This window comes from Cobetia sp. 29-18-1 (genome assembly GCF_029846405.1).
Classification (GTDB): domain Bacteria; phylum Pseudomonadota; class Gammaproteobacteria; order Pseudomonadales; family Halomonadaceae; genus Cobetia; species Cobetia amphilecti.
In genome coordinates, this window is sequence record NZ_JARWKS010000021.1 from 1 (window position 1) to 56,894 (window position 56,894).

55 protein-coding genes (1 of these 55 running past the window's edge) are annotated in these 56,894 nt (G+C 62.6%); 20 read left to right on the forward strand and 35 right to left on the reverse strand.

What is annotated here, in order from left to right; all coding sequences use genetic code 11:
• Positions 1-184 precede the first annotated feature (184 nt).
• The 6 genes from QD208_RS14595 to QD208_RS14620 form a co-directional block, all read right to left on the reverse strand.
• The gene (locus QD208_RS14595; protein ID WP_024952532.1) at positions 185-1,468 is read right to left on the reverse strand and encodes a TRAP transporter large permease; all 1,284 of its coding nucleotides are present in this window, start codon (positions 1,466-1,468) and stop codon (positions 185-187) included.
• On the reverse strand, positions 1,465-2,094 hold the full coding sequence (locus QD208_RS14600; protein ID WP_279837268.1) for a TRAP transporter small permease subunit: 630 nt from the start codon (positions 2,092-2,094) through the stop codon (positions 1,465-1,467). Before QD208_RS14600 ends, QD208_RS14595 begins: the two co-directional genes overlap by 4 nt.
• A 3-nt stretch (positions 2,095-2,097) precedes the next feature.
• On the reverse strand, positions 2,098-3,072 hold the full coding sequence (locus tag QD208_RS14605; RefSeq protein ID WP_248377459.1) for a TRAP transporter substrate-binding protein: 975 nt from the start codon (positions 3,070-3,072) through the stop codon (positions 2,098-2,100).
• Between the two features lie 444 nt (positions 3,073-3,516).
• The gene (folE2, locus tag QD208_RS14610; RefSeq protein WP_279837269.1) at positions 3,517-4,416 is read right to left on the reverse strand and encodes a GTP cyclohydrolase FolE2; all 900 of its coding nucleotides are present in this window, start codon (positions 4,414-4,416) and stop codon (positions 3,517-3,519) included.
• A gap of 169 nt (positions 4,417-4,585) precedes the next feature.
• Positions 4,586-5,014, reverse strand: a complete 429-nt coding sequence (locus QD208_RS14615) for a DUF4440 domain-containing protein (protein WP_192837770.1) — start codon at positions 5,012-5,014, stop codon at positions 4,586-4,588.
• An 81-nt stretch (positions 5,015-5,095) separates the two neighbouring features.
• Positions 5,096-6,130, reverse strand: a complete 1,035-nt coding sequence (locus QD208_RS14620) for a zinc ABC transporter substrate-binding protein (RefSeq protein ID WP_279837271.1) — start codon at positions 6,128-6,130, stop codon at positions 5,096-5,098.
• Between the two features lie 126 nt (positions 6,131-6,256).
• Between QD208_RS14620 and QD208_RS14625 the strand changes: the two genes are divergently transcribed.
• On the forward strand, positions 6,257-7,153 hold the full coding sequence (locus QD208_RS14625) for a metal ABC transporter ATP-binding protein (protein WP_347882007.1): 897 nt from the start codon (positions 6,257-6,259) through the stop codon (positions 7,151-7,153).
• A gap of 29 nt (positions 7,154-7,182) precedes the next feature.
• Complete coding sequence (locus QD208_RS14630; RefSeq protein ID WP_279837272.1) at positions 7,183-8,007, forward strand: iron chelate uptake ABC transporter family permease subunit; 825 nt, start codon at positions 7,183-7,185, stop codon at positions 8,005-8,007.
• 45 nt (positions 8,008-8,052) lie between these two features.
• Here QD208_RS14630 and QD208_RS14635 read toward each other — a convergent pair whose 3' ends face one another.
• Positions 8,053-8,538, reverse strand: a complete 486-nt coding sequence (locus tag QD208_RS14635) for a MarR family transcriptional regulator (RefSeq protein ID WP_279837273.1) — start codon at positions 8,536-8,538, stop codon at positions 8,053-8,055.
• Between the two features lie 133 nt (positions 8,539-8,671).
• On the opposite strand from QD208_RS14635, the gene QD208_RS14640 reads away from it, so the two are divergent.
• Positions 8,672-9,541, forward strand: a complete 870-nt coding sequence (locus QD208_RS14640; protein WP_279837324.1) for an EamA family transporter — start codon at positions 8,672-8,674, stop codon at positions 9,539-9,541.
• A 178-nt stretch (positions 9,542-9,719) separates the two neighbouring features.
• Here the strand turns inward: QD208_RS14640 and zigA are convergent, their stop codons facing one another.
• The 14 genes from zigA to urtA form a co-directional block, all read right to left on the reverse strand.
• Positions 9,720-10,952 carry a zinc metallochaperone GTPase ZigA gene (gene zigA, locus QD208_RS14645; protein WP_279837274.1) on the reverse strand — a complete coding sequence of 411 codons (1,233 nt, stop codon included), beginning with the start codon at positions 10,950-10,952 and terminating at the stop codon, positions 9,720-9,722.
• A 349-nt stretch (positions 10,953-11,301) separates the two neighbouring features.
• Positions 11,302-11,886, reverse strand: coding sequence for a HupE/UreJ family protein (locus tag QD208_RS14650; protein ID WP_279837275.1), 585 nt, complete (start codon positions 11,884-11,886; stop codon positions 11,302-11,304).
• Positions 11,887-11,989: 103 nt separating this feature from the next.
• A complete protein-coding gene (gene ureG / locus QD208_RS14655) occupies positions 11,990-12,628 on the reverse strand; it encodes an urease accessory protein UreG (RefSeq protein ID WP_175089557.1) in 639 nt (212 codons plus the stop codon).
• An 81-nt stretch (positions 12,629-12,709) separates the two neighbouring features.
• Positions 12,710-13,411: an urease accessory UreF family protein gene (locus QD208_RS14660; protein WP_279837276.1), complete on the reverse strand. Its 702-nt coding sequence runs from the start codon at positions 13,409-13,411 to the stop codon at positions 12,710-12,712.
• A complete protein-coding gene (locus QD208_RS14665) occupies positions 13,401-14,096 on the reverse strand; it encodes an urease accessory protein UreE (protein WP_279837277.1) in 696 nt (231 codons plus the stop codon). The genes QD208_RS14660 and QD208_RS14665 overlap by 11 nt, the downstream gene beginning before the upstream one ends.
• 61 nt (positions 14,097-14,157) lie before the next feature.
• The gene (ureC, locus tag QD208_RS14670) at positions 14,158-15,861 is read right to left on the reverse strand and encodes an urease subunit alpha (protein WP_279837279.1); all 1,704 of its coding nucleotides are present in this window, start codon (positions 15,859-15,861) and stop codon (positions 14,158-14,160) included.
• 144 nt (positions 15,862-16,005) lie between these two features.
• Positions 16,006-16,335 carry an urease subunit beta gene (locus QD208_RS14675; protein WP_107336426.1) on the reverse strand — a complete coding sequence of 110 codons (330 nt, stop codon included), beginning with the start codon at positions 16,333-16,335 and terminating at the stop codon, positions 16,006-16,008.
• An 11-nt stretch (positions 16,336-16,346) separates the two neighbouring features.
• Entirely contained in the window at positions 16,347-16,649 is a 303-nt protein-coding gene (ureA, locus tag QD208_RS14680) for an urease subunit gamma (protein WP_024952521.1), read from the reverse strand.
• Positions 16,650-16,690: 41 nt separating this feature from the next.
• The gene (locus tag QD208_RS14685; protein ID WP_279837281.1) at positions 16,691-17,614 is read right to left on the reverse strand and encodes an urease accessory protein UreD; all 924 of its coding nucleotides are present in this window, start codon (positions 17,612-17,614) and stop codon (positions 16,691-16,693) included.
• Between the two features lie 11 nt (positions 17,615-17,625).
• Positions 17,626-18,375, reverse strand: coding sequence for an urea ABC transporter ATP-binding subunit UrtE (urtE, locus tag QD208_RS14690; RefSeq protein ID WP_216060482.1), 750 nt, complete (start codon positions 18,373-18,375; stop codon positions 17,626-17,628).
• A 47-nt stretch (positions 18,376-18,422) separates the two neighbouring features.
• Entirely contained in the window at positions 18,423-19,250 is an 828-nt protein-coding gene (gene urtD / locus QD208_RS14695) for an urea ABC transporter ATP-binding protein UrtD (protein ID WP_175089551.1), read from the reverse strand.
• Positions 19,247-20,428: an urea ABC transporter permease subunit UrtC gene (gene urtC / locus QD208_RS14700; RefSeq protein WP_279837282.1), complete on the reverse strand. Its 1,182-nt coding sequence runs from the start codon at positions 20,426-20,428 to the stop codon at positions 19,247-19,249. The genes urtD and urtC overlap by 4 nt, the downstream gene beginning before the upstream one ends.
• Positions 20,429-20,431: 3 nt before the next feature.
• Entirely contained in the window at positions 20,432-22,084 is a 1,653-nt protein-coding gene (gene urtB / locus QD208_RS14705) for an urea ABC transporter permease subunit UrtB (protein WP_279837283.1), read from the reverse strand.
• Positions 22,085-22,219: 135 nt separating this feature from the next.
• On the reverse strand, positions 22,220-23,494 hold the full coding sequence (gene urtA, locus QD208_RS14710) for an urea ABC transporter substrate-binding protein (RefSeq protein ID WP_035160076.1): 1,275 nt from the start codon (positions 23,492-23,494) through the stop codon (positions 22,220-22,222).
• 555 nt (positions 23,495-24,049) lie between these two features.
• On the opposite strand from urtA, the gene QD208_RS14715 reads away from it, so the two are divergent.
• The 4 genes from QD208_RS14715 (at position 24,050) to QD208_RS14730 (ending at position 28,712) form a co-directional block, all read left to right on the forward strand.
• Complete coding sequence (locus QD208_RS14715) at positions 24,050-25,471, forward strand: PLP-dependent aminotransferase family protein (protein WP_279837284.1); 1,422 nt, start codon at positions 24,050-24,052, stop codon at positions 25,469-25,471.
• 576 nt (positions 25,472-26,047) lie between these two features.
• Complete coding sequence (locus QD208_RS14720) at positions 26,048-27,463, forward strand: cytochrome ubiquinol oxidase subunit I (RefSeq protein ID WP_279837286.1); 1,416 nt, start codon at positions 26,048-26,050, stop codon at positions 27,461-27,463.
• A 17-nt stretch (positions 27,464-27,480) separates the two neighbouring features.
• The gene (gene cydB / locus QD208_RS14725; protein ID WP_279837287.1) at positions 27,481-28,488 is read left to right on the forward strand and encodes a cytochrome d ubiquinol oxidase subunit II; all 1,008 of its coding nucleotides are present in this window, start codon (positions 27,481-27,483) and stop codon (positions 28,486-28,488) included.
• 11 nt (positions 28,489-28,499) lie between these two features.
• Positions 28,500-28,712 carry a DUF2474 domain-containing protein gene (locus QD208_RS14730; RefSeq protein WP_279837288.1) on the forward strand — a complete coding sequence of 71 codons (213 nt, stop codon included), beginning with the start codon at positions 28,500-28,502 and terminating at the stop codon, positions 28,710-28,712.
• Between the two features lie 167 nt (positions 28,713-28,879).
• Here QD208_RS14730 and QD208_RS14735 read toward each other — a convergent pair whose 3' ends face one another.
• The 6 genes from QD208_RS14735 to QD208_RS14760 all read right to left on the reverse strand — a co-directional run bounded on the left by QD208_RS14735 (position 28,880) and on the right by QD208_RS14760 (position 36,161).
• Positions 28,880-29,263: a RidA family protein gene (locus QD208_RS14735; RefSeq protein ID WP_279837289.1), complete on the reverse strand. Its 384-nt coding sequence runs from the start codon at positions 29,261-29,263 to the stop codon at positions 28,880-28,882.
• Positions 29,264-29,361: 98 nt separating this feature from the next.
• A complete protein-coding gene (locus tag QD208_RS14740; RefSeq protein WP_107336417.1) occupies positions 29,362-30,150 on the reverse strand; it encodes a DUF3726 domain-containing protein in 789 nt (262 codons plus the stop codon).
• Entirely contained in the window at positions 30,147-31,946 is a 1,800-nt protein-coding gene (locus QD208_RS14745; RefSeq protein WP_279837290.1) for a hypothetical protein, read from the reverse strand. The genes QD208_RS14740 and QD208_RS14745 overlap by 4 nt, the downstream gene beginning before the upstream one ends.
• A gap of 1 nt (position 31,947) precedes the next feature.
• On the reverse strand, positions 31,948-33,564 hold the full coding sequence (locus QD208_RS14750) for a BCCT family transporter (RefSeq protein ID WP_279837292.1): 1,617 nt from the start codon (positions 33,562-33,564) through the stop codon (positions 31,948-31,950).
• A 119-nt stretch (positions 33,565-33,683) separates the two neighbouring features.
• Positions 33,684-34,685 (reverse strand): dipeptidase, encoded by a 1,002-nt coding sequence (locus QD208_RS14755; protein WP_279837293.1) that lies wholly within the window; start codon positions 34,683-34,685, stop codon positions 33,684-33,686.
• 9 nt (positions 34,686-34,694) lie between these two features.
• Entirely contained in the window at positions 34,695-36,161 is a 1,467-nt protein-coding gene (locus QD208_RS14760; RefSeq protein ID WP_279837294.1) for an aldehyde dehydrogenase family protein, read from the reverse strand.
• Positions 36,162-36,275: 114 nt separating this feature from the next.
• Between QD208_RS14760 and QD208_RS14765 the strand changes: the two genes are divergently transcribed.
• The 3 genes from QD208_RS14765 to QD208_RS14775 all read left to right on the forward strand — a co-directional run bounded on the left by QD208_RS14765 (position 36,276) and on the right by QD208_RS14775 (position 38,784).
• On the forward strand, positions 36,276-37,157 hold the full coding sequence (locus tag QD208_RS14765; protein WP_213115084.1) for a LysR family transcriptional regulator: 882 nt from the start codon (positions 36,276-36,278) through the stop codon (positions 37,155-37,157).
• 152 nt (positions 37,158-37,309) lie between these two features.
• The gene (locus tag QD208_RS14770; RefSeq protein WP_279837296.1) at positions 37,310-37,774 is read left to right on the forward strand and encodes a methylenetetrahydrofolate reductase C-terminal domain-containing protein; all 465 of its coding nucleotides are present in this window, start codon (positions 37,310-37,312) and stop codon (positions 37,772-37,774) included.
• A complete protein-coding gene (locus QD208_RS14775) occupies positions 37,771-38,784 on the forward strand; it encodes a methylenetetrahydrofolate reductase (protein ID WP_279837298.1) in 1,014 nt (337 codons plus the stop codon). The genes QD208_RS14770 and QD208_RS14775 overlap by 4 nt, the downstream gene beginning before the upstream one ends.
• 80 nt (positions 38,785-38,864) lie before the next feature.
• Here the strand turns inward: QD208_RS14775 and QD208_RS14780 are convergent, their stop codons facing one another.
• Complete coding sequence (locus QD208_RS14780) at positions 38,865-39,827, reverse strand: LysR family transcriptional regulator (protein ID WP_279837300.1); 963 nt, start codon at positions 39,825-39,827, stop codon at positions 38,865-38,867.
• A gap of 112 nt (positions 39,828-39,939) precedes the next feature.
• Between QD208_RS14780 and QD208_RS14785 the strand changes: the two genes are divergently transcribed.
• The 3 genes from QD208_RS14785 to QD208_RS14795 all read left to right on the forward strand — a co-directional run bounded on the left by QD208_RS14785 (position 39,940) and on the right by QD208_RS14795 (position 43,816).
• On the forward strand, positions 39,940-40,821 hold the full coding sequence (locus tag QD208_RS14785; protein ID WP_216060384.1) for a phytanoyl-CoA dioxygenase family protein: 882 nt from the start codon (positions 39,940-39,942) through the stop codon (positions 40,819-40,821).
• A gap of 127 nt (positions 40,822-40,948) precedes the next feature.
• On the forward strand, positions 40,949-42,232 hold the full coding sequence (locus QD208_RS14790) for a Xaa-Pro peptidase family protein (protein ID WP_279837301.1): 1,284 nt from the start codon (positions 40,949-40,951) through the stop codon (positions 42,230-42,232).
• A 96-nt stretch (positions 42,233-42,328) separates the two neighbouring features.
• The gene (locus QD208_RS14795; protein WP_279837302.1) at positions 42,329-43,816 is read left to right on the forward strand and encodes a CoA-acylating methylmalonate-semialdehyde dehydrogenase; all 1,488 of its coding nucleotides are present in this window, start codon (positions 42,329-42,331) and stop codon (positions 43,814-43,816) included.
• A 135-nt stretch (positions 43,817-43,951) separates the two neighbouring features.
• Here QD208_RS14795 and QD208_RS14800 read toward each other — a convergent pair whose 3' ends face one another.
• The 6 genes from QD208_RS14800 to QD208_RS14825 form a co-directional block, all read right to left on the reverse strand.
• Positions 43,952-44,794, reverse strand: coding sequence for a nitrilase-related carbon-nitrogen hydrolase (locus QD208_RS14800; RefSeq protein ID WP_131432377.1), 843 nt, complete (start codon positions 44,792-44,794; stop codon positions 43,952-43,954).
• Between the two features lie 184 nt (positions 44,795-44,978).
• Positions 44,979-46,346, reverse strand: coding sequence for an MmgE/PrpD family protein (locus QD208_RS14805; protein WP_279837303.1), 1,368 nt, complete (start codon positions 46,344-46,346; stop codon positions 44,979-44,981).
• 164 nt (positions 46,347-46,510) lie between these two features.
• Complete coding sequence (locus tag QD208_RS14810) at positions 46,511-47,392, reverse strand: glycine betaine ABC transporter substrate-binding protein (RefSeq protein WP_279837305.1); 882 nt, start codon at positions 47,390-47,392, stop codon at positions 46,511-46,513.
• Between the two features lie 102 nt (positions 47,393-47,494).
• Entirely contained in the window at positions 47,495-48,226 is a 732-nt protein-coding gene (locus QD208_RS14815) for an ABC transporter permease (protein WP_216060389.1), read from the reverse strand.
• Positions 48,227-48,230: 4 nt separating this feature from the next.
• Complete coding sequence (locus tag QD208_RS14820; protein WP_279837307.1) at positions 48,231-49,412, reverse strand: ABC transporter ATP-binding protein; 1,182 nt, start codon at positions 49,410-49,412, stop codon at positions 48,231-48,233.
• 45 nt (positions 49,413-49,457) lie between these two features.
• A complete protein-coding gene (locus tag QD208_RS14825; protein ID WP_176677398.1) occupies positions 49,458-50,126 on the reverse strand; it encodes an ABC transporter permease in 669 nt (222 codons plus the stop codon).
• Between the two features lie 538 nt (positions 50,127-50,664).
• Between QD208_RS14825 and QD208_RS14830 the strand changes: the two genes are divergently transcribed.
• The 6 genes from QD208_RS14830 to QD208_RS14855 all read left to right on the forward strand — a co-directional run bounded on the left by QD208_RS14830 (position 50,665) and on the right by QD208_RS14855 (position 55,378).
• On the forward strand, positions 50,665-51,834 hold the full coding sequence (locus tag QD208_RS14830; RefSeq protein WP_225346915.1) for a TauD/TfdA family dioxygenase: 1,170 nt from the start codon (positions 50,665-50,667) through the stop codon (positions 51,832-51,834).
• Positions 51,834-52,433, forward strand: a complete 600-nt coding sequence (locus tag QD208_RS14835; protein WP_054556215.1) for an HD domain-containing protein — start codon at positions 51,834-51,836, stop codon at positions 52,431-52,433. The genes QD208_RS14830 and QD208_RS14835 overlap by 1 nt, the downstream gene beginning before the upstream one ends.
• A gap of 255 nt (positions 52,434-52,688) precedes the next feature.
• Complete coding sequence (locus tag QD208_RS14840; RefSeq protein WP_054556216.1) at positions 52,689-53,015, forward strand: gamma-glutamylcyclotransferase family protein; 327 nt, start codon at positions 52,689-52,691, stop codon at positions 53,013-53,015.
• 198 nt (positions 53,016-53,213) lie between these two features.
• Positions 53,214-53,690 carry a GFA family protein gene (locus QD208_RS14845; RefSeq protein WP_279837308.1) on the forward strand — a complete coding sequence of 159 codons (477 nt, stop codon included), beginning with the start codon at positions 53,214-53,216 and terminating at the stop codon, positions 53,688-53,690.
• 298 nt (positions 53,691-53,988) lie between these two features.
• Positions 53,989-54,972, forward strand: coding sequence for a LysR substrate-binding domain-containing protein (locus QD208_RS14850; protein WP_279837309.1), 984 nt, complete (start codon positions 53,989-53,991; stop codon positions 54,970-54,972).
• Positions 54,973-55,048: 76 nt separating this feature from the next.
• On the forward strand, positions 55,049-55,378 hold the full coding sequence (locus QD208_RS14855; protein WP_153636169.1) for a gamma-glutamylcyclotransferase family protein: 330 nt from the start codon (positions 55,049-55,051) through the stop codon (positions 55,376-55,378).
• Positions 55,379-55,526: 148 nt separating this feature from the next.
• On the opposite strand, the gene QD208_RS14860 is transcribed toward QD208_RS14855, so the two are convergent.
• Positions 55,527-56,402 carry a LysR family transcriptional regulator gene (locus QD208_RS14860; protein ID WP_279837310.1) on the reverse strand — a complete coding sequence of 292 codons (876 nt, stop codon included), beginning with the start codon at positions 56,400-56,402 and terminating at the stop codon, positions 55,527-55,529.
• Positions 56,403-56,643: 241 nt separating this feature from the next.
• On the opposite strand from QD208_RS14860, the gene QD208_RS14865 reads away from it, so the two are divergent.
• On the forward strand, positions 56,644-56,894 hold the start of the coding sequence (locus QD208_RS14865) for a lactoylglutathione lyase family protein (protein ID WP_279837312.1). 265 nt of this gene lie beyond the right edge of the window; 251 of the gene's 516 nt are visible here — the first part of the coding sequence; it begins with the start codon at positions 56,644-56,646; its stop codon lies beyond the right edge, outside the window.

Consider the following 56,894-nt stretch of genomic DNA (forward strand, 5'->3'; position numbering starts at 1 on the left):
CTCGCCTATTTCACTCGCCTATTTCACTCGCCTATTTCACTCGCCTATTTCACTCGCCTATTTCACTCATCTAATTCAGACATGCCAAGGCCGCCTCAAAGGGCGGCCTTGGCGTGTCTGGTGAGCAGTCTCCATCACTGCCCTCTCAACCTTATCTCTCAGCCATAGCGCTCAACCATAGCTATCAACCATAGAAGTGCTCGACAAGACTCATGGGAATCGCTGGCACGTAGGTGACCAGCATCAGCACCAGGAAGAGCACGAAGATCATCGGCAGATTGACCTTGGTGGTTTCCCACATGTCCGTCTTGGCGATGGAGCATGAGGTGGCCAGTACCGAGGCCACTGGCGGCGTCTGCTGACCGATGGCCAGATTGAGAGTCAGGATCAGGCCGAAGTGGATGGGGTCGATGCCGATCTGCTGGATCAACGGCATCACGATCGGTACCACCAGAATGATGGCAGCGGCACCATGCAGGAACATGCCAAGCAGGAGCAGCAGGATGTTGAGCAACGCCAGCACTGCCACCGGGTCCGTGGTGATCGCGGTGATCTCCTGGGCCAGCTGTTGCGGCAGCTGCATCTCGGTGAGGAAGAGCCCCAGCACCGCGGATGTGGCGACCAGCAGCATCACGACGGAAGTCTGGATCACGCCATCGATCACCGCGCGATACAGCACCTGCAGGTTCAGCTCACGATAGACCAGCCCCCCGATGACCAGTGCCGCCAGCACGGCGATGCCCGCGCCTTCGGTGGCGGTCACGAAGCCGCCGAAGATGCCGCCCAGAATGATGACCGGCAGCGTCAGGGCCCAGAAGGCCTCGCGGAACGCCTTGCCGAGTGTCGACAGCGAGAAGGCAGCCTCGCGCGGCATGTCGTACTTGCGGGCGTAGTAGTAGCAGAGCATCGCCAGCCCCAGACCACCCAGAATCCCCGGGATGATGCCGGCGACGAACAGCTTGACGATGGACGTGTCCGCGATGGCTCCGTAGAGAATCATCGACAGCGACGGCGGAATGATGATGGCAAGCGATGCCGAAGACGACGTGATCGCCGCCGAGAACTGCGGCGTGTACTTGCGCTTCTTCATCTCGGGAATCAGCACCGAACCCGTCGCGGCCACATCGGCCACCGCAGAGCCGGAAATTTCGGCGAAGAACAGCGATACCCCGACATTGACCATGGCCAGGCCACCGCGCACGAATCCGACCATGGCCGTGACGAGGTTGATCAGTCGCATGGAGATGCCCGAGGTATTCATCAGCGCGCCGGCCAGAATGAACAGCGGAATCGCGATCAGCGGGAACTTGGTGGCGCCATTGAAGAGAGTCAGCGGCACGTTCACCAGCGCATCCACGCCCATGAAGATCACCACTCCGACGACCCCGACGGTGCCGATGGCGACCGCAATGGGCACGTTGATCAACACCAGTGCGAACAGCGCCGCGATAATGATCAGTAGCGTCATGAACGGTGCTCCTTGAGGTCTTGCTCGGCCAGACGGATGGCTTCCGCGATCTCTTCCTCTTCACTGTTGACGCCTGCACACATCTTGCGCCAGGCATGAGGCAGACTCAGCAGTTCACACAGGATGAAGAGCGCCGCACTGATCGGAATCACCGACTGGGTGACGTCCAGACCGATGGCCGGCAAGGCGATGAGGGAGTCCCAGGCCAGCACGTCCAGCACCTGGTAACCGAACCAGCCCACCACAGCAAAGAATCCGATCACGATTAGCTCAGAGGTAATGAACAGCGTACTGCGCAGTGCGATGGGCGCCTTGGTGATCAGGCCCGGGAAGCCCATGTGGGAACGCTTCAGAGCCGCCAGACCAGCGCCATAGAAGCTGAGCCAGGCCAGATTGATCGAGGCGACTTCGTCATACCAGGGCAAGGAGCCACCGAAGGTACGCAAGGCCACCGCCGCCAGCACGATTACCGTCAGCGAGAGCAGCAACCCGACGGTGAACACTTCCAGGCAGCGCTCCACCACCTGGTTGACTCTGTCCAGCAGGGTCACATCAGTCGTAGCCGTCAGTCCTTCCCCACTCTCGGTGGGGAAGGTTGCCTTGGCCGCATGGGAATGCGAGCTCATGACTTACTCCTTGGCCAGTGCCATGGCCCGGTCGACCATCGCCTGGCCACCGTCGACCTTGTCGGAGAACGCCTGATAGACCGGCGCACTCGCGGTGACGAAGGCATCCCGATCCACCTCATTGACGGCCATGCCGCCCGCCTTGAGGCTTGCCAGCAGCTTGTCATCCAGTTCTGCGCCCTTGGCGAAGGCCCAGCTCTGGGTCTCGGCGGACACCTCGGCAATCGCGGCCTTCACGTCCTCGGGCATCTTGCCCCAGCCGGCCTGACTGCTGGTCAGCCAGATGGGCGAATAGACATGATTGGAGAGTGACAGGTACTTCTGGACCTCCTGGAACTTGGCGCCATCGATGTTGGACAGCGGGTTCTCCTGGCCATCGACCACCCCGGTCTGGAGTGCCACGAAGACTTCCGAGAAGGCCATCGGTGTCGGATTGGCGCCCCACGCCGTGAACATGCCGGTACGCCATTCACTCTGCGGGGTGCGCAGCTTCAGGCCGTCCAGGTCTTCCGGCTCCACCACGGGATGTTCATTGTTGGTGATCTGGCGGAAGCCGTTCTCCCAGGTGGAGACCAGCTTGAGGCCCTTGGCCTTGGCATCCTCGGCCAGGTCGGTCATCACGATCTCGTCATCGATGCGCTTGAGATGCTCGCGATCCTTGACCATGAACGGCATGTCAAACAGTGCAAAGCTTGGCGAGACGGATGACATCACCGAGGAAATCGCGGCCAGATCGACCGTGCCGAGGCGCAGCTTCTGGATCAGCTGGCGCTCATCGCCCAGCTGACCGCTGTGGTAGTACTCGACCTGATGCTCATCCCCGAGTCGAGCCTGCAGACTATCGGCGAAATGTTGCGCAGTCTGGCCCTGCAGACTGTTGGGGCTTCCGCCGATGGCAAACACGATCTTCTCGGCATGCGCAGTGGTGGTACCCAAGGCGGCGGCTAACAGCGTGGCGGCAAGCATGGCTCGCTTCATTGTCGAATCCCTTTGATTGTTCTGTTGTGGGGTATGGACGTATCGGGTCTGGCTTGCCGCTTGATCGCTCCGGACCTGAGTCTGTGTTGGCGAGACTGACTCACGTGCGTCACGTTCAAATTCCACTCCCTCAAGTGGACTGCAAACCATACCAGATGAAGCAAAACTTAGTCGTCCACTGCCGCATCGGTCAATCACACCACCGCAGAAATAGACCTTTGTCTAGCGAAATACGCAACAATCCTCCTCTCACCATCCCATCTGGACTGGATGGCAAACCACATACCGACATCATCCGTCTGCTATCGTCAGCCGCGGTGTCTGGAGTTTTTCAGCCCTGCAAAACCAAAAACCCCGCCGATTTCCTCGACGGGGCGTGCATGCAGATCAAAGACACCAACGTCTCGAAAAAGGGCATAACGGGCGAATGAGGCTGGGCATCACTCAGTCACGGCGACCCCAGGCCACGGCGTCGTGGGGATGAAGGCTTTCGATATGCCGCACGTGGACATGTGCCTCGCCGTCTGAGATCGCCAGGCCATTGATCAACCTGCGTGCGGCGTCTTCGACGAACATCAGGTTCTGGCCATTGAGCGCCGCGAAGGCTTGCTCATCGGCGCGTTTCACGGCCGTCTGGACCGGCGTGGCCACGGCCTGCTCGATGGCATTAATCAGCGCAATCAACCCCAGATCCTGCGCCGTGGGCTTCAGCTCGACCTGGACCTGCGCCTCGCTACGCTGGCTGTGGGGCGTGGCCAGGGTGGCGTTATGGGTGAGCCACTCGGCGACCTGCGCAGGCGTCAGCGTGGTGTCATTGCGATGAGCCGCCAGGAAGGCCTGCTCGATCAGCTGGCGCGACAGGGCCGCCGAGCACGGACAGGTGGAGGAATAGCCCACCGTGACACTGGCCTGCAGCGTGAACCTGCCCTCGTGCAGACTGGCCTCCAGCGTGACGGGGTAGGACTTCCAGCCTGAGAGCTTAGGCGTGACTAGCGCCGGACGCTTCACCAGCAGCGCGAATTCCAGCCTGACGCGCGCATTGCGAGAGGCGCAGTCGTGATGGCTTGCCACCATCGCGGCGAGCACCTCCTGCAGGTTGCCCGGAGTCAGTGGCTTACCCTCTGCCAGCCCATCCAGCAGGCGATAAAGGCGCGACATGTGAATGCCCTTGGTGTGCGGCATCGGCAGGTCGACCTGCGCATCCACTCGGGCATGCAATTCACGGCGATAATCGCCCTCCTCGATGAGTACAGGCAGATCGATCCCCTGCATGCCCACCCATTCCAGGGGGCTCAAGGAGCGCGAGCGCTCGGTCAGGGAAACGTCGGGGAGTATTGCGGTCATTCGTCAGATATCCAAAGCGGCCCTCGTCGGTGACCGCCTCCCTCACGATGCAAGAAGGCGGCACTGAACCAGCCGAAGTGTGGGGAGTGTAGCGAGAGGCAAAGAACAGAACGCTGCAAAAACAGAGTCCGAAGGAATAGAGCGCGGACGGCTCGTCGTCAGCGCAGGATCATCCCGCCAGTCGCGAGGAATGATGGCCGGTGATCTTCCACTCGCCGAGAATCTCCTCGAAGGTGAACAGAAAACGGGCCGCAATCGTGACCGTCTCGTCAGCGGCGCGATACTCGAAGGTGTAGTGCCCTCCGATCACGACGGTACCCAGCTTGCGACTGACTCGGGGTGAGTACTCCCCCAACTCGCAGGCCAGCGCTTCATTGGCGAGAAAGCCATCGAAGTAGGCCTGTCGTTGCTGGCGATTTTCACGCACATCATCGGCGACCGTCGGCACCAGAATCGCGTCCTCTGCATACAGCGAGAGAAGTGTCTCCTTCTCCCCGCGCGTGACGGCGATCGCCCAGCGCTCCAGCGTGCGCGTCGCGGCATTGATGCAGAACTCTGCATCACGCTCACTCAGCGGTGGCGATGTCGGATGGGGCATGCGGTGGCTCTCCCTTGAGGATGAGGCTCTTGAGAAAAGACGGGGGCCGACAGCGCCCCCCGTCGTCGTGTCACGGGGCGATCAGGCGTCGGCGCAACGCAGGATGCCCTGCCCCAGGCGCTCGATCAGCTGCGGATACAGCGTCTCGCCCAGCGGCAGCCCGACACCCAGCGGCTCGAAGACGATGGAGGTCTTGACGCCGGTGCCCTCGAAGACGCTCTCGATCAACGCCGGGTTGTACTGTGGCTCTCGGAAGACGCACTGGATGTCGTCCTGCTTCACGCGCGCCTGGATCTCCTTGACGCGGGCCGGGCTGGGGGTGGAGGCATCGCCCAGCGAGATGGCACCAGACGCCGGCACATCGAAGCGGTGCTCGAAGTACTGATAGGCATCATGGAAGACGATGTAGCGAGTGCCCTGCACCTGAGCCAGACGCGCTGACAGTGACTCGGTCAGCGCCTCAAGCTCCTGCTGCCCCGCTCGGGCATTGCTGCGATAGGTCGCCGCGTGCTCCGGGTCCTGTGCTGCCAGTGACTCCGCAATGGCGCCCAGCCAGGTGTGAGCATTCACCGGGTCCAGCCAGCCATGGGGATTCTCGCCGTCGTGACCATGCTCGTCGTGATGCTCATCGTCATCCGCATGGGCTTCGTGATCGCCATCGTGATGCTCGTCGTGGCCACCATGCTTGTCGTGCTCTTCGCCCTGCGCTTCGCCATGGGCGGAAGACGCTTCATCAGCGTGATGATGTGCCTCGAAGGTGGGGCCCGAGCGATAGGTCAGGTGCAGGGTGCCCGGCACCTCCATCAGCTCGACGGCATCGGCATCCGCGGCCAGCGACGCACGCGCCTTGGCAAGCCAGGGGGTCAGCTCATCACTGACGAAAAACACCACATCCGCATCGGACAGTGCTCTGGCCTCGGAAGGTCGCATGGAATAGCCATGCGGTGAGGCGCCTGACTGGATGACCAGATCGGGGCTGCCCAGCTCCCCCATGACACGTGCCACCAGTGAGTGCACCGGGGGGATGTCCACCGCGACCGATGGCACCTCGGCCACTGCCAAGGCAGGTGCCAGCATCAAGGGCAGAGAGAGGGAAGGCAGTAACCGATGGCGCATGGCGGTTCTCCAATAGAAGCGAAATCACGGAAGGAAGATCGAAGGCTGCAATGGCCACCCTCAATATGTTATAACATAACATTAATGGTCACTGACCCGTCAACTCTTCAGCGCCAAGAGGTCCCCATGTCGCTGTTATCGATCAAGAATCTGTGTGTCGCGCTCGGCAGGCATCGCATCCTCGATGCGATAGACCTCGAGGTTGAGCGCGGCGAAATCGTCACCCTGGTAGGCCCCAATGGCTCAGGCAAGTCCACGTTGCTGCGCAGCATCATCGGGGCGGTGTCCCCGACGAGCGGGCAGATACATCGTCAGCAAGGCTGCAGAATCGGCTACGTGCCCCAGCGCCTGAGCCTGGACCCGACACTGCCGATGACGGTGGTGCGTTTCCTGAATCTGCCCCATCGCCATTCGCGCGCGGCGGTGGCACATGCCCTGGCGCAGGCCGGCATCCCCGGTGTCGAGCAACAGCAGATCGCCGATCTTTCGGGGGGACAGTTCCAGCGTATTCTGCTGGCCCGTGCCCTGATGGATTCGCCCGATATATTGCTGCTCGATGAGGCGACCCAGGGGCTGGATCACCGTGGCATCGCGGATTTCTACCGTCAGATCGACCGTGTCCGCCACACCCTCGGCTGCGGGGTACTGATGGTCAGTCACGAGCTGCATGTGGTGATGCGCGCCTCCGATCGTGTCGTCTGCCTGCATGGCCACGTCTGCTGTCAGGGCACGCCTGAGCGTGTCATGGCCTCACCGGCCTACCAGGATCTGTTCGGGCTCGATACCGCTGATGCCCTGGCCTTCTATCGCCATGAGCATTCTTCTGCTCACTCCCACGATCACTCTCCTGCTCGCTCTCACGACCACTCTGACTCTCACACTCACGCGCCCGCTGACGCTGCGCCCACCTGTCGGCCCGCGTCCAGACCCGCGCCTGCAGCCAAGCCTGTACTCAAGCAGACAACGCAGCGTCGGGAGCCAGCGCTCCAGCTCATCGCACCGACCGCAGAGGGGTGTCACTGATGTTTGAGGGACTGATACTGGATGACTTCATGCTCCGCGCCGCCCTGGCCGGGATATTCGTGGCGCTTGCGGCAGCGCCGCTGGGCTGTTTCGTCGTCTGGCGACGCATGGCCTATTTCGGCGACGCCACGGCCCATGCCGCGATCCTCGGCGTGGCGCTGTCGCTCTTGATGTCCACCTCGATTCTGGCCGGCGTGCTCGTCGTCTCGCTGATCATGGCGACCCTGGTCACGCTGCTCAGCGGACGCGGCTACGCCATGGACACCCTGCTTGGCGTGATGGCGCACTCCGCACTCGCCTTCGGCCTGGTGGCCGTCTCCTTCCTGCCCGGCGTACGCATTGACCTTATGGCCTATCTGTTCGGCGATATTCTGGCGGTCAGCAAGACGGATCTTTTGATCATCGCCGCAGGTGGCGTGCTGGTCATCGGCCTCATCTACTGGCGCTGGTCAGCGCTGCTCACCGCCACCCTGAATGAGGACCTGGCGCGTGCCAGCGGCATCAACCCGCGACGCGAGCAGTTGGTGCTGACACTGTCGCTGGCCGTGGTGGTCGCGGTTGCATTGAAGGTGGTCGGTGCGCTGTTGATCACCGCGCTGCTGATCATCCCGGCGGCCACGGCGCGCCGCTTCTGTCACACCCCGGAGCTGATGGCGATCGCCGCCGCCCTCATCGGCGGAGTCTCCACCACCGGCGGACTGCAGGCGGCCTACTGGCTGGATACCCCCACCGGCCCCACCATCGTGTGCCTGGCCACCCTGCTGTTTGCCCTGAGCAGTGCAGCGGCACGCATCTCACGCCTTGTCTCATGCCTTGTCTCACAGACCAGCAGCGAAGCGTCTGCTCGAGGGTGAGCTGGTGCATGCCCATACAGAGGCCCGATGGGTGCTGCACGATAGCTAGCGTTGTTCATCAGTCATCAGCTTGCGCAGCAGACAGGCAAGCTGATGTTGTTCATCGCTGTCCAGCGCACTCGCCATCCGTTGCTGATTCTCGACATGCGCTTCCAGAGTGGTGTCGATCAGACGACGCCCTGCTTCCGTCAGCGCGACACGATTGCTGCGCCGATCCTCATCACTGGCCTGGCGCTGCAACAACCCTCGCTTCACCAGCTGATCTATCCGCGTGCTCATGGCACCGGAAGAGAGCATCAACGTCTGATACAGCTGAGTCGGGGTCAATGGCGCCTGCGAACGTCGCAGCGTCGCCAGGATGTCGAACTCGACAGTCGACAGGCCCTCCTTCTCGAATACCTGCTCCATCCTCGAGCCAAACACGCGACCTGCCCGACTGATACGCCCGAATATGCCCATCGGCCGACAATCCAGATCGGGGCGAGCCTTCTCCCACTGCGCAAGAATGCGATCCACGGCATCCGTCATCATGAAACCTCCCAGTTATCTTTCCAAAAAGATACTTTGATGGCGGCGGTTTTGCGAGTATTCTCAAGATTATCTTTTCAAAAAGATACTTAAAGGAGAGACAAATATGCCATCTTCACGCCTGAAGGTTCTCGCCATGACCGCCACGGCCCCGATCATATGGGGGAGTACTTACCTGGTGACACAGACCCTTCTCCCTGCCGACACCCCATTCACCGCAGCCACCATTCGCGCCCTGCCCGCGGGAATGCTGATTCTGCTCTGGACTCGACAGACCTTGCCGGGAGGGTGGTGGGTGAAGGCCATGGTGCTGGGCACTCTCAATATCGGACTCTTCTTTACCTGCCTGTTTGCCGCTGCCTACCGCATCCCCGGCAGCATGGCCGCCTTGCTGCTGGCAAGTCAGTCAGTGTGGGTTCTACTGCTGAGCCGCTGGTGGCTGGGGACAGGCTTCAGCATGGCAGCCGCAATGCAGTGTGGACTGGGCATGGTCGGAGTGGTGCTGCTGCTCAATCCCGGCCAAGGTGGACTGGACATGACAGGGGTCGGGATCGCGCTGCTCGGTGCTGTCTCGATGGCCGCCGGCATCGTACTCAGCAAGCGCTGGCAACGTCCGCCCGACGTCAGTCAATTGAGCCTGACGGGCTGGCAATTGATCTTCGGTGGACTGTTGTTGCTGCCCCTGGCCGCCTGGTCGGAAGGCATACCGACCAATCTCGAGCTGCAACAGCTGCTGGGCTATGGCTACCTGATCCTGCCGGGTGGAGTGCTCGGCTATGGCCTCTGGTTTGCCGGCATCCAGCGACTGCCCGCATTTTCCGCATCACTGCTGGGTATCTTCAGCCCGCTGACGGCAACGGTGCTGGGCTTTGTGTGGATGGGCGAGTCATTCGGGGCCCTTCAATGGCTTGGCACTTTCAGCATCGCTTCTGCCCTGACACTCCCCCTCTGGGTATCGCTCAAGCGACGTAACGCTCAGCCAAGCCGTCATGAGTTGACTCGATGACCCACCGGGGGAAACCCGACGTGCATGGGCAGCCGGCCTTGAACGGGAAGGCCATCCCTGCAAGGAACGTAGAGCAGGGGCATCGAGCAATGAACTTAGAAACAGAACACCCCACTGATCGCGGATCAGTGGGGTGTCTTGGCGAGTATCAGCAGATCAGGGACTCACGCGCCGTCGTTCATTCCCAGGCGGGGAACGGGTCCGGCAGGTCACGCCAGGCTTCCTTGCCCGCCAGCAGCGTGGCGTCATCGAGCAGACAGTCGTCCAGCGCCTGGCGGATACGGGCTTCATCCAGGTTCTGACCGATGAATACCAGCTCCTGGCGCATGTCGCCGAACGGCTCCTGCCACTTTTCCCGGATCGACTCCAGATACTCGGGGTCTTCTGGCCATTCGACCTCCGGGACCGCCTTCCAGAACATGCCCCCGAACCCGTAGTGCGCGATGCCGCCGGCCTGGCTCCACTGTCCGGCAAACTGCGGTAGCGTGGCCAGCCAGAAGAAGCCCTTGGAGCGCAGCAGCTTGCCGCCGAACCAGTCTCCGTGGAGCAGCTGGTGGAATTTCTCGGGATGGAACGGCACACGCGCATGGTAGGAGAAACTCGAGATGCCATATTCCTCGGTCTCCGGCACGTGCTCGCCGCGCATCTCCTTCAGCCAGCCCGGTGCCTGTTGCGCGCGATCGAAACTGAAGCGGCCAGTGTCCAGCACCTTGGAAAGCGGCACGGCGCCCTTCGTCATGGGCAGAATCTCGGCCTCCGGGTTGAGCGAGCGCAGCACCGCGCTCAGCTCATCCAGCTGCGAGGCATCGAGCAGATCCGTCTTGCTGATCAACAGCACATCACAGAATTCGATCTGATCAACGAGCAGATCCGCGACATTGCGCTCATCGTCTTCGCCGAGGCTTTCCCCGGCTTCCGCCAGTGACTGCGCCTCGCGATACTGGGTCAGGAAGTTGGCGCCATCCACGACGGTGACCATGGTGTCGAGACGCGCGACACTGGAGAGGCACTGGCCGTCCTCGTCCTCGAAGGTGAAGGTTTCCGCCACCGGCAGCGGCTCGGAAATGCCGGTGGATTCGATCACCAGGCAATCGAAGCGCCCTTCCTCGGCCAGTCGCCGTACCTCGATGAGCAGGTCTTCACGCAGCGTGCAGCAGATGCAGCCATTGCTCATCTCGACCAGCTGCTCCTCGGCACGATTGAGCGTCACCTCGTTGTCCGTACCGGGCGCGCCACGCACCAGGGCAGAATCGATGTTGACCTCGCTCATGTCATTGACGATCACCGCCACCCGACGCCCTTCGCGGTTGGCAAGGATGTGATTGAGCAGCGTCGTCTTGCCGGCGCCCAGAAAGCCGGACAGCACGGTGACTGGCAGGGGTTGCGACAGGGGCACTTGTGGGGAATTCATCAGGCGGTACCTCGATAGGATAGGGTCTTGGCCACGTCTCTTGCGCGTGAAGGCATCTTTGCCGGCGCAGGGCCTGGATCAGGGCCTGGGGCAGGGTCAGGTAAGTGCCTGGACGTGGGGACCTCTGGATTCTCAATCATCAAACACGCCAAATGATACGTTATAACATAATCTATCGTCAGCCATTTTTTGCCAGTGCCGCCCAGCGCGTGAGATCCCCCAAGCGATCATCAGAACGGCGAGAGCGCGCAGCAAGCAGAAACACACACGCCCCGCTGGCAAGCCAGCGGGGCGTGAAGTGGTGTAATCAGCGGTACTTTTTAGCCGCGAGCGAAATCTCAGGTGACGATCAGACCGCCATCATCACGGCAGAGGCCATCACCGCTCCGCCCACCAGACGGGAAGCGATGGCGGGTACCCCCATCAGGCGCCGGCCGATTGCACGGCCCAGCAACGCCAAGGCCAGCGTCGCGACCACGAAGCCCGCCATGTAGCCCAAGGCGCTGCCTGCTGCCGGCATTTCCAGCGCATGGGCGAAGCCGTGGCAGGCCATGAAGCCGGCGACCATCACGGCACCGGACAGGGTCGGCAGACGCAGCAGCAGCGCCACCAGCGCACCGGAGGCCAGCACCGAGAGCAGAATGCCCTGCTCGGCGATCAGCGCATGCAGCGCCTGGCCACCGCTGAGCAGCGCGATGCCCGCCCCCGCCAGCATGCCGACGACCATCAACAGCGGCGTGGCAAGCGTCAAGGCCCGCGACTGACGCGCACTCCAGATGCCGATGGCCAGCATGGCCAGCAGGTGGTCCAGCCCGGTAAAGGGATGCGACAGGCCCGCCATCAGCCCCTGGGCATCATGGCCGGGGTGGGCGGAGGCCGAGGTCGCCACCAACAGCAGCGAGGTGGCAAGCAGTGCGGAGTGAGAACGCTTCATGTGTCATTCCTGAACAAGATGATGATGAATCCCCCGACACCCGTGGTGAGACGAATGCCGGGAGACAATGAATCCTAGGCCAGCGGCAGAAAACGCTGCGCGGTCAGGCCTGTGCCGCCAGCTTTTGCGGGCGACGCTCCGGCAGCATGCCGCGATCCAGAATGAAGGCGATGATCTCTTCCAGCCCGACACCGTCATACAGGTTGGCGAACACGAAGGGCCGTTCGCCGCGCATCTTGCGCGAATCGCGGTCCATCACCTCGAGCGAGGCATGCACCTGCTCGGCGATGTCGATCTTGTTGATGATCAGAAGGTCCGACTTGGTGATGCCCGGCCCGCCCTTGCGCGGAATCTTGTCGCCTGCCGAGACATCGATCACATAGAGGGTAAGATCGGAAAGCTCCGGGCTGAAGGTCGCGGACAGGTTGTCGCCGCCGGATTCCACCAGCACCAGCTCCATGTCCGGATGGCGGGCCTGCAGATCATCGATGGCCGCCAGATTCATCGAGGCATCCTCGCGAATCGCGGTATGCGGGCAGCCACCGGTCTCGACCCCGAGGATGCGGTCCGCATCCAGCGCTTCATGGCGCAGCAGGAAATCGGCATCTTCGCGGGTGTAGATGTCATTGGTGACCACCCCGATGTCGTAATGATCGCGCAGGGCCAGACACAGCTGGCGCAGCAGCGCCGTCTTGCCGGAGCCCACCGGCCCACCCACTCCTACGCGTAGACAATGCTTCATGGCAGCTTCCTTTCTCGTGAGATATCAGACGTTCATGTCGGTCGGTTCAGGCGTCGCCGCCTCAAGACAGGCGGCCTTGGCTCAACTCCTGAACAGACGGGAATATTGGGTTTCGTGCTGGGCGGAGGCGAGCGCCAGCCCCGGCAATATCGGGCCAAGCTCACCATCCAAACGCTCAAGCGCCTGTGAGACGATTTCCACCACACGGGGTCGCAGCTGCTCGGTCAGGCGTTGGGCGGCTGTGTGTCCCAGCGGCATGGCCTTGCAGGCCACCGCCAGCTGATTCTCGAGCCAGGCCCAGGCGAAGCCGATCAAGGTCTGGCGCGGTGGCACCCCACGCTGATGCGCCACCCAGGCAAACACCGTGACGTAGCCGGGTGACTGCGGCATCAGCGCGCTTGGCGGTTCGAGCTCGAGACTTCTGAGCAGGCGCAGCAGCGCCGCCCCGAGACGCGCGTCCTCATCGCTGAGTTCGGCGGTTTCACGGGTGGCCTTGAGCCAGCCATCCCACTCGTCGAGCACCGCTGCATCTCCCTCGGCCCACGCCTGCTGCAGGCGCACCAACAATGGCAGCTCGCAACGGCCAAGCCCGTCTTCCAGCACGCCGTCGATCCACTCGCCAAGCTCCTGCTCCTGAGTGACCCAGCCAAGCTCGAAGGCACTCTCCAGCCCCTGGGACCAGGCAAAGGCGCCGATGGGCAAGGCCGGGCTCACCAGCTGCAACAGCCCCAACAGCGCCAGATCCTCCTGCGCCGGCAGGCCCGCCATGGCATCAGTGCTCATGCGTGTGCTCATGGGCGTGGCTGTGAGGATGACCGCGGCTGTGAGAATGACCGCGGCTGTGCTCACGGTCATGATCATGGGCATGGTCGTGAGCATGTGAGTGGCCGTGTGAATGACCGTGAGAATGAGCATGCCCCTGCCCCTGTCCCGCCTGGGCATAGGCGCCCGGCTCAGGATCAAAGGGCGCCTCGTGATGGATGAGGGTCGCACCCAGGCGCTCGGCCAGCTCTTCCAGCACGTGATCCGGCGGGAAGCGCACCCAGCCGGTTGCGCTCTCTGCTTCACCCTTTGCTTCGGCCTTTCCTTCGCCCTTTCCTTCACTACCGCCAGCGTCAGGCGTCTGCATGCCGATGGCGAGCTGCACATGGCGATTGCCCAGGTGATAGCAGAGCGCGGCCAGGGGGCGCCCGGCGGCGATGTGGGCAGTCACTACCGGCTCATCCGCGGCGCGGATGCGGATCACCTCACCCTCGCGCGAGGCCAGCCGATCACCGTCACGCAGTACCGGACCGCGATCCAGAAACAGGCCGACCTCGCGCCCGCCGTCGGTGGTGGCACGCAGACGACCGCGGATGCGCAGCTCCAGCGGCAGGGTCAGGGTGTCGAGGGGCTCGGCATCGGTGTGAGCGCTCTCTGGGTCGCCTGATCCACTGGCGTCTGGCAGGCGATGTATCAGTTCCATCATGGCGTCAATCTCGAATAGGGAGTCAGAACAGGCACTTGAAACAGGCCCTCAGAACAGGCCTTCAGAACAGGTGATAGCGCTGGGCCAGCGGCAGCTCGCTGGCGGGCTCACAGGTCAGCAGCTCACCGTCGGCGAAGACTTCGTAGGTCTCGGGGTCAACCTTGAGTTCCGGGCAGGCGTCATTGAGTTTCATGTCGCACTTGCGCACCTGACGCACGTCGCGACAGGCGGACAGCGGGCTGTCGAGCCCGAGCGCCTCCCCGACACCGGCCGTGAGCGCCGCCTGGGAGACGAAGGTCAGGCGCGTGGCGCTAGCCGCCTTGCCGAAGGCACCGAACATCGGGCGGTAATGCACCGGTTGCGGTGTAGGAATCGAGGCATTCGGGTCGCCCATGGGTGCGGCGGCGATCATGCCGCCCTTGAGGATGCAGGCCGGTTTGACACCGAAGAACGCCGGCGACCACAGCACCAGGTCCGCCAGCTTGCCAACCTCGATGGAGCCGACCTCATGGGCGATACCGTGGGTGATAGCCGAGTTGATGGTGTACTTGGCGATATAGCGACGCGCGCGGAAGTTGTCGGTGCCGCGCTCGCTGTCCTCTGCCAGCAGGCCGCGCTGTTCGCGCATCTTGTGCGCCGTCTGCCAGGTACGGCAGATCACCTCACCCACACGGCCCATCGCCTGGGAATCCGAGGACATCATCGAGATGACACCCAAATCGTGCAGGATGTCCTCGGCGGCGATGGTCTCGCGGCGAATGCGCGAATCGGCGAAGGCGACGTCCTCGGGGATGCTCGGGTCCAGGTGGTGGCAGACCATCAGCATGTCGAGATGCTCGTCCACCGTGTTGACGGTGTAGGGACGCGTCGGATTGGTGGAGGACGGCAGCACGTTGGGCCGCGAGCAGGCGGTGATGATGTCCGGGGCATGGCCGCCACCGGCGCCTTCGGTGTGGAAGGTGTGGATGCAGCGGTCCTTGAAGGCCGCCAGGGTGTCCTCGACGAAGCCCGACTCGTTCAGGGTGTCGGTATGGATCGCCACCTGCACGTCATAGGCATCGGCGACGGTCAGACAGTTGTCGATGGAGGCCGGCGACGTTCCCCAGTCCTCATGCAGCTTGAGGCCGATCACGCCGGCCTCGATCTGCTGCTCCAGTCCCTGTGGCAGCGAGGCATTGCCCTTGCCGAGAAAGCCGATGTTCATCGGCAGGCTGTCCACCGCCTGCAGCATCTTGCCGATATGCCACGGCCCCGGCGTACAGGTGGTGGCATTGGTGCCGGTGGCCGGCCCGGTGCCGCCGCCGAGCATGGTGGTGATGCCGCTCATCAGCGCCTCCTCCACCTGCTGGGGGCAGATGAAGTGGATGTGCGGGTCGACACCACCGGCGGTCAGTATCTTGCCCTCACCGGCGATGATCTCGGTGCCCGGGCCGATCACGATATCCACATCGGGCTGGGTGTCGGGGTTGCCCGCCTTGCCGATGGCCGCGATGCGCCCGGCCTTGAGACCGACATCCGCCTTGACGATGCCCCACCAGTCCAGAATCAGCGCATTGGTGATCACGGTATCCATCACGCTGTCGTCGGCGCGCTGACTCTGGCCCATGCCATCGCGGATCACCTTGCCACCGCCGAACTTCACTTCTTCCCCGTAATGGGTGAAATCCTTCTCCACCTCGATCCACAGCGCCGTATCGCCCAGACGCACGCGGTCACCGGTGGTCGGGCCGTACATGTCGGCATAGGCCTGTCGCGTTATCTTCATGGGTTGCCTCCTGATCCCTGAGCTACAGCTTCCAAGCCAACGCTTCTGAGCTGCAGTTGCTGAACTGCCGATGCCAAGTGTGCTCCGAGCCGAATGCCTGTCAGCGCCATTGCCTGGCGCATTGAGGTCAAGAGCGTCGCTCGCTCAGCGCTCGACACTGCCGTCATCCTTGAGTTGCCCCATCACCTCGCCACGGAAGCCATAGATATGACGACTGCCGGCGAAAGGGATCAGCGTGACGTCACGCGTCTGCCCCGGTTCGAAGCGAATCGCCGTGCCGGCGGCGATGTCCAGGCGCTGCCCGAGGGCGGCCTCGCGATCAAACACCAGCGCCGGGTTGGCCTCGGCAAAGTGATAGTGCGAGCCGATCTGGATCGGTCGGTCGCCGGTATTGCCGACCGAGAGCGTGGTGCGCAGGCGGTCTTCGCAGAGAGAGATCTCGCCGTCCGCCACCAGATATTCACCGGGAATCATGATTGCTCGCCTCACACGATGGGGTTGTGAACGGTCACCAGCTTGGTGCCGTCCGGGAAGGTCGCCTCGACCTGCACCTCGGGAATCATCTCGGCGATGCCTTCCATCACGTCGTCACGGGTCAGCACCTCCGCGCCGCGCCCCATCAGCTCGGCCACGCTCAAGCCTTCGCGTGCGCCCTCCAGAATCTCGGCGCTGATCAAGGCGATGGATTCCGGGTAGTTGAGCTTGAGGCCCTTGGCCTTGCGGCGTTCCGCCAGCAGCGCTGCGGTGAACAGCAACAGCTTGTCCTTGTCTCTTGGCGTCAGTTCCATGTCGTGGCTCTTGTGGTTGTCATTCAGTGGGGCTTTCGAGATCAGGTCAGCCAGATACGTGGCACCTGTGCCTCAAGCCCCGTCATCAGGGGGCGCAGGAGCTGCCATGCCTGCTGGCACAGCGCCCAGGCCTCGTTGCGTTCCTGGCCCAGATAGCGCAGCAGCAACACGCCTTCGCGGCGGGTCACCGCCCAGCGCGGGGAGGCAGGTAGCGCTTCACGCAGGGCCTCGATGGCCGCCGCTTCATCCTCGAGCCCGACCGCCCACAGCGTGGCCTGCACACTGCAACCGCCCTGCCCCCAGCGCCCGGTGAAGCGCGGATGCAGCGGGTCCAGCGACTGGCGCTCGATCCACACTGGCTTGCCGTCGCGGGTCAGGCGAAAGCGTTGTTCGAGATGGCCGCTGACGAAGGGCAGCTCACCGACCGGGCGCCCCAGTGCCAGCACTTCCCAGCCCAGACAGCGCGCAGAGCCGGCAAGCTCGAGGGTGGTGGTCTGCTCACCGCGCGAGCCATTGAAGGCCAGCGTTTCCTGAGGCAGCCATTCCAGGGTGGCCCCGTCGGCGACCTTGAGATGGGTATGCTGGCCCCAGGCCACACCGTTGCGGTCGGCCTTGTAGAGCTTGGCCGCCGCCGGTGTGGTCAACAGCACATGCGCGCCCTCCTCCACCTCGGCCTCGATCTGCAGCGCATCGCCGCTGACCAGCCCACCGGGGGGATGCAGCAGATAGACGTGGCAGCAGCCGTGGCGGCCCTCGGGATAGAACGGCCGCTGCACGCGCAGCGGGCCATGATGGCGTCTGCGCGTCAGGCGGGTGATGGCGCGCCCGCCATCACTGGTGTCGCGCGCATCAGCCTCGAACCGCAGCGCCAGCGAGGCCTGCCACTGGCGCTGGTCATCGAAGCGGTGGCCGGAGGCATTGGCCTCACTGCGCGCGGCATCCGTCGCGCCATCAACGGGAATCACGCACCGGATCGTCATACGGTCAGGTGCTGCTTGATCAGTTCATCGGACAGCGCCGCGATCTCGCCTTCGGCCACCCGCCGGCCGCGATCCATGATCACGAAGCGGTCGGCGTACTTGCGCGCGAAGGGCAGCTTCTGCTCGACCAGCAGCACCGTCAGGCCGTCTTCCTTGATCAGGCGACGGATGACCTCACCGATCTGGGCGACGATATTGGGCTGGATGCCCTCACCGGGCTCATCGAGAATCAGCAGGCGCGGTTCGATCACCAGCGCGCGGCCGATGGCGAGCTGTTGCTGCTGGCCGCCTGAGAGGTCGCCCCCGCGCCGGTGACGCATCTCCTTGAGCACGGGAAACAGCTCATAGATGCGCTCGGGAATCTGGCGCAGGCCATCGCGACGCACGGCAAGCCCGGTGCGCAGATTCTCTTCCACCGTCATCATCGGGAAGATCTGCCGCCCCTGGGGGACGTAGCCGACCCCCAGGCGGGCGCGTTCCTCGAGCTTGCGCCGCGTCAGATCAAGCGGCTCATTGCTGCTGGCATCGCGACCGGAATCGCTGCCACTGGCATCGCCATCGGCGCGGTACAGGAGCTTGCCGTCACGGACGCTCTCCTCGCCCATGATGCATTTCATCAGCGTGGTCTTGCCGACGCCGTTGCGGCCCATCACGCAGGTGCATTGCCCAACGGGAATCTCCAGCGTCAGGTCCCACAGCGTGTGGCTTTCCCCGTAGAACTGGTTGAGCGTGTCGATGGTCAGCAGCGGCGACTCGCCGCCCGGCATCGGTGCCTTGGTGTTCAGCGCTTGCGTCATCCGTCACTCTCTCCCAGGTAGACCTCGACGACTTTCGGGTCGCTCGATACCGCATCCATGCTGCCTTCCGCCAATACCGCGCCCTGATGCAACACCGTGACCTTGCGCGCGATGGAGCGCACGAAGCCCATGTCGTGCTCGACCACCACCACCGACTGGCGCCCCGCCAGACTGGTCAGCAGCTCCGCGGTACGCTCCATCTCCTGCTCGGTCATGCCGGCCACCGGTTCATCGACCAGCAGCAGCCGCGGCTTCTGCATCAGCAGCATGCCGATCTCCAGCCACTGCTTCTGGCCGTGAGACAGGATGCCCGCCTCGCGCGCATGCCACTCCTTGAGGTGAATCGTCTCGAGCACCTCCTCGATCCTGGCGCGGGTCTCACCGCTCATGCGCGCGGCCAGCGTCGGAAAGATGCGCTTGTCGGTGGCCATGGCCAGCTCGAGATTCTCGAACACGCTGAGCGCCTCGAAGACGGTGGGCTTCTGGAACTTGCGCCCGATGCCCAGGGTGGCGATCTCGGGCTCACTCATGCGCAGCAGATCGTGACGGCTGCCGAACCATACCGAGCCACTGTCGGGGCGCGTCTTGCCGGTGATGATGTCCATCATCGTGGTCTTGCCCGCGCCGTTGGGGCCGATGATGCAGCGCAGCTCGCCATCGTCGATGGTCAGGTTGAGGTCATTGATCGCCTTGAAGCCATCGAAGCTGACACTGACATCCTCCAGATAGAGGATCGGCCCGTGGGTCACGTCCACCGGCGAGATGCGCGGGGTCAGGAAGTCGAACACGCGGTCACGCGTGGCCATCTCTTTCAACAGGCTCATGCGGTGGCCTCCTCGATGGGACGGGAACCGGATGCCGATTCGGATGGCGGTTCGGTCTTGGCCGCCGGAAACTGCGAGCGCCTGCCCCAACCACGCTGAGCGAACAGGCCAGCGATGCCCTTGGGCAACAGCACGGTGACCAGCACGAACAGGCCGCCGAGGGCGAACAGCCAGGCATCCGGCATGATGCCGGTGAACACCGTCTTGGCGTAGTTGACGATCAGCGCGCCCAACACGGCGCCGTAGAGCGTCGCGCGGCCACCGAGCGCCACCCACACCACCACTTCGATGGAGAACAGCGGCGAGAACTCGCCGGGATTGATGATGCCGACCTGCGGCACGTACAGCGCCCCGGCTACCCCGGCCAGCATCGCCGAGACCACGAAGATGAACAGCTGCACACGTTCGACGCGGTAACCCAGAAAGCGCGTGCGGGCCTCGGCGTCGCGACAGGCGATGCTCAAACGCCCCAGCTTGGAGCCGACGATGCCACGACACAGCAGATAGCCGAGCCCCAGCGCCACGCCACTGGCGATGAACAGCGCGATGCGCACCGCATCCGTGCGCAGATCGAAGCCGAGAATGTCCTTGAAGTCGGTCAGGCCGTTGTTGCCACCGAAGCCCATCTCGTTGCGGAAGAACGCCAGCATCAAGGCGAAGGTCAGCGCCTGGGTGATGATCGAGAGATAGACGCCGGTGACGCGGGAGCGGAAGGCGAGGAAGCCGAACACCAGCGCCAGCAGCCCCGGCGCCAGCAGCACCATCAGGAAGGCGAAGCCGGGCATGTCGAAGCCCTGCCAGAACCACGGCAGCTCCTGCCAGTTGAGGAAGACCATGAAGTCCGGCAATTCCGGATTGCCATAGACGCCGCGGTCACCGATCTCGCGCATCAGGTACATGCCCATGGCGTAACCGCCCAGCGCGAAGAAGGCGCCGTGACCCAGGCTGAGAATGCCCAGGTAGCCCCAGACGAGATCCACCGCGACCGCCAGCAGCGCATAGCACAGGTACTTGCCCAGCAGGGTGACGGTGAAGGTGCTGACATGCAGCGGATGCCCCTCGGGCAGCAGCACATGCAGCAGCGTGATCGCGAGCACTGACAGCGTCAGCACTGCGAGGAAGATCTGGGTGGAGCGCTCCGTGAAGGGGCGCGCCAGCCAGGAACGTGAATCAGGCATGGATCAACCCTCCGCGGCGCGGCCCTTCTGCGGGAAGAGTCCCCGCGGGCGCTTTTGAATGAACAGGATGATGAAGACCAGCACCACGATCTTGGCGAGAACCGCGCCCGCCCAGGGCTCGAGGAACTGATTGAGCAGCCCCAGCGACATGCCGGCCACCAGCGTGCCCCACAGATTGCCGACCCCGCCGAACACCACGACCATGAAGGAATCGATGATGTAGTTCTGGCCCAGGTTCGGCCCGACGTTGGTGATCTGGGAGAGCGCGACACCGGCCAGGCCGGCCACACCGGAGCCCAGCGCGAAGGTCATGATGTCGACGCGGGTCGCCTTGATGCCCATCGAGCGCGCCATGGCACGGTTCTGGGTCACCGCCCGCACCTCGAGGCCGAGACGGGTGCGGCGCATGATCAGCATCAGACCGGCGAACACGAACAGTGCGAAGCCGATGATGTAGAGGCGATTGAGCGTCAGTGACAGCGCCTCGTTGATCATCAGCGAACCACTCATCCACTCCGGCGTGACCACGATGCGATTCAAGGGCGAGATGGTGGTACGCACCAGCTGCTGCAGGATCAGACTGATGCCGAAGGTGGCCAGCAAGGTCTCCAGCGGGCGCCCCTTGAGGTGCTGGATGACGCTGCGCTCGATGATGACGCCCACCGCCGCCGCGACCAGAAAGCCCGCCGGAATCGACAGCAGCAGCGCCAGCCCCGGCTGCCCCGGCAATAGCTGCTGCATGCCCCAGGTGGTGTAGGCGCCCAGCATGATCAGTTCGCCATGCGCCATGTTGATCACGCCCATGACACCGAAGGTGATGGCAAGCCCGATGGCGGCCAGCACCAGTACCGAGCCCAGCGAGAGGCCGAAGTAGAGCGTCTCGAGCCCGCTGTTGAGCTGAAGCTTCTGCTCGATACCGGCCAGCGCCACCTTGGCGGCCTGGGCCAGCTGCGGATCATCACTCGCCGCGGCGCCATTGATGGCGGCGATCGCGGCGGCGTTCAGGCTGCCGGAGAGCGTCTCCAGCGCCGCAGGGTCGCCAGTGGCTTCCAGCTGCTGGATGGCGAGCGCTTCCTTCAGAGTGGCGCGGATAGTGTCATCGCCTTCCTGCTCGATCAGGCTCGGCAACCGCTCGGCCATGGCCTCGTCGACGCTGCCGCGCAGGCCGCGCGCCGCCGCGAGTCTGACCTCGGCATCCGGGGAAGACAGGTCGATCATCGAGAGCACGCCATCGATATGCCCACGCAGCGAGTTGTTGCTGCGCAGTGTCTTGAGGTCGCGGCGCGAGACCTTGCCCGCCGATTCTCCCGACAGGGCGTCGGAAACGGCCCATTCGCGGCCGCGATTGTTGTCGATGATCAAGAAGCGCTCGGCGTCCTTGAGACGTGCCAGCTTGCTGGCGGAAAAGGCTTCCAGCCAGCCACGTGCACGTGCATCGCCGCTCATGGCGATCTCATCGATCACGGCCGGCTTGGCCGGGTTGCGTGCCTCGGCAAGCCGGGTCAACAGGGATTGGGCAGCGCCATCGGACAGGCGCGCAGACTGTCCAGTCGCGGACTCGGACTGGGCAGCGGCAAACAGGGGGAATGACAGCAGACAGACCAGCAGCATCCACTGCCAGCACCAGCGGTACATAGTTGCAACGGAGATAGACATCAAGAAGGCCATCCATGGTGAACGCACAAAGGCGTCATCAATCTCCGAGGGCATCGCGGCCTCGGAGACTGACACTCAACGAGGCGGCATGCAGGCTCACCTGTACGCCGCCTCGCTCTCAGAACGTGCTACGCATCATTGCGTCGCAACGCTCTGTTGAGCCCCACAGGAATGGGTCACGACATTGTAGTTGCCGCATTCCATCGGCTTGCGCCAGTCACTGATCAGGTCCTTGGAACCTTCCAGATAGTCCGACCAGGCATCGCCTGCCACGGTGGACGGGGTCTGCCAGACGACGGAGAACTGGCCGTTGTCCTGGATCTCGCCGATCAGCACCGGCTTGGTGATGTGATGATTGGGCATCATGGTGGCGTAGCCGCCGGTCAGGTTGGGCACCGAGACACCGATGATGGCATCCTTGACCGCATCGACCTCGACACTGCCGGCCTTGCGAGCGGCTTCCATCCACATGTTGAAGCCGATGTAGTGGGCTTCCATCGGGTCGTTGGTGACCGCATCTTCCTTGCCGGTGTAATCGATCCACTCATCGATGAAGTCGTAGTTGGTGTCGCTGTCCACGCTCATGAAGTAGTTCCAGGCGGCCAGGTGGCCGACCAGCGGCGCGGTATCGATGCCCGAGAGTTCCTGCTCGCCCACCGAGAAGGCCACCACCGGGATGTCCTCGGCATTGATGCCCTGGTTGGCCAGCTCACGATAGAACGGCACGTTGGCATCGCCATTGATAGTGGACACCACGGCCGTCTTCTTGCCGGCACTGCCGAAGGACTTGATGTCCGAGACGATGGACTGCCAGTTGGAATGGCCGAAGGGGGTGTAATTGACCATCACATCCGCGTCCGCCACGCCCTTCGACTTGAGGTAGGCGGCCAGGATCTTGTTGGTGGTACGCGGATAGACATAATCCGTGCCCGCCAGCACCCAGCGCTCCACGCCCACGTCGTTCATCAGATAATCCACTGCCGGAATCGCCTGCTGATTGGGCGCCGCTCCGGTGTAGAAGACGTTCTCCGAGGACTCCTCGCCCTCATACTGCACCGGATAGAACAGCAGGCCGTTGAGCTCCTCGACCACCGGCAGCACCGACTTGCGCGAGACGGACGTCCAGTTACCGAAGATCACGTCGACCTTGTCCTGCGCCAGCAGCTCACGCGCCTTCTCGGCGAACAGCGGCCAGTTGGAAGCCGGGTCGACCACGACAGGCTCCAGCTTGCGTCCCAGCAGCCCGCCCTGCTCGTTCTGCTTCTCGATCAGCATCAACATGGTGTCTTTCAGTGTCGATTCACTGATCGCCATAGTGCCGGACAGTGAATGCAGGATGCCGACCTTGATCGGCCCCTCTTCTGCCTGGGCGACATTGGCCAGCGAGAAACCGACACAGGCGGATAGCATTGCGGCAGCGATTTTCTTGTTCACGACATTCCCTCGTGTCTTGTTGTACTTGTTGTCCCGGCTGAGGTAGTGCAATCGATGTGCCAGACGCACACTGACGCCGCCGGCCAACGGCCAGACAAGAAAGCGACAGCGGTGAGATAGAAGAGAGACAGGGAGAGAGACGGGCACAAAGACAGGGAGAAAGACTGGGCAAAAACAGTGGAAAGACCGAGAAAGGATGAAGAGAAACGCGAGACATGATGAGAGCACAGCGACACTGCTCAAGCGCAGCACTGCACCAGGATGATGCGCCCATCACCGGCCCTCGCCTTGCCTTGCACCAGATAGGTGAGAAGAGCGCTGGGCGTGGCTCTGTGCGTGGCGCAGGGCGTGGCGCTCGCCCCTATAGAGCCTCCCATCAGGCCGAACGATACCGATGGAGGCTAGTGTGATTGGTGCATCCTTACGACGCCCCATACATCACGGACTATCGACATTGCGGTATCCTTGCCCTCTCTCTTGCTCTCTCTTGCCCTCTCCCTTTCACTCTTCCAGCCCGTCAGGAAAGCCCCCATGAAGCGTTATGAACGCTTTGCCGCCGAGATATCCAACCTGATTCGTACCGGCATTCTCGCACCAGGTGAGCGCGTGCCGTCGGTGCGTCAGGCCAGCAAGGCGCATGGCATCAGCCCCTCTACCGTCTTCCAGGCGTATTACCTGCTGGAGAATCAGGGCCTGATCAGTGCGCGGCCGCGCTCGGGGTATTTCGTGCGTGACAATGCCTCGCGGATACTCGATGAGCCGCATGTCGCCCTGCAGCAGCAAGCCCCTTCCGATGTCGCCGTCAGTGAACTGGTGTTCTCGGTGCTGGGCTCACTGCGCGACAACGACACCGTCCCCTTCGGCTCTGCCTTCCCGAGCCCGGAGCTCTTCCCCCTCGCGCGGCTTGCGACCAGCATGACGCGCGGGCTGCGCCAGCTGTCATCGCATGCCGTGATCTCCGACATGACCACTGGCCATCCTGACCTGTGCCGGCAGATCGCTCAGCGCTACATGGTCAACGGCATGCAGCTGCCGACGGAGGAGCTGGTGATCACCAATGGCGCCATGGAGGCGCTCAATCTCGGCCTGCAATGTGTCACCCAGCCTGGGGACCTTGTCGCCATCGAGGCGCCGGCCTTCTATGCCACGCTTCAGGTGCTTGAGCGGCTCAAGCTGCGCGCGGTGGAAATTCCGGTACACCCGCGCGACGGGATTGATCTCGAAGTGCTCGAGAATCGTCTGGAGACGCTGCCCATCAAGGCCTGCTGGTTCATGAGCCATCTGCAGAATCCACTGGGGGCCAGCCTGAGCGATGCGCGCAAGGCCCAACTGTATGCGCTGCTCTGCCGTCATCAGCTGCCGATGCTGGAGGATGATGTCTACGCGGAACTGTATTTCGATCAACGTGCCGAGGTGTCGCCCCCGCAACCCGTCAAGGCGCTGGATGTCGAGGGTCTGGTGATGCACTGCGGGTCGTTCTCCAAGTGCCTGGCGCCGGGCTATCGGGTGGGCTGGATATCCGCGGGGCGTCATACCCGGGAGATTTCGCGCCTCAAGCTGATGACGACCATCTCGCCATCGCTGCCTGCCCAGGTGGCCCTGGCCGACTACCTCCAGAACGGCGGCTACGACCGCCACCTGCGCAAGCTACGCCTGGCCCTCGAAACCCAGCAGACGGCCATGCTGGCAGCCATTGATCGCTACTTCCCCGCAGACACCCGCGTCACCCATCCCCACGGGGGCTATTTCCTGTGGTGCGAGCTTCCCGAGCACATCGACTCGCTGGCCCTGTTTCAGCAGGCGCTGGCCCACGGCATCAGTCTGGCACCGGGGCCCATCTTCTCGGCCACCCAGGGCTTCAAGCATTGCATTCGCTTGAGCTACGGCCACCCGTGGGACGCGGCGTCAGAGCGCGCCATGCAGACATTGGGTGAATTGCTCAAGGCAGCCTGAAACGCGGACCGCTCAGGCTGCATACGAGATGCGAGGTACGATGAGCGACTTGAGTATGTGCGCGCACGAGTGTGCACGAGTGCGCGCAAATGCCGCAGCCCTTGCGGCCACCTTGCCACACAGTCTTCACGCGTTATCCGCTGCAGTGAATGAAGCCTTTTGCGACGCATGTCACTCGCTCGCCAGCCCCTTGCCACACATGGATGTCGCACCTTGTTGCGCACCTTGATTGCATGCCCTGATGCCGCACGCGTGCCCCTTAAGGAAGCGCCAGAGCCCGCCATGGCGGGGCCTGCCGCCAAGGGTGATACGACAAGCAGCTGATCCCGTCATGGTGCTGACGTGAATCAGAGTGCGCCCTCCTGCCCGGCTCGCCTTGCTGGCTGCTCTCCATACCACCTGGCTGGCCGGTTGACTGGCTCACGGGCAGTTAACGACTTACCAAGATTCAGCTTGCAACTGATATGGTTTTTTCTCGCACAACTGAGCCTGTTATGGCTTCCGGTGGCTCCCTAGAGTAGCGGCGAAGATTCAGGCAGGGCCGTCCCCCTTGCCGCCTACTCAGGAGACATTGCCATGTTCGGTACCGAGGCCATCGACCTGGCCAGGATACAGTTCGCCTTCACCATCTCGTTTCACATCATCTTCCCGGCCATCACCATTGGCCTCGCCAGCTATCTGGCGGTGCTGGAAGGCATGTGGTTGAAGACAGGCACACAGGTCTACCGCAATCTCTATCATTTCTGGTCGAAGATATTCGCGGTCAACTTCGCGATGGGCGTGGTGTCGGGACTGGTCATGGCCTACCAGTTCGGCACGCATTGGAGCGGTTTCTCGGCCTTTGCCGGCAGCGTGACCGGACCACTGCTGGCCTATGAAGTGCTGACCGCCTTCTTCCTCGAAGCCGGCTTCCTCGGCGTGATGCTGTTTGGCTGGAATCGCGTCGGTCGCGGCCTGCACTTCTTCTCGACCTGCATGGTCGCGCTCGGCACCCTGGTCTCGATGTTCTGGATCCTGTCGTCCAACAGCTGGATGCAGACCCCACAGGGACACGAGGTCATCGATGGCATCGTCGTGCCGGTCGACTGGTTCGCGATCGTCTTCAACCCCTCCTTCCCCTATCGCCTGGCCCACATGGCACTGGCCTCCTTCCTGAGCACCTCGCTGTTCGTCGCTGCCTCCGCCGCCTGGTTGCTGCTCAAGAAACGCGACACCCCGGAAGTGCGCAAGATGCTGGTCATGGCGGTGCTGATGTTGATGGTGACCGCCCCGCTGCAGGCTTTCGTCGGCGACATGCATGGCCTGAATACGCTCAAGCACCAGCCGGCCAAGATCGCGGCCATCGAAGGGCATTGGGACAACAGTCATGGGGAACCGACGCCGTTGATCCTGTTCGGTGTGCCCGACATGCAGCGCGAAGAGACGCGCTTCGCACTCGAGATTCCGGCCCTCGGCAGCCTGCTGTTGATGCATGACATCGACAAGCAGGTGCCGGCGCTCAAGGACTTCCCCGCCGCGGACCGCCCCAATTCGACCGTCGTGTTCTGGAGCTTCCGCCTGATGGTCGGCCTGGGCCTTGCGATGATTCTGCTCGGCCTCTCAGGAGTCTATCTGGCCCGCAAGGGCAGGCTCTTCACCTCGCGGCGCTGGCTGAGGCTGGCCGTCGCCATGGGGCCGGCCGGGCTGATCGCGATACTCGCGGGCTGGTTCACCACCGAAGTCGGCCGCCAACCGTGGGTGATCTATGGCTTGATGAGAACGGAAGATGCCGTCTCTGCCCACAGCGCCGTTCACCTCAGCATCAGCCTGACGGCCTTTGTCACGGTCTACTTCATCGTCTTCGGCACGGGGATCAACTACATCTTCAAGCTGATCAAGAAAGGGCCTGCGGGTGATGACAGCCACGCCCCCAGCGGCGGCCCCGGCAAGCCACGTACACCTTCCCGCCCACTGTCAGCCATCGAGGAATCTCTCGACGGCACCACTCACTGACCGGAGCGATGAACGCTATGGGTATCGACCTTTCTGTCATCTGGGCGGGCATCATCCTGTTCGGCCTGATGATGTACGTGATCATGGACGGCTTTGATCTGGGCATCGGCATTCTCTTCCCGTGGGTGGAGGAAAAGGTGGACCGAGATGTGATGATGAATACCGTGGCGCCCGTGTGGGATGGCAACGAGACATGGCTGGTGCTGGGCGGCGCGGGGCTATTTGCGGCCTTTCCGCTGGCCTACGCCGTCTTGCTGGAAGCCCTGAGCATTCCCCTTGTCGCCATGTTGATCGGCCTCATCTTCCGCGGTGTCGCCTTCGAATTTCGCTTCAAGGCCTCGGACGCGAGCCGCCACTGGTGGGACAAGGCCTTCGTGGGCGGCTCGGTGCTGGCCACCTTCAGTCAAGGCGTCGCATTGGGAGGCTACATCCAGGGCATCGCCTTCGATGGGGTTCACTTCAGCGGTGGTTCGCTGGACTGGTTGTCACCCTTCCCGCTGTTCTGCGGTGTGGCGCTGCTGTTCACCTATGCATTGCTCGGCAGCACCTGGCTGATCATGAAGACCGAAGGCATTCTCCAGGCGCGCATGTTTGCCCTGACGCGCCCACTGACGCCGTGGGTATTGATCATGATCGCGGCCGTCAGTCTGTGGACACCGCTGGCGCACCCCGCCATCGCCGAGCGCTGGTTCACGCTGCCGCAGCTGTTCTGGTTCCTGCCGGTGCCAGTGCTGGTCGTGCTGGCCGGTTATGCGCTGATCCGCGCCGTCGCCCTTGAATATCATGCCCAGCCTTTCCTGCTGGTGCTGGCCTTGATCTTCCTGGGCTACAGCGGCTTCGGCATCAGCATGTGGCCTGACATCATTCCGGGTCACGTGTCGATCTGGGAAGCGGCCTCTCCGCCCCAAAGCCAGGGCTTTGCCCTCGTCGGCACGCTCTTCATCCTGCCGACCATCCTGGTGTATACGGCGTGGAGCTACTTCGTGTTCAAGGGCAAGGTCCGTCACACCGATGGCTACCATTGAGAGGTGCTGACATGACATCCCCGACACGCGAGACACATTCAGCGCCACTGCATGCCCCCACAACCAGACTCGACGACGAGCTATCCGAGACACCCGCGCGCCCGGCAAGCTGGCTCAGCAAGATCGGCTGGCTGGTGGTGATCTGGGGAGGCAGCGTCAGCGCGCTGGGACTCGTCTCTCTGGCACTGCGCCGCTTCATGCAGGCCGCGGGCCTTACGCCCTGACAGCAGCGAAAGAAGACATGACGTAGACACAAAAAGACGCCGGAGCAGCGAATGCTCCGGCGTCTTTCTTGTTGGCCTGAGGGCTTGGTGAACCGATGGGCCTCAATGACGGGTCAATGCAGGGCGCAGATGTGAAGGGTCACTTCCTCGCCCGCATCCCGGTGGCTTTAGACATCGACCTCCAGTGCGGCGTAGGCGACTATCTCGACCAGCATCTCTTCGCGTGCAAACCCGGAGACGATGATGGCAGCCCGATTGGGATAGGGCTCACGCACATATTCTGCATAGAGGCTATTCACTGTCGCCAGGTGCTCGCGATCAGTCACATAGATCAGCACCTGAGTCAGCGAGGAGGCGTCACCACCGGCGCATTCCAGGGTATGAATCAGATTATCCAGCGTCTGGCGGGTCTGGGCAGCAATTCCGCCCTCCACGACATTGCCGGCGGCATCGATCGGGATCTGCGCAGTGAACAGGATGCCATTGCCGACACTCGCCCATGACAGGGGTGCACGAGAGGCAAACAGATCAGTCTTGACGGGATGAACCATGGATATTCCTCGAGAATCTTTCGATGGGCGCACTCCATGACCCGCCGACGCAAGAGCGGCAAATCATGGAGTGATGGGGCGTATTGAGACGCGAGAGGTCAGTCGTTGTCGGTGGAACCGGCGCCGGCACCGCTGCGAGAGTCTTCCGTCGCCTCGACCAACAGGCGTGTCGAGAGTGCTTTCAGGCGTGACCAGAGTTCGTCATCCACCTCGATGCCTTCCTGCATGGCACGTTGGCGACAGGCGAGCAGCTTCGACTCTTCATGACAGGCCAGCAGGTCGACGTCATAGTCGGAGCGAAGGGATGGCAGCAGATCGACATGGTTGGCCATCACCAGCGTGATGCCATCATTGGGCTCATTTTCTTCTGGCACTTCACGCACCGCATAGACCCGTATCTCGGGGACCGAGCTGTTGGCTCTGAAGCCCACGACCTGCTCGATCATGGGGCAGCCGACCGCCTCGTCCACGTCCTGGGCGTTGCGCCAGAAGGCGGTGACATTCATGCCGCGCCCCGCAAGGCGCGCCAGATAACCCATGATCAGCTGGCGATTGTGGCAATGCTGGATCTTGATGACGGCGAGGCCACGCGCACGTGCCTTGGCGAAGCCGAGTTCCAACGCCAGCGATGAACTCTTCAATACGCTGTGACCGTGGCTGTCGAGTACCGCGAGGTCGCCATCGGCATAGACGATCTCCGGCGGACGCTCATCGGTATCCTCCAGCAAGAAACGCAGTCCGCGATTGAGCGCCGCCAGCCCTTCCAGTTCATAGAGCTGCATCCAGGCCACCATGTCGGCGGCATCCCCGGCGTCACCGTCTTCAAAGCCCATCGCCTGAAAGGCCTTGCGACACAGTCCGTGAAGCTCGTTGTAGGAGACTTTCATGACATTCCTCCTACTGTCGTGGTATTGCCCTGCCGAGGGTCGGCGGTCATCTCTGGCAGCACCGTGCGCGCAATCTGCGGTGCCAGCGGGAAGCTCCAATCATCAAACCCGACAGGATCCTGCGGTTCGGCGTTGAGCTCCTCCACCAGCGGAGCCCCCTGGAAGAGCGTGATACGCACCCAACGATCAGACTTGGGATCAAAACGACTGGCACCGAAGAACGACAGCTTGGTCCGCAACAGGTGCATGGGCTTCATGTCGCGCGCCCACAGGTTGGCGCGTATCTCGCCGAAAGAGGTGCTGGCCATGCTCTGAATGCGGCGAACGATATCCTTGTGGCGCGGGCAATGGATCAGGAATTCCACCACCAAGGCACGAGGATGATCTTCCAGGTACTGACTGATCGCCGCATGGGTATCGGCGACACGCGGGGCAATCGCCAGCTTCATTTCCTTGTCGGCACCTGCTTCCCTGTCGCGGACTCCCAGACGGGGCTCCTCCTTCTCGACCGAGCGATACCAGAACCAGTGGCGATTCTCGGCGAGTGAAAAATCGACGCGCAACGCCCAGTCGTAGTGCGTTTCGATCACCTGCTTGAGGTGAACCAGCGGCATGTCAGGGGTCAGTTCCAGGCTTTCCTCCACCGCCATCAGGTCCTCATAGCGGTCGACGATGCTCGGATACAGCTCCAGCAGCAGAGTGTTCACCAGCTCCTGAGCCTCGAGCCCATGCTGCTGGTGACTCCAGTCGATCAGCTCCTGCCAGAGCTCCGGCGACAGCGGCACGAGTTCGAGCCAGGTCATCAGCTCAGGCAACGACGCCACCGTGGCCTGGTTGCGCTGGGTCTGCTCGTGATCGTCCGTGACCGTCTGGCGCAGATGAGTCTCGGCGCGCTTGAGGAGTGCCAGCAGACGTGAACGCTCCTGCTCTCCCGGCACCTGTGCCGTCACCTCGGCAAGCGCCAGTTCTCGGCTTTCCACCCAGCGCTGTACCAACTGCGGATGATTGATCAGAAAAGGCGCCATCCCGAGGCCGGTGGAGTTGCCGATGCCCAGATAGCGCTTCAATGAGGTTGCCAGAGGTGCGGCGGTCTCGGGTGCCTGGGCACGGGCCATGTGCTCTATCTGCTGGATCGAGAAGTGACGCAGCAGATAGACGCCCAGCATCTGGGCAGAAAATGGCCGATGGAAATCCGCGTTGTCCTTGAGACGGTCATAATCCGCGATGCCGAACTTGCCATTGCCATAGACGGCCGTGGTTCGATACAGATAGCCGACCCGGGTCAGCCACTCAGGATCAGGTTGCTGGCCTGCACTCAGCGCCTCCAGGAAGCTTGCGAAGTTACGCAAGCTGCGATTGGCACGCGAAAGGACCAGCAGTCTCGGGTGCTGGCGCCCGGCTTCCTGCAACGGCACATTGGCCGCCATCTGCTCGAGAAACGCATCATCCACATCCCCCTCCACTACGCCAAAGGTGACATCCCAGGCCTCGGCGATGACACGGTCAGAGCGTGCGGAATCCTCAAGCGCCTGAGAAAACATGACGCCGTGATAACGCTTGCCGGGCGTCTGCAGGCAGTAGATCGCCACACCGTGACCGAGGGCATCCAGTTCGAATCGGGTCGTGGTGATCTTCCATTTTTCATGTGCCATCTGGCGCACCAGACTTCTCACGAAACTCAGGCGACTGGCATGCAGGCTGCCGAGACGCTCCAGCTGCATCACATCGTCCGGTGCCCGCAGTCGCAGACGTTGCTCGGTGGATGAGAGGCGCGCGCCCTGGTGATTGCGAGACATATCAACGCTCTCCTGCGTCTTCCGGGGCCGGCATGGCTGGCCGCTGGCTGGTGATTCCCTGCGCACGTGCCATCGCGAAGGCTGATTGAGGTCCTGTCCACAAGGAGGGCAGCAGCACCAGCGAGACAGGGATGGCCGTGATGACGATGAACTGCTGAAGCGCACTGATCTGACCGGCTCCCATATAGAGGAGTATCGCAGCCATCAACGCCATGCTGATGCCCCAGAAGGCACGCACCAGCGGGCTGGGGTCGTCGTGTCCGGCACTGACGACGGCGATCGCGTAGCTCATCGAGTCACCGGTGGTGGCGACGAAGATGGTGGTCAGCGTCAGGATGGCAGCTGCCATTGCGGTTCCGCCGGGCAATGCCTGCGCCACGGTGAGGGTCGCGACATCGAACTGGAAGTTGTTGAGCGCTTCGGTGAGGTCGATCACGCCGGTGAACTGATAGAAGATGCCCGCCCCGCCCAGCAGGGTGAACCAGACAGCGGTAGCCAGTGGCGCCAGCACGGCAACGGTCAGGATCATCTGACGGATGGTTCTGCCCTTGGAGATGCGCGCCACGAAGATCGCCATCAGCGGGCCATAGCCGAGGAACCAGGCAAAGAAGAATACGGTCCACCACTGCATCCACCAGTCAGGAGCGCTCTGTGCCGTCATGGTCGACATGGTGAAGAACGAGCTCAGATACTCGCCAAAGCCCTGGGTGAAGGCATTGACCATGAACAGGGTCGGCCCGAAGACGAAGATTACCGCCGCCACGCCCAGCGCCAGGAAGACGTTGAAGCGCGACATGATCTGGATGCCCTTGTCGATGCCGGTCACGGCCGAGGTGACGTAGATCACCCCGAGCACTACCAGCACGCTCAGCTGCGTCGAATAGTCATTGGTCACGCCAAAGAGCTCATGCAGGCCAAAACTGACCTGGGTGGCCAGAAAACCGATGGGGCCCACCGTTCCTGCCACCACGGCGATGACGCACATGGCATCCACCACGCCGCCCAACTTGCCCTTCATGATCTTCTCGCCGAACACGGGATACAGCAGCGTTCTCGGCTGCAGGGGCTGGCCCTTGTCGTAATGAGCATGCGCCAGCACGATGGCGGTCAGGCTGCCCAGAATGGCCCAGGCAAGAAAGCCCCAGTGCATGAAGGATTGCGCCAGTGCAGGCGCGATGGCGTTCGCAGTGCCCGGTTCGGTATCAAAGGCAGGCGGCGTCACCAGGAAGTGGTACACCGGTTCGCCGGCAGCGAAGAAGACCCCGCCTCCCGCCAGCAAGGTGCACATGATGATCGACACCCACTTGAAGGTGGATAGCTCAGGCGTTCGCGTGCCACCGATACGGGCACTGGCCGCAGGCGTTGCGGTCAGCCCCAGGGCAATGAAGAAGGTGAGCAGCAACAGAATCTGGAAGTAGCTGCCCAGTGTTCTGGCGGTCCAGGCAAAGCCGGCACTGATGGCTTGCGCGACCCCTTCAAGATCAAACAGGGACAGGCCGACGAACAGCAGTATGAAGCCGATGCTGCAGGTCAGAACGACAGGGTCACCAAAGCGGTACTGACCTTCCGGTAACGCATCCGACGTGGCAGACGTCGTGGTCTTGCGAGATGAAGTCATGTGGCATTCCTCTGACGAGCTCTCGTCATTGGCAGGCATTTATTATGGTTGTTGGTTGCCGAGCGATACCCTGAGGATTCCTGGCTCGGCACAGGTGCCATGGCATAGCGTTGCGGCGATCAGGCAGGCGCTGTCTCCTGACGGGTCGCGGCGCGCTCGAGGAGCGCGACCCAGTTCTTGCCCATGATGCCGGCCACTTCGTCCTCGGACATGCCGACCTTGCGCAAACCGGCAATCAGGTTGGGGAAGTCACGACTGTCTCGCAGCCAGGACAGCGGACGCGGCCAGTCAGCGTTGCTGGCACTGCCTTCACCGTAATCCATGTCCTTGGACCAGCGACCATTGCGCATCCACTCCAGAATGGACACCGGCTGGTTCTGGCACAGGTCGGTACCGATCCCCAGGTGCTCGATGCCCATCAAGTCTGCGGTTCTGGCGATCATTTCGCAGTATTCGGTCAGGGTACAGTCGGAGCCATTGCGCAGATGGAAGGGATACGCCGAGAACCCCAACAGCCCATCACTCTCCGCGATGGCCTTGAGCACCTTGTCGGACTTGTTGCGCTTTGCCGGATGGAAGCTTTCCGGGTTGGCGTGGGAAATGATCACGGGGCGCTCGGATATCTCGATCGCCTCGAGCGTGGACCGCTCTGCGCTGTGTGACATGTCGATGACCATGCCGACGCGATTCATCTCACGGATCACCTGGCGTCCGAAGCGAGTGATCCCGCTGTCTTCCGCCTCATAACACCCGCAGGCCAGCAGACTCTGGTTGTTGTAGGTCAGCTGCATGATCATCAACCCGAGGTCACGCATCACCTCGACCATGTCGATATCGTCCTCGATGGGGGAGCAGTTCTGCGCCCCCAGGATGATGCCGACACGCCCACTGGCCTGAGCAACCGCGATGTCCTGCGGCACATGTACGGGCATGATCAGATCAGGCCAGGCCTCGAAACGGCGATTCCACTCGCCAAGACGCGACAAGGTCTCTCGCGTCGTCTCGTGGTACACGAGGGTGGCGTGCACGGCGTCCAGCCCGCCTTCACGCATCTGTTCAAATATCTCGCGTGACCAGTTGGAATACTGCAGGCCATCGATCGTCAGCATTGTCTTTGACATGGGGCCTCCTCACGCCTTGATGTAGCAGGTCTTCACGATGGTGTAGAACTCGCGCGCGTATCGCCCCTGCTCACGAGGCCCGAAACTTGAAGCCTTGCGTCCGCCAAAGGGCACGTGGTAATCCGTACCTGCAGTCGGCAGGTTCACCATCACGCAGCCGGTCTCGGCACGCGCCTTGAAGCTGCTGGCCAGTTTCAGGGAGTTGGTGATGATGCCCGCCGTGAGCCCGAAGTGTGTGTCATTGAGCACATTGATGGCCTCTTCTGCGTCGCTCACCTTGATGACACAGGCGATGGGACCGAAGATCTCCTCGCGATTGATGGCCATGTCGTTGCTGGTATTTACCAGCAGCGCCGGGCTCATGAAGTAGCCGTCGGTGGCGCACTCCACACGCTCGCCGCCGCAGACCAACGTTGCCCCCTCTTGCTGGGCGCGCTGCACCCAGGACAGGTTGGACTCGAGCTGTCTGGCATCGACTGCAGGCCCCATGTGCACGCCCTCTTCCAATGCGTGGCCGACGCGTACCTGAGACAGTCGCTGAGTCAGCTTTTCCACGAACTCGTCATGGACTGATTCCATCACGATCAGCCGCGAAGATGCCGTGCATTTCTGGCCAGTGCCCGAGTAGGCACCATTGAAGGCTGCCTCGACGGCCAGCTCCATGTCGGCATCATCAGCGATGATCAGGGCGTTCTTGGAGCCCATTTCCAGCTGGCACTTGACCAGATTGGCGGCAGTGGCCGCCGCCACTCGACGACCCACTTCCAGAGAGCCGGTGAAGGACAGGGCATGAATGTCAGGGCTGGAGATCAGTTCATCCCCGATGCTGCTGCCCGGGCCCATCACCAGATTGAAAGTGCCTGCCGGGAGTGACTGGCGATGAATGATTTCGGTCAGCGCCCATGCGCTCGCAGGGACCAGATTGGCCGGCTTGAAGACGACCGAGTTGCCAAAGGCCAGCGCAGGCGCAATCTTCCAGACCGCTGTCGCCATCGGGAAATTCCAGGGGCTGATCACACCGACGACACCGACGGGTTCCCGACGGACCTCGACCTCAACGCCAGGACGTACCGAGTCTGCGCGCTCATCAATCTGGCGCAGCACTTCAGCGCCGTAGTAATGGAAGAACTGCCCGGAGCGATGAACCTCACCCACTCCCTCCGCCAGGGTCTTGCCCTCTTCACGCGCCAGCAACTCACCCAGCTCCGCCTTGCGGGCGATCAGCTCATCGCCGATGGCCATCAACACGGAATAACGCTGCTCGAGGCCTGACTGGGCCCATTGTGCCTGGCCACGCTTGGCCGCCTGGATGGCATCGGCGACCTGATCGACACTGGCCTGCGCATAATGACCGATGACATCACGGGTATCGGACGGATTGAGATTGGCGATGCTGCCCTGACCTGCGACCCACTGACCATCGATGTAGAGATCGTGAACAGCGGCGTGAGTGGCGGTAGTGGTGTGGTGTGACATGTGAACCTCCTTGAACGCGGTGACAACAGACTAGGAGGCCCAGAGGGATAAAGATAATCAATAATAAATACCCTATGATAAATTTCCCTTACCACTCTGAAGAGGATCGACGCGATGGTCGCAGAGCTGAAGATCACGCCGCTGCGCTATGTCCTGGCAGTGGTGGATCACGGCGGTTTTCACGCTGCCTCTCGTTATCTGCATCGCACGCAGCCTGCCCTGTCGATGGCCATCCGCGAGCTGGAAAACCGCCTGGGGGAGGCACTGTTCGAGAAGGGTGCAAAGGCGACCCTGACACCCTATGGGAGCTACTGCGTGCCGCGCTTTCGGGAGCTGATCAATCAGCATGATCGTCTGAGCCGGGAACTGCAGGCGCGCGCCGCCAAGGAGGCAGGCCAACTGGACATGGCAGTGGTGCCGTCAGTGGCCAGCCGACTGATGCCGAAACTGCTCTCCGAGTTCGTCAGTCGCTATCCGGGGATAAAGGTCGGCCTCCACGATGGCAACGCCGATTTTGTCCGCGAGCAGGTCATCAGCGGTCAGGTCGACATCGGCATCACCAGCCTGTGGGGATTGGAGGAAGAATTGCTCTTTCATCCGTTGTTTCATGACGAAGTCGGCGTGGTCTGCCGTGACGATCACCCTCTGGCCGAGCGCCAGACCCTGACATGGCAAGCACTGGAGACAGAATCCCTGATCGGCAATGGCACCTCGCGGCTGTTGCAGGGCACGGCGGCCGAGTCACTGCTCGAGATGCATGCCTTGTATATCTCCAACATGATTTCGTTGACAGCCACGCTGGTCGCCGGGATGGGGGTCACGACGCTGCCCCGCCTGGCATTTCCGCAGGAATATGAGCGCCTGCGGTTCATTGAGCTCGCTGAACCGCGGGTCAGTCGCGAAGTGGGCCTGATTCGCCGCAAGGGCGCCAGCTTGTCGCCGGCGGCGCAGGCCATGGAGAGCTTCATCATTGAAAGCCTCGCTGCCGAACAATGAGTCCTTCATGGCCCGTCGCCTGCGCCTTATCCTGCGCCTTTCGATAGTGACGCTGTCGCCCACGGGATGTCGGCCCGGGTGGCGGCCATGCGAAGATAGCACTCCGAAACGCCCAGGGCGTTACCCCCGCCAGGTTTTGACAGGAGGCATGCGTGTATTCGATTCGTCTGTGGGCCGCACGTCACGCGCGACTGCTGGAGCTCACCTATCAGGCCGTCGAGCCGGTGATCATCAAACTGCAGCCGTTGTGGAAGTCCGTCGGTTACGCACGCGCCGAGAAGCCCGTCGCCAGGCTGGAGCAAGCCTGCAAGGGTTTGCTGTTTGACTGTCAGATGTGTGGCCAGTGCATTCTGAGTTCGACCGGCATGTCCTGCTCAATGAACTGCCCCAAGCACCTGCGCAACGGCCCCTGCGGCGGTGTCATGCAGAACGGCAACTGTGAAGTCGAACCGGACACGCGCTGCGTGTGGGTGGAAGCCTGGGAAGGCAGCCAGCGGGTGAAGGACAGCGATGCGATCCAGGTCGTGCAGTTGCCGGTGGACCATCGCCTGCAGGGCACCTCATCCTGGCTGCGCGTTGCCCGGCAAGCCGCTGAACGCCGAGAGAGCCTGAAATGACCTCCAGACTCACTATCCCCGACAGCCCCCAACTGCCACCTGCCGAGGACGCTGACAACGTCGGTCGCCTGGAGCGAGTGCTTCGCAGCGGTCAGTTTGCCGTCACCGCCGAACTTGCGCCGCCCGACTCGGCCGACCCGCAGGAGGTGCATGCACGCGCGCAACTGTTTGCCGGCCATGTGGATGCCATGAACGCCACCGATGGCTCGGGTGCCAACTGCCACATGTCGAGCGTGGCGATGTGCGCCCTGCTGGCCCGCGAAGGCCATGAGACGGTAATGCAGATCTCGTGTCGTGACAGAAACCGCATCGCCATCCAGGGCGATGTGCTGGGGGCCGCGGCGCTGGGCATCCGCAACCTGCTGTGTCTGACCGGGGATGGCGTGCAGGTCGGGGATCACCCCGAGGCCAAGCCGGTGTTCGATCTCGACTCCCTGTCGCTGCTCGAGATCGTCGCCGGATTGCGTGACAAGCACGCCTTCGCCAGCGGGCGAACACTGACCTCAGCGCCCCAGGTATTTCTGGGCGCAGCCGCCAACCCCTTCGCCCCGCCCTTCGCGTTTCGTCCTCATCGCCTGGCCAAGAAGATTGCCGCCGGTGCCCAGTTCATCCAGACACAGTACTGCTTCGACCTGCCGCGCTTTCAGGACTTCATGCATCGCGCCCGTGATTTGGGGCTGCTGGAGAAATGCTTCATCCTTCCCGGCGTCGGCCCGCTGGCCTCGGCACGCACCGCCGAGTGGATGCGACGCCATGTTCCCGGCGTGCATATCCCGGATAACGTACTCAAGCGCTTGAAGGGAGCCAGGGATCAGAAGGCGGAGGGCCGTGATATCTGCATCGAGATGATCCAGCAGCTCCGTGAGATCGAGGGCGTCAGCGGCGTGCATATCATGGCGCATCGCCAGGAAGCCTTCGTGCCCGAGATCATCCAGCGCGCGGGCATTCTGGGGGCGCGTAGGCCCTACACGCCGCAAGCCCCGCTGGGCGCTACATCGCCCATTGGCTGATATGTCTGCGGGTCAAATCCATGAATCGCTATCCCGCCAGGCTCACCAGCTCAACCTGCTCGCAACACTGGTAGTACTGCTCAACCAGCGGTCGCTGCCTCACGCGCTGTCGCGACATCTGAATCGGCGCCAACCTCAGGGTTGACCTCAGCGCCAACCTCAGCGCTCGCCTCCAGCGCCCCGACTTCCTCAAGCTTGCCCTTGCCGGTGACGATGGCTTCCAGGTGATCGCAGAAGTCACTCAGCGCATCACTGACATGGCCCGGCGAGCGATGAAGCTCGATTTCCACATGGCCAAGCGGCGGCAAGCCTTCGTCATCGCCGACGATTCGACAGCCGGAGGGGACACTGCGGGGTGTCTTGACGGTCAGTGCCAGTCCGGCCTTCACCGGTAGATTGATGCCTGTCGGCGACTGGCTCGAGTAACGCACATCCCACTGTCGATCATCCCGGCCCAAGGCGGCGAAGGCATGCGCGCGGAAGATGCAGCCTTCCGGATTGAGCGCGAGCGGCAGTACCTCCCAGTCTGCAAGCGACTGGTTTTCGGCGACCACCCACACCATGCGTTCGCGCCCCAATAGCCGCCCGGTCTGGGTCGGTCCGTGACGCACCACCAGCACGGCGTCCAGCAAGCCTTCCTGAAAATCATGCACCAGCGAGGCGCTGATCTTGCAGGTCACCTCGAGACGTACTTCGGGGTGATCCGCGGCGAAGCGCGACAGCAATTCGGGCAGGTAGGTACTGGCCTGTTCTTCCGACGTGCCCAGCCGGATGAGCTCATTCTTGCGATCGACCCCGAGCACCTGCCGCGCCTCATCCTGCAGCTTGAGAATGTGCCGCGCATAGGGCAGCAACCGCCCTCCCGATGCCGTGAGTTCTACCCGACGGCTGGTGCGGGACAACAGCGCCCCGCCCATCTGATCCTCCAGCCGCTTGATCTGCAGGCTGACGGCAGACTGGGTGCGATGCAGCACCTTGCCGGCGGCGCTGAACCCTTCACATTCGGCCACCGTGACAAAGGCACGAAGCAGGTCGGTATCCATGATCTATGAGCCCTCGCAATGCATTTGATCTTGACCATTCATTTCTATTATCAAAACACGCCCTCTAACCTATTCCTACGTTATTTAGCGATCAGGGAACAGGAGGCCAGGCATGAACGCAATCCAGCAGCAGGACAGTGATACCTCTCTCGATGGGCTGATAGATCTTGAACACTATCCCATCCATCGACTGACAGAAGCGCGGGGTCGCGAACTGATGCGCCAATGTCGTGAACAGCTCGCGCAGGATGGCTGCGTCGTGCTGGAGGGCTTCGTACCGCAGGAGGCGCTGGCACGACTGGAGCAGGAAACGGAGCGTCTTTCACCGCTGGCGCACTACAACCAGACCGTCACCAACCCCTACAACAGCGACGGTGATGACTCACTGCCCGCATCGCATCCGCGCAATCGCTTCGATGATCGCACCAACGGTTTCGTGGCGGGCGATCGCATCGGCTCGGACACCCTGATTCGCCAGGTCTACTCGCATCCCGATTTCCAGCACTTCATCGCCAGCGTCGTCGGCATGGACGACATTCACCAATATGCCGACCCGCTCGCGGATCTGGTCGTCAACGTGCTGCGCGATGGCTGCCAGCATCCCTGGCACTACGACACCAACGAATTCATCGTCACCATGATGACCCGCAAGTCCGATGCGGGTGGCCGCTTCGAATACGCCGCCGGTATCCGTAGCCCCGAGGGCGAGAACTTCGAAGGCGTCGAGAAGGTGCTCGACGGAGACCGCTCGCGCCTGACCGCCATCGATCTGAAGCCGGGCGACCTGCAGATCTTCTTCGGTCGCTACTCCCTGCATCGCGTCACCCCGGTTCGCGGTGAGCGAGAACGCCATACCGTGATCTTCGCTTACGCCAAGGAGCCCGGCTTCATCGGTCGCCCTGAGCGCGCCCAGCGAATCTTCGGCCGCATGGCGCCTATCCACGAGCGCCTGCTCAAGGAAGGCATGCAGCGCAGCGACAACCTGGCGGACTGACATGCCCTAGCCCGGCGCGCCCTGTCTTGTACCAGCGCTTGTACCAGCTCTTGTACCAGCGCCTGTGCCAGTCCTCTTTCCAGCGCCTTTCCTGACCTTTTCACAAGACCGTGAGCCGAGACCAACCATGAGCATCGTCGACTTTGAACGCCTGACCGACAGTGAACCCGCAAGCTTCCCGATCGTGCCGTCCGCGCCAATGGCCAATGGCGACAGCATTCCCACGGCCTTTGACCCTGTGCAGCTGCGCGGCGGTCGTCTGGCTCGCCTGCGCGCCATGATGGCAGAGCAGGGCTACGCCGCCGTGGTGCTGTTTGATCCCAACAACCAGCGCTATGCCACCGGCTCGCGCAACATGTTCGGCTACTTCCTGCGCAACTCTACCCGCTACATCTATGTGCCCCTCGAGGGGCCGGTGATCCTGTTCGAATACCCCGGCAGCGCCCACGTCTCGACCTGGCTTGAAACCATCGATGAGGCGCGCACGTCCAAGGTGGTGTGGTCCGCCGTCAACCAGCGCGACAACCTCTCGAGCGACCCGTTCGGCATCGAGATTGCCCAACTGGTCGAGGAGCATGGTGGCGGCAACCGCAAGGTCGGGCTGGATCGCGGCACCCTGAATCTGGCGCGCTCGCTGGAGGCGCAGGGACTGGAAGTCTTCGACTGCATGCAGGACACCCTGCATTGCCGCCGCCTCAAGACGCCTGAGGAAATTGCCTGCCTGGCCCAGTCGATGGCCGGAAGCGAAGCCGCGGTTGCCGCCGTGGAAGCCGCCATCAAGCCCGGCGTCACCGAGAATGAGCTGTTCGCCATCATGTACGGCGATGTCATCCGCCAGGGTGGTGAGTTCATCGAGACGCGCCTGCTGTCGTCCGGGCCGCGCACCAATCCGTGGTTCAACGAGGCCAGCGACCGCGTGATACGCCCCGGCGAGCTGGTCGCACTGGATACCGACACCATCGGCTGCCACGGCTACTACTCCGACTTCTCACGCACCTTCCATGTCGGGCCGGGCCGACCGACTGCCTATCAGCAGAGTCTGTACCAGATGGCGCACGAGCAGGTGCACCACAACATGTCGATCCTCAAGCCCGGCATCAGCTACCGCGAGATCGCCGAGAGCGCCTGGAAGATCCCCGAGCGCTTCCTCGACCGCCGTTACCCCTCGATCATCCACGGCGTCGGCATGCATGGCGAGACACCACTGGTCGCGCACCACATGGACTTTGATCGCTTCTCCAAGGATGGCGTGCTGGAACCCGGCATGGTGGTCTCGGTGGAAAGCTATATCGGCGAAGTCGGTGCGGCCGATGGCGTCAAGCTGGAGGAAGAGGTGCTGATCACCGAGACCGGCATCGAGAAGATCTCGCGCTATCCCTTCGATGAGGCACTGCTGGGGCGTCAATTCTGAGTACTGGTCAATCCAGGCTCACAGCAACCTCAGCTCAAGACAGCGACTTTCCCTGCCACATTCTCTGCGACTGAACACAAGGCTGAAAACTGACCGATGGATACCCTGACTCACCTGATTGGCGGTGACGCCGTGACTGGCGAACGCACCCTGGATGTGCTCGATCCGGCTACCGCGCAAGCCGTGCGCCGTCTGCCACTGGCCGATGCCGCCATCGTGCAACGCGCGATAGAGACCGCCAGGGATGCCCTGCCCGCCTGGCGCGCCATGCCGCCCGCCAAGCGCGCTCAGGTCATGTATCGCTTCAAGACATTGCTGGAACGGGATGCTCAGGAAATCTGCGCCCTGATCAGTGAAGAGCACGGCAAGGTGCTCGACGACGCCATGGGCGAACTCAAGCGCGGCATCGAGAACGTCGAATATGCCTGCGGCGTGCCGGAGCTGCTCAAGGGCGAGTATTCCCACAATGCCGGGCCGAGCATCGACACCTGGTCCAACCATCAACCGCTGGGCATCGTGGCCGGTGTCACGCCGTTCAACTTCCCGGCCATGGTGCCGCTCTGGATGTTCCCCATGGCGCTGGCCTGCGGCAATGCCTTCATCCTCAAGCCGTCGGAGCAAAGTCCGTCGGCGGCCAACAAGATGGCCCACCTGCTGCAAGAAGCCGGACTGCCCGCAGGGCTCTTCAGCGTGGTGCATGGTGATCGTGAAGCCGTCGAGGCGCTGATCGCGGCCCCGGAGGTCAAGGCGATGAGCTTCGTCGGCTCAACGCCCGTGGCGCGGAGCCTCTACGAGGGTGGCACCCGTCAGGGCAAGCGGATCCAGGCGCTGGGAGGCGCCAAGAATCACGCAGTGGTATTGCCGGACGCCGATCTCGACAATGCCGCCAGCACCTTGATCGGGGCCGCCTTCGGCAGCGCAGGCGAGCGCTGCATGGCCATCTCGGTGGCCGTCTGCGTGGGGGATGAGACCGCGGATGCCCTGATCGAACGTCTCGCGCCTCAGGCACGCGCCATGAGCATCGGCCCGGGCACTGAACCCGGTCACGACATGGGCGCGCTGATCAATGCCTCGCAGCGCGACAAGGTCGCCGGCTATATCGAGGCGGGCGCCAGCGCTGGCGCCCAGCTGATCGTGGATGGCCGCACTCACCCGCTGGTCGAGAGCTCGCCCGGCTTCTTCATGGGCGCCACGCTATTCGATCGTGTCACGCCGGACATGAGCATCTATCGTGACGAGATCTTCGGCCCGGTACTCTGTGTGGTGCGCGTGGCAAGCTTCGAAGACGCCATCGCGCTGATCAATGACCACCAGTACGGCAACGGCACCTGCCTCTTCACTCGCGATGGCGAGGCCGGACGCCGCTTCGCCGACCAGATCGAGGTCGGCATGGTCGGCATCAACGTGCCCTTGCCGGTACCGGTAGCCTTCCACAGCTTCGGCGGCTGGAAGGACTCGCTGTTCGGTGACCTGCACGCCTATGGCCCCGACGCGGTGCGCTTCTATACCCGGCGCAAGAGCGTGTCCCAGCGCTGGCCTGAGCGCAGTGCCCAGGAAGCCGCCCAGTTCAGCTTCCCGTCCTGAGCCGCATTGCTGAAAACGTAAACAAGACCGCAAACAAGACGCCCGCGCCAGAATTCTGGCGCGGGCGTCTTGTTGTTCGACATGCTTAATTGCTCAACATCAATCGCTCAGCGCCTGTTGATCAACACCAATCGCTCAGCGATAGCCCAGCATCAGGTCACGGACCAGCGGCGTGTCGGCGTCACGGTGCGTCGGCAGCTCGAAACGGGCCTTGGCGATCGCGGTGCGCGACAGCTCGGCATGTATCAGCATCTCGCGGTCTTCCGCCTGGGCCAGCGTTTCCCCGCGCGGGCCAAGAATTCGCGACCCGCCCCAGAAATGACTGCCGCCTTCCGGTCCGAAGCGATTGGCCATGATGACCGGCGTGCCGTAGGTCATGGCGTAGAACTGGAGGTTGATCGCCCAGTTCTGCTCGTTGGAGAAATCATCGCTGACGATGCCCGAGGCCGAATTGATCGGCGCGCACAGCACGGTGGGACGCGCGAGCATGGCGGCGTGCACCAGGCCCGGATTCCACAGGTCCGCGCAGATCAGTGAGGTGGCTGACCAGCCTTCACGCACATCGTTCTGGGTCAGGTCGCTGCCGTGGGTGAACAGCTTGCCCTCCTCCAGCCCGCCGTAGGTCGGCAGGTTCAGCTTTCGATGCACGGCCTGTAGCGCGCCGTGCTGCAGGATCGCCAGGGCGTTGTAGTACTCCCCCGGACTGGCCTCCTCGACAAAGCCCACCACCAGCTGCATGTCGCCCGCGGCACGCGCGAGCATCAGCAAGCGCGGGTCATGCGGCGGAAAGGCCAGATCAATGACCCGACTGCCCATGCCATAGCCCGTCAGCGACAGCTCCGGGAAGACCAGCAGGTCCAGATCGACATCCCGCGCCTGATGGATGATGTCGAGATGACGTTCCAGATTGGCCTCAATATCGCCGAGGGTGGCGTTGATCTGGGCCGCGCCAACGCGCAGGTGATCTTGATGGTGCATGGGCATGTCTCGGTAATGAAAAGAGAAGGCAACGAACAGCAGAAGCCAGGGGTCAGGGTGAGGGTGAGGGCCAGGTAGAAAACCAGGCGAAAGGCCAGGGCCAAGGCCAAGGCCAAGGCCAAGGCCAGAAAGCAGGCCAATGAGAATCAAGCGCCGCGCAGAATGTCAGTCGCGGCCGCCATGTTCAAGCCGGTGCGCCCAGAAGCGCCAGCAGCTCGGAGACCGGGCGTGACTCCAGATCCATCACGACATCCCGCAACCTGGCCGCGCGAGCTCCCAGTACCGGCTCCGCCAGGGCCTGATACTTGGCCAGCACCTGAGCATCCGTCAGCGGCTTGTCCGGATTGCCCAATGCTTCATGGTCTGCGCTTTCCAGCACCTCGCCACTTTTCAGCACGATTCGCGCACGGGCCCAGCGCTCGGCAGGGAAACGGGCATTGAATGCGGCATCCTCCTCGATGACCACCTTGCTCGCCAGCGCCTTGAGCCCGTCATCGTCAAGGGCATCGCAGACGCCCTCCACATCCACGCTGCCCCGCCTCAGGGCACAGGCGACCGACCACGGCAGGCTGTATTGCGCCTGCTCCGTGGTGTCAGGGTGCATGACATGCAGCCGTTTGCCCTCATGGAAGGTAATGATCTCGATACGCGTGATGTCGTCGGGCTCAGCCACGGCGCCTGCCAATGACAGCACCGCCTCCACCGCCGGCTGTGCCCAGCGACACACCGGATAGGCCTTGAAGTACTGCTCGAACAGATAGTGACGCTGACCGAGGTCCTGCCACAGCGCAGCGACCTCCGGCGCCGTGACCGTCAATGCCGGCGCTCCGGTGAAGCCATCTTCCGCCAGCAGCGCCGCCGAGATGCCGGTCATCGCGCCCCAGCCGGAGCCATCCTTGAGCATGGTGGGATGATCGATGCAGCGCATCATCTGACTACGCGGCCCGTAGAACTCGGCGATGCCCAGCGCGTGGTGCAACGTCTCACGATCAAAGCCGCGCAGGCGCGCAGTCACTGCGGCCACGCCCAGCGCATTCCAGGCCCCCGACGTATGGTAATCGGGGCTCTGGGCATGCAAGGCGATGCCCGCGCGCGTGGCGACCTCATAGCCATAGGCCAGCAGCGCCAGAAACGCATGCCCGCTGAGTTGCCGGGTTTCCGGGAGCGCCAGCAGGCCGGGCAACAAGGCCACCCCCGCATGCCCCTTGGTCAGCACCTGGCCATCGTGGGCATCCAGTGCATCGATCAACCAGCCACCCTGCAGGGCGACGCCACTGGAAGAGGCCGTGCCGCTGGCAAACAACAGCGGCAAGTCGCCACCGTGCTGGCGCGTGACGTAGCGAGCCGCCTTGGCGGCCAGGGGAGTCCGCGTCGCACCTGCCGCGACGCCCAGCAGATCCAGCAGGCAGCGCTTGGCCTGGTGCAGCTGCTCTGCGCTGAGACGGGTGTCATCATATTCATGGATCAGGGACAGCGGCGCAGGCGCAAGGCGATCCTCGGCAGGTGCATGAGAGGTAGACGTGGCATGAGGCAGACAATCCGGAGCAGACATGGGACTTCTCCAATTTGGCAGACACGGAAATGACCAACGGGATGGGGACAGTTGCGAGCGAGGTAGACGCGGCCGCCAGAGACGACAAGACCGCCCGCAGGCGGCCTTGTCGTGCTGGCATGGCCCCTGAACCTCGCTGTCAGAGGATCAGGCGTACCTGAAGGTCACTTGAGGCCGTGTTCCTTCAGGAAGTCCTCGGCGACCTGCTCGATGGTCTTCTTCTCGACATCGACCTGGGCGTTCAGGCTCGCCATGGTGTCGTCATTGAGCTCGGCGGACAGCGCATTCATCTGCGACTCGAGTTCCGGGTTGGCCTTGAGCGACTCCTCACGCACCACCGGTGTCAGGGCGTAGGCCGGGAAGTAGCCCTTGTCGTCCTCGAGCACCGTGAAATCAAACGCCGGAATGCGGCCATCGGTGGCGAACACCAGGCCGACATCGACCTGACCATCACGCAGGGCTTGGTAGACCAGACCGGAATCCATGCGCTTGACGTCGGCGCGCCCGACACGGAAGTCATAGGCTTTCTGCAGCGGACGCCAGCCATCATCACGCGCGTAGAATTCGGCGTTCAGCGCGAAGGACAGCCCCTTGTCGTCGTTGACCGCCTGTGCGAGGTCGGACAGTGAGGCGATACCGCGCTCCTGGGCGTCCGCCTCACGCATCGCCAGTGCGTAGGTATTGTTGGCCGCAGACGGCTCCAGCCACACCAGGCCCTTCTCGGCGTCCAGCTCCTTGACGCGGGCATAGGTGTCTTCCGGGCTCAGGCGCTCACTGACATCGTTGTAGTTGATCAGTGAGGTGCCGGTGTACTCCCAATAGAGATCGATCTGGCCGTTTTCCTGCGCCTGACGCAGGACGGCGGAGCCCATGCCGGAGCGCTCTTCCACCTCATAGCCCAGGCCTTCCAGGTACTGCCCCGTCATGCTGGCGAGGATCTGTTGTTCGGTGAAGTTCTTGCCACCCACCACAATCTCGTCAGCCTGCGCCGTGGAAAGTGAAGCGGCCAGTGCCGCGCCGGTCAGCAGAGTCGTCAAGGTCTTCATGGTGTTCTCCTATCGTGTGAAATTTCGGTCCAGCCGGTTGTTGTTGTTCAGGTCGTGCAGTCTGTCACCACGCGCCGAGCGGGTCGGCGCGAGGGTCTTCGTTCATGCTCGCGCCGGGTTGACGCCTCGCGGCACCACGAGGAAGGCCACGAAGGCCACCAGCACATCCACCCCGATCGCCAGCAGCGCCGTGGGGATGGCACCGGACAGCATCATGATGGGGTCATAGAGGTCGATCCCGGTAAAGATCAGCTCCCCCAGTCCACCGGCGCCGATCAGGAAGGCCAGCGGTACCGTGCCGACATTGATCGCCAGGGCGGTGCGAATCCCGGCGAACATCACATACAGCGCATTGGGCAACTCGACCCGCACCAGACGCTGGAGGGGCGACATGCCGATTCCGGCCGCCGCTTCCTTCAGGGCCGGTGACACGCCCTTGAGCCCCGTGTAGGTATTGCGGGTAATGGGCAGCAGGGTCGCGACGAACAGGCCAAAGACCGCCGGTACGGTGCCGATGCCCAGAAAGCTCATCGACAGGGCCAGCACCGCCAGCGTCGGGATGGTGGTGCCCACGTTGAGCACCTGCATGGCGGATTCGGCGTAGCGCGTCATGCTCGGTCGCGACAGGATGATGCCCAGCGGGACCGCGACCAGGATCGCCAGCCCGCCGGACAGCGCCGTCAACCAGAGGTGCTGTACCGTCAGAAACTGGATGTCGGGGATATAGAAGAGGAACTCTTCGATCACACCGCTCGACTGGCTCCAGACCCCGGCCATGAAGATCGCGACCACGGCCACCAGCCGCAGCAAGCCCGTGAATTTCAGTGTCGGCATGGGCTTACTCCTTGTGCAGCGCGGTCGCGGACATCTCACCCTGCTGGCCAGAAGCCCCGCCACCCGCATGCGCCCGATAGCGCGAACCCAGATGATGGGTGATGGCGCGCTGGGTGATCTGGCCGACGATACGCCCCTCGTCATCGACGCACGGCATCCAGGTCATGTCATTGGCGAACATCAGCGAGGCCACCTTGCGCAGGTCATCCTCCAGGCTGACCACGACGGGCACGCTCTGGAAGTGATCACGGCAATGGCCCTTGGAGGTGCGAGCGATGGCGGCACTGATGATGCCGACCGGCTGACGCTTGTCGTTCACCATCACGATGCTGTTCTGATAGCCGTAGGCCTCGATGCGCTCGAGCGCCGTGGTCAGGGTGTCATCCGGCGTGACCATGCCGATGTCTTCACTGGCCAGGTCGCGCACCTTGACCAGATTGAGGCGCTTCAGAGCACGGTCCTCGCCCAGGAAGGATTCGACGAACTCGTTCTTCGGCGCGGCCAGCAACTCATCGGGCGGTGAATACTGCACCAGCTTGCCACCGCGGAAGATGGCGATGCGATCGCCCATCTTGATCGCCTCATCGATATCGTGGCTGACGAACATGATGGTCTTCTTGAGGTCCTGCTGCATCTTGAGGAACTCATCCTGGATCACCGCGCGATTGATGGGATCGATGGCCCCGAAGGGTTCATCCATCAGCATCACGGGCGGGTCCGCCGCCAGGGCACGCGCAACGCCGATGCGTTGCTGCTGGCCACCGGACAGCTCACTCGGATAGCGCTTGAGGAAGGCATCGGGCTCAAGCGCGATCATGCGCATCAGCTCACGGGCACGTTCGCGATAGCGCGTCTTGTCCCAGCCCAGCATCCGGGGCACCACCGTTATGTTCTCCTCGATGGTCATGTTCGGGAACAGGCCGATCTGCTGGATCACGTAGCCGATGTTGCGGCGCAGCTCCTGGGTATCGAGATTGGTGGTGTCTTCCCCGTTGATCAGCACTCGCCCCGAGGTCGGGCGAATGATGCGGTTGATCATCTTGAGGCTGGTGGTCTTGCCGCAGCCGGAGGGGCCAAGCAGGATGCAGATCTCACCGCTCGGGACCTTCATGCTGATATTGTCAGCGGCCGTCACGGCGCCCTTCGGGGTATCGAAGACTTTTGTCAGGTTGTCGAGTTCGATCATGAAGCGTTCCTTGTCGTGTTGGCAGAATGGCGCGCAAATGACGCCTCAGGCGGCGGCCGCTGTGGTGCGGTCCATGCCCTTGGGCGTCAGGCGCTTCTGCAGCGCCAACAATGCATAGTCGACGAGGATGGCCAGCACGCTGACCGCCACCGCCCCGACAATCAATTGCCGAGGATCAGACTGGGAAATCCCTCGACTGATGAAGGTGCCAAGCCCCCCGGCACCGATATAGGCCGCAATCGCCATCACCCCGATATTCAGCACCACGGCGGTGCGCACACCGGCCATGATGATCGGCACGGCCAACGGAATCTCCACCATCCACAGACGCTGATTCTGGCTCATGCCCACCCCTCTGGCGGCTTCGCGCAGCGCCGGGTCGACATTGTTGATCGCGGTATAGGTGTTGCGGATGATCGGCAGCTGCGAATACAGCAGCACGGCGATCACGGCCGGCAGATAGCCGATGCCCTGCCCGATCAACGACAGGATCGGAATCATGATGCCGAACAGCGCGATGGAAGGGATCGTCACGATGATCGAGGCGATATACAGCACGGTCTTGGCGGCTCGCTCGTTCTTGGTGATCGCGATACCGATGGGCACGCCCGTCAGGGTGGCGATTCCCACCGCCACCCCGACCAGCGAGATGTGCTCAAGCGTGCGTGTGGTCAAGAGCTCCAGATTGTCCAGAGCATACTGGATCAGTTCCAAGCGGGATCTCCTTGCTTTTATTGTGTCCTGTTCGGCACGGCAGGCTTGAGCCGGCGTCACAGGTGTCAGGGCAGGTATATCATCAAGCGAAGTCGCTGAGATGCCGAAGCGGAAACCTGCTTAGCTTAGCAAAGCGAGATAGCAGTTATTTATCGATTTGAATGAGCATGCAAAATGCCAGTTATCAAGAACAGTGATCCTCCTTGCGCCACGCGAGCCCGAGAGCACGACTGACTCACTGATGACAGGTATCACCGATTCGCTCTGCAGGTTTGGGGCCAATTCGCCACCGCTATCCGCCTTGTCCACGACGATGGTAACAAAAAAGACAAAACAATTTATAAATCATCTATTTAGCATATATAGACAGGCCCTGAGCACGCGCAATGGCGGCCGGGTAGCGGGCGCGAACCTCCCTCACCACCAGCCCCATAAGAAAAATGCATACCCTCCGATAACACTCACCCCCTACTTAGGTCCCATGCCTCGCTCCCATAATGGCCACGATATACAACCGTGCTAATGGAGAGATGCCTGCATGTCCCTGACCAATGCCCTGTCCGACGCGCTGCCGCTGACCCTGAGCGAGTCACCGCTGTCACTGAACCTGATCACCGCCGAAGGCCTGGAGCCGGTCAGCCCGCTGTGGCTGCGCGAGCGCACCCAGGACCCGGAGCAGCTCGATGAGGTCACCACCCAGCGTCTGTTCGATTCGCATGCCATCGACGTCAACCTCGAGCTGACCGCGGCGCGCCCAGTCGACGAGACGCACGTGGAATTCACCTTCAGTGACGGGCATTGCGAGGTGTATGACCTCACCATGCTGGCGCATGAACTGCAGGGCATCACGCCGTTCCCCAAGCCCGAGAGCTGGGATGCGAGCATCGATCAGCAGGCGCAGCGCGTCGACTGGGAGAAGATGGGCAACAACGAGGACTTCCAGAAGGCATTGAAGGCCTATCTGCGCTTTGGCTACATCATCGTGCAGAACGTGCCGACCGATCCGGAGCGCATTCTGGAAGTGGCCGGTCACTTCGGCTACGTGAAGGACACCAACTTCGGCAGCTACTTCGAGGTGTACTCGCGTCCGACGGGCAATGACCTGGCCTACCGCAGCGTGGCGCTCGGGCCGCACACCGACAACCCGTATCGTGATCCGGTGCCGGGCATCCAGATGCTGCATTGCCTGGTCAACGAGACCACCGGTGGCCTGTCCACGCTGGTCGACAGCCTCAATGCGCTCAAGCAGCTCAAGGCCGAGATGCCGGAAGGCTATGAACTGCTGCGGACCACGCCGGTCGGCTTCCGCTTCCTGGATGCCGGTACCGAGCTGACCACCCGTCGCTGCGTGATTCGCGAGAATTCCGATGGTGAGCCCATCGGCGTCAACTACAGCCCGCGCCTCGATCACCTGCCGCACATGTCGCTGGAAAACACTCGCCGCTACCATCAGGCGCGCCAGCGTCTGGGGCAGCTGTTCCAGAACCCGGCCAACGAGATTCGCTTCCAACTCGAATCCGGAGAGCTGATGATGTTCGACAACACCCGCGTGCTGCATGGCCGTACGGCGTTCGACACCAATGAGGGGCACCGCCACCTGCAGGGCTGCTACATGGATAGCGATGGCCCGCGTGAGCGCTTCGCCACTACCCTGATGCGTCAGCGTCAGCAGCAGGCACAACAAGAAAACCGTGAGGAAATGGCGTAATGGATCAGGTTTCATTCACCCAGATGAAGGACGGCACCGCAGAAGACTATGCGTTGCTCGAGCGTCTTGAAGACCAGTTCAATGAAGGGCTGGTGGAGCGCCTCAAGCTTGCCCTGCGCAAGCTCGATGATGGCCTGAGCGGCTACAAGGTCAGCCGTCTGGAGCATTCTCTGCAGTCGGCGGCGCGCGCCGAAGCCGATGGCGCCGATGACGACCTGGTCGTCGCCACTCTGCTGCATGATCTCGGCGATGAGCTGGCGCCCTACAATCACTCGCAGCTGGCCGCCGCCATCATTCGCCCGTACGTACGTGCCGAAGTGACCTGGATCATCCATCACCATGGCCTGTTCCAGAAGTTCTACTACGGTCACTTCTACGGCGAGGACCGCAACGAGCGCGAGATCTACAAGGACCACCCCTGGTATCAGAAGTGCGTGGATTTCTGCGAGCGTTATGATCAGGCGGCCTTCGATCCCGACTACCCGACCCCGCCGCTGGAGCACTTCGAACCGGCACTGCGTCGCGTCTTCGCGCGCAAGCCCTTCGATCCGGACGTGATCGGCGAAGAGCCGGCCGGCGGTTTCGACAGCCGCGTCTGAGCATGTGAAGGCGGGGGCGTGAAACGCGCTTGACCTGCTCCGCTCCCCCGCTTGACCATTGCCCTCACTGGCCCGCCCAGTGGGGGCAATCTGGTTTGTGGGCGTTGCGTTGAGTGCTTCACGTCAACAAGGGGTTGAACCTCGCCACTCAACCTTCATCATCATTGGCTAACGTCAGCGTCAATGAAGGCGGTGCCGATACGGCCGTCTTCCCCTCGCGGATCATCCCCCTTCCCCAACCCGACAGGCAGACGCATGGAACATCTCTTCATCTACGGTCCACTGGGCCCCGGCGGCCTCAACGAACATGTCATCGCCAATATCGACGGCGAATGGAGCTCGGCCTATCTACGCGGCCGGCTGGAAAACACCGATCACGGCGATGAGCACAACTTCCCGGGTCTGGTCGTCGACAACACGGGCCAGGTGATACGCGGCCACGTGTTCTCCTCGGCGCAATTGCCCGAGCATTGGGATGCCCTCGATGACTTCGAGGGCCCCATCTATCAGCGCACCGTCACCACCGTCATTCTCGATGACAATCGTGAACTCGAGGCCTATGTCTACGCCCTGCCGCAGTGAGACTCACGCGCGGTACGGATAGCGATTGCTGGCTCGTGGCAAGAGATGGATTGATCGTGGCAAGTGATGGATTGATCGTGGCAAGTGATGAATGACGGCCCGCCGCCTTGCGCCCGGATGGAGTAACATTGCCCTTCGGGCGATGCATGGCCAGTCAGTGCCAGCGTCCTCACTCATGCATCACAAGGGAGATTCCTCATGCAGCTTGAAGGTTCCTGCCACTGCAAGGCCGTCACATTCCAGCTCGAATCGCCGCACCCCTATCCGTATCAGCGCTGCTATTGCTCGATTTGTCGCAAGACGGCGGGCAGCGGTGGCTACGCGATCAATCTGGCGGGCGATGCCAACACCCTGAAGGTGGAAGGCCGGGACAATCTCTCCATCTATCACGCGGTGACCGACGGGGTCGAAAGTCCGGCGGAACGCCACTTCTGCAAGCGCTGCGGCAGTGCGCTGTGGCTCTACGATGCCCGCTGGCCGGAGCTGATCCACCCTCAGGCGGGGGCGATCGACACCCCGCTGCCCGTGCCGCCGGAACATGTCCACATCATGCTCGACAGCAAGGCCAACTGGGTGGAAGTCGCGCACGAAGCGCGTGATGCTCATCACGCCGAATATCCTGAAGAGAGCATTGCCGCTTGGCATACGCGAATTGCCGAGCGCGACACCGACTGATATCAGCGGCGCGTCAATCAGGACCAGCGACGCCATCGATCAGGATCCGATGCGACGCTGGTCAGGATCCGTTGCGACCTTATGGCCTGATCCGCCGGGCTGAGCGTTGATGTCATTCGCTGCGTCGCGTATAAGTGCCGCCTATACAAGGCGGCACTCCTGTTCGTATCCGGTAGTTGCTGGCTGATGCCTTCTCATGCCTCATCCAGGCAATCGCCCGAGCCATCAGCCAGGCCATCATCTAGGCCAAAACAGTACGACAGGAGCGCCGCGACAGCGCATCACAGTGAGGACTCTCGTGCCGGCCCGAAAGACAAGCTCCCCAGCGCCGCTGGAAAGCGCAAGCCCTCTGGATGACCTGCCCTCCCTGCGCGGGCTGGTCGCCTTTGACGTGACGGTCCGTCTGGGGTCGATGACGGCCGCCGCCAGTGAGCTGGATACCACCCAGCCCACCATCTCCCAGCGCATCCGAGCGCTGGAGGAGCACCTGGGCCATCCGCTGTTCGATCGCCAGGGCGGCCGGCTGACCCTCAACCACTATGGCGAGAGCTTCCATGCCGAACTGGCAGGCGGGCTTGGCAAGGTATGCAGCGCCGTCACGGAAGCACGTCGCAAGGTGCACAAGCCGACGCCGCGTATCACCATCGCCGCGGGCGCCGGTTTCGCGCATGTCTGGCTGCGCCCGCGCCTGGAGCGACTGGAGCAGGACTTCCCCGACTGCCACTTCACGCTGCTGCCGATCGATCGCGATGAAGACCCGCAGATGCAGCAGGCCGACATCGCGATCCGCTTCGGCCCGCCGCTGACGGGCGATCATCGCGATACGCTGGTGGTCGCGGAGCGCGCCTTCCCGGTCTGCTCCCCGGACTACGCGCGGCGTCATGGGCTCGAGAAGGGGCTGGATGCCGAAGCGCTGTCGCGCATCACCCTGCTGCACCTGGACATGCGCGATACCCGCTGGCTGGACTGGGCCACCTGGTGTCGCCATGCGGGACTGCCGGTGCCGCGCCTCGACAAGGCCTTCCCCTACAACAACTTCCCGCTGACGCTCAATGCCGCCGTCAATCATCAGGGCGTCGCGCTGGGCTGGAGCCACGTCATCCAGGACCTGCTCGACAACGGCTCACTGATCGCCCTGACGCCGCATATCTCGCGGGACCGCCACGGCTATCGCATGAGTGTCCGCCATCCCAACAGCGCCGTGATCCAACCCATCACCCGCTGGCTGACACGCGAATTTTCCGGCCTCGAAATTCCGGGGCCTACCTCAAGGCAGCCATGAGTTGCCGCAAGCCCTCGCTCCGTGCGGCGCGCGCCGCCGAGACAGACTTCTCCCCCGACGAACGACAGAGACTCCCATGCAGCATCTATTCATCTACGGCACCCTCGGCCCGGGCGGCCCCAACGAACACGTCATGCTCGACATTGGCGGCAGCTGGACACCCGGCACCCTCAAGGGCCGCCTGGAGGCAGCTGGCTGGGGGGCTGAGATGGGCTTTCCGGGGCTGAGACTGGATGAGGCGGGCGACACCATCCGCGGTCACGTCTTCTCCTCCGACAACCTGGCCGATCACTGGCAAGCGCTGGATGATTTCGAAGGCAGCGAATACCTTCGCCAGCCGGCCACGATCACGCTGGAAGATGGCAGCACCCTGACGGCACAGGTCTACGCGCTGAGCCAGCCGTAAGCTGCTCCATGAACTGTTTCATGAACTGCTCCATAAGCTGATCAGTGCGCCGAGGTCTGAGCGTCGATGCCCGGCGCCGATGCCTGAGTGTCGAGGTCTGAGCGCTGATGCCTGAGCGTCGAGGTCTGAGCACTGATGCCTCGGCGCGCTACAGCGACACCTTCAGATACTCCAAGACCCGTCTGGCGCGCGCCGAAAGCGGCCATTCCGCTCGCGTGAGCAGCCACAGGGTATCGACTACCTCCGTGCTGCCCTCAGGCGGTGGCACCACCCGGATGGCCTGATGATCGGGGAAGGCCTCGCGGGCATGGCGCGGCACGACGCTGAAGCCCAGCCCACGGGCGACCGGCTCCAGAATCAGGCTGATCTGGTTGGTGGAGCCACTGCGCGGCAGTGAGCTGATGCCCGGATTGCCCGGGAAGCGCCGACTCAACAGGCGCGAGGCCATGTCCTGACCATCCGGGTGATCGATGAAGCCCAATGTCTCGAGATCCCCCCAGTCATGGATCTCGACCCCCGCCGGCACCACCAGCTCAAGGGGCTCACGCGCCCACTCCGTCACGCTCAGGCGCGGGTCATCCGGCTTGAGCGTGACGACCCCCAGCTCGAAGCGATTCTCCAGCACGGCCTCCACCACCTCGCGCGTCGGCGCGAAGCGATGGTGGACATTGAGGCCCGGCGATTCCTGCTGAAGCGCCAGCAAGCGCGGATAGATCGCCAGGCCAATGCTGCCCGGCGTGATCAGCCGAATGTCGCCATGACTGTCTTCATTGCCCGCCAGCCGCTGGGCCAGGCGCTGCTCGGCGGTTTCCATCTCACGCGCGAAATCCAGCAGTGCATGGCCGGCCGGCGTCAGCTCGATCTTGCGCGGATGACGAATCAACAGCGTGCCAAGTCGGGTTTCCAGCTGGCGCACATGCTGACTGACGGCGGCCTGGGTCAGATCGAGCCGCTCCGCGGTACGCGTGAAGTTGCCGACACTCACCAGGGTGCGAAAGGTGCGTAGCCATTGGGGTTGCAGCATTCAAGCTCCTGGGGGCTGGAAGAATCAGGGGGCAGAGTCAGGGGACAGAATCAGGATGGCAGCGTCAGGGGCAGCCCCAGCAAGCCTGCGACGATGAACCTCTACCGCCATAAGCAAGTCTTATCATTATCATAACAGCTACGTAGTTTTCATTATTGCTCATGACGCCCAAGATGGCTTCCAACGTCACGCAGGCAGTGACCGAGCCATTTCCTTCACGACTCACATATCGAGGTGACTCATGAGCAACGAAAATAACACACCGTATCCGCGCACCTTCTCCCACATCGGCCTGTCCGTCGGTGATGTGGAAGCCGCGGTCAAGTTCTACACCGAAGTGCTGGGCTGGTACGTGGTGATGGAGCCGACCACCATCACCGAAGATGACTCCGCCATCGGCGTGATGTGCAGCGATGTCTTCGGTCCGGGCTGGGGCAGCTTTCGCATCGCCCACCTGTCCACCGGCGACCGTATCGGTGTCGAGATCTTCGA

Bases quoted from the DNA above. Each gene is read 5' to 3' on its own strand.
- QD208_RS14595 (WP_024952532.1), bottom strand. From the start codon at position 1,468: ATGACGCTACTGATCATTATCGCGGCGCTGTTCGCACTGGTGTTGATC.
- QD208_RS14600 (WP_279837268.1), bottom strand. From the start codon at position 2,094: ATGAGCTCGCATTCCCATGCGGCCAAGGCAACCTTCCCCACCGAGAGT.
- QD208_RS14605 (WP_248377459.1), bottom strand. From the start codon at position 3,072: ATGAAGCGAGCCATGCTTGCCGCCACGCTGTTAGCCGCCGCCTTGGGT.
- folE2 (WP_279837269.1), bottom strand. From the start codon at position 4,416: ATGACCGCAATACTCCCCGACGTTTCCCTGACCGAGCGCTCGCGCTCC.
- QD208_RS14615 (WP_192837770.1), bottom strand. From the start codon at position 5,014: ATGCCCCATCCGACATCGCCACCGCTGAGTGAGCGTGATGCAGAGTTC.
- QD208_RS14620 (WP_279837271.1), bottom strand. From the start codon at position 6,130: ATGCGCCATCGGTTACTGCCTTCCCTCTCTCTGCCCTTGATGCTGGCA.
- QD208_RS14625 (WP_347882007.1), top strand. From the start codon at position 6,257: ATGTCGCTGTTATCGATCAAGAATCTGTGTGTCGCGCTCGGCAGGCAT.
- QD208_RS14630 (WP_279837272.1), top strand. From the start codon at position 7,183: ATGCTCCGCGCCGCCCTGGCCGGGATATTCGTGGCGCTTGCGGCAGCG.
- QD208_RS14635 (WP_279837273.1), bottom strand. From the start codon at position 8,538: ATGATGACGGATGCCGTGGATCGCATTCTTGCGCAGTGGGAGAAGGCT.
- QD208_RS14640 (WP_279837324.1), top strand. From the start codon at position 8,672: ATGACCGCCACGGCCCCGATCATATGGGGGAGTACTTACCTGGTGACA.
- zigA (WP_279837274.1), bottom strand. From the start codon at position 10,952: ATGAATTCCCCACAAGTGCCCCTGTCGCAACCCCTGCCAGTCACCGTG.
- QD208_RS14650 (WP_279837275.1), bottom strand. From the start codon at position 11,886: ATGAAGCGTTCTCACTCCGCACTGCTTGCCACCTCGCTGCTGTTGGTG.
- ureG (WP_175089557.1), bottom strand. From the start codon at position 12,628: ATGAAGCATTGTCTACGCGTAGGAGTGGGTGGGCCGGTGGGCTCCGGC.
- QD208_RS14660 (WP_279837276.1), bottom strand. From the start codon at position 13,411: ATGAGCACTGATGCCATGGCGGGCCTGCCGGCGCAGGAGGATCTGGCG.
- QD208_RS14665 (WP_279837277.1), bottom strand. From the start codon at position 14,096: ATGATGGAACTGATACATCGCCTGCCAGACGCCAGTGGATCAGGCGAC.
- ureC (WP_279837279.1), bottom strand. From the start codon at position 15,861: ATGAAGATAACGCGACAGGCCTATGCCGACATGTACGGCCCGACCACC.
- QD208_RS14675 (WP_107336426.1), bottom strand. From the start codon at position 16,335: ATGATTCCCGGTGAATATCTGGTGGCGGACGGCGAGATCTCTCTCTGC.
- ureA (WP_024952521.1), bottom strand. From the start codon at position 16,649: ATGGAACTGACGCCAAGAGACAAGGACAAGCTGTTGCTGTTCACCGCA.
- urtD (WP_175089551.1), bottom strand. From the start codon at position 19,250: ATGAGCCTGTTGAAAGAGATGGCCACGCGTGACCGCGTGTTCGACTTC.
- urtC (WP_279837282.1), bottom strand. From the start codon at position 20,428: ATGCCTGATTCACGTTCCTGGCTGGCGCGCCCCTTCACGGAGCGCTCC.
- urtB (WP_279837283.1), bottom strand. From the start codon at position 22,084: ATGTCTATCTCCGTTGCAACTATGTACCGCTGGTGCTGGCAGTGGATG.
- urtA (WP_035160076.1), bottom strand. From the start codon at position 23,494: ATGCTATCCGCCTGTGTCGGTTTCTCGCTGGCCAATGTCGCCCAGGCA.
- QD208_RS14715 (WP_279837284.1), top strand. From the start codon at position 24,050: ATGAAGCGTTATGAACGCTTTGCCGCCGAGATATCCAACCTGATTCGT.
- QD208_RS14720 (WP_279837286.1), top strand. From the start codon at position 26,048: ATGTTCGGTACCGAGGCCATCGACCTGGCCAGGATACAGTTCGCCTTC.
- cydB (WP_279837287.1), top strand. From the start codon at position 27,481: ATGGGTATCGACCTTTCTGTCATCTGGGCGGGCATCATCCTGTTCGGC.
- QD208_RS14730 (WP_279837288.1), top strand. From the start codon at position 28,500: ATGACATCCCCGACACGCGAGACACATTCAGCGCCACTGCATGCCCCC.
- QD208_RS14735 (WP_279837289.1), bottom strand. From the start codon at position 29,263: ATGGTTCATCCCGTCAAGACTGATCTGTTTGCCTCTCGTGCACCCCTG.
- QD208_RS14740 (WP_107336417.1), bottom strand. From the start codon at position 30,150: ATGAAAGTCTCCTACAACGAGCTTCACGGACTGTGTCGCAAGGCCTTT.
- QD208_RS14745 (WP_279837290.1), bottom strand. From the start codon at position 31,946: ATGTCTCGCAATCACCAGGGCGCGCGCCTCTCATCCACCGAGCAACGT.
- QD208_RS14750 (WP_279837292.1), bottom strand. From the start codon at position 33,564: ATGACTTCATCTCGCAAGACCACGACGTCTGCCACGTCGGATGCGTTA.
- QD208_RS14755 (WP_279837293.1), bottom strand. From the start codon at position 34,685: ATGTCAAAGACAATGCTGACGATCGATGGCCTGCAGTATTCCAACTGG.
- QD208_RS14760 (WP_279837294.1), bottom strand. From the start codon at position 36,161: ATGTCACACCACACCACTACCGCCACTCACGCCGCTGTTCACGATCTC.
- QD208_RS14765 (WP_213115084.1), top strand. From the start codon at position 36,276: ATGGTCGCAGAGCTGAAGATCACGCCGCTGCGCTATGTCCTGGCAGTG.
- QD208_RS14775 (WP_279837298.1), top strand. From the start codon at position 37,771: ATGACCTCCAGACTCACTATCCCCGACAGCCCCCAACTGCCACCTGCC.
- QD208_RS14780 (WP_279837300.1), bottom strand. From the start codon at position 39,827: ATGGATACCGACCTGCTTCGTGCCTTTGTCACGGTGGCCGAATGTGAA.
- QD208_RS14785 (WP_216060384.1), top strand. From the start codon at position 39,940: ATGAACGCAATCCAGCAGCAGGACAGTGATACCTCTCTCGATGGGCTG.
- QD208_RS14790 (WP_279837301.1), top strand. From the start codon at position 40,949: ATGAGCATCGTCGACTTTGAACGCCTGACCGACAGTGAACCCGCAAGC.
- QD208_RS14795 (WP_279837302.1), top strand. From the start codon at position 42,329: ATGGATACCCTGACTCACCTGATTGGCGGTGACGCCGTGACTGGCGAA.
- QD208_RS14800 (WP_131432377.1), bottom strand. From the start codon at position 44,794: ATGCACCATCAAGATCACCTGCGCGTTGGCGCGGCCCAGATCAACGCC.
- QD208_RS14805 (WP_279837303.1), bottom strand. From the start codon at position 46,346: ATGTCTGCTCCGGATTGTCTGCCTCATGCCACGTCTACCTCTCATGCA.
- QD208_RS14810 (WP_279837305.1), bottom strand. From the start codon at position 47,392: ATGAAGACCTTGACGACTCTGCTGACCGGCGCGGCACTGGCCGCTTCA.
- QD208_RS14815 (WP_216060389.1), bottom strand. From the start codon at position 48,226: ATGCCGACACTGAAATTCACGGGCTTGCTGCGGCTGGTGGCCGTGGTC.
- QD208_RS14820 (WP_279837307.1), bottom strand. From the start codon at position 49,412: ATGATCGAACTCGACAACCTGACAAAAGTCTTCGATACCCCGAAGGGC.
- QD208_RS14830 (WP_225346915.1), top strand. From the start codon at position 50,665: ATGTCCCTGACCAATGCCCTGTCCGACGCGCTGCCGCTGACCCTGAGC.
- QD208_RS14835 (WP_054556215.1), top strand. From the start codon at position 51,834: ATGGATCAGGTTTCATTCACCCAGATGAAGGACGGCACCGCAGAAGAC.
- QD208_RS14840 (WP_054556216.1), top strand. From the start codon at position 52,689: ATGGAACATCTCTTCATCTACGGTCCACTGGGCCCCGGCGGCCTCAAC.
- QD208_RS14845 (WP_279837308.1), top strand. From the start codon at position 53,214: ATGCAGCTTGAAGGTTCCTGCCACTGCAAGGCCGTCACATTCCAGCTC.
- QD208_RS14855 (WP_153636169.1), top strand. From the start codon at position 55,049: ATGCAGCATCTATTCATCTACGGCACCCTCGGCCCGGGCGGCCCCAAC.
- QD208_RS14860 (WP_279837310.1), bottom strand. From the start codon at position 56,402: ATGCTGCAACCCCAATGGCTACGCACCTTTCGCACCCTGGTGAGTGTC.